Origin of the sequence: Paenibacillus massiliensis subsp. panacisoli DSM 21345 (assembly GCF_000426545.1) — a bacterium.
Lineage (GTDB): Bacteria > Bacillota > Bacilli > Paenibacillales > Paenibacillaceae > Paenibacillus > Paenibacillus panacisoli.
Genome location: NZ_AUFO01000012.1, coordinates 1 through 57671, shown reverse-complemented (window position 1 = coordinate 57671; position 57671 = coordinate 1). Strand labels below are relative to the sequence as shown.

Here is a 57671-nt window from a genome sequence, read left to right as displayed (position 1 = left end):
GTTGAATTGCCCAGCGGACCACTCCAGCCATTCCTTTACTTCAGCCCCTGTGATCTTCACCGCATATACTGTATTCGGATAGACATAAAGGTCAGCTACGTTCTTAATCGCAATAGTACCAGCCGGGATGTTCGTGTAATACGATGCTCCCGAGCGTCCTCCCGCCTTGAATGGCGCTCCAGCAGAGAGGACAGGCAAGCCCTCATATTCGGTTCCCTGCAGGTGCTGCTCGATATACCACTTCTGTGCATTCGTCACAATCTGGATGGATGGATCATCCTGTACCAGAGCGAAGAAGCTATTGATTGGGGCTGTTGTCGTTCCAACAGGCCCACGTACATACTCCAATGTCTCTTCATGCTCATGATACACGGCATCCAGTACATCTTGATCTGCTTCTACCAATGGTTTCTTGTTGGCTTTGTCATAGATGGCGCGTACTTCCGTGGACGAGTCACTCACTGTCCATTCGCCGCCCGTCAGAGTCAGCTCCAGATCAATGATTCCGAGGTGATCTCCCCAGTACCCAGGCTCAACGGATGGAACACCATTAATCGTGCCCTTCTCCAGGTCTACGCCTGGCTTGTCCTTGAAGTCTGCACTTGGGAATACCTTGTGAGCATGTCCGAACAGGATTGCGTTAATCCCCTCTACCTTGCTCAAATAGAGCACGGAATTTTCCATCAGTGGCGTCTGTGGAATATCCTCGAAGCCAGAGTGCGGGATCGCCACGATAATGTCGGCGCCCTCCTCCTTCATCTTCGGGATGAATTTCTGTGCCGTCTCCACCATATCCTTGGCAATTACCTTGTCAGTCAGATGCTTCTCATCCCACTGATTGATCTGTGGCGGTACGAATCCGATCACACCTACCTTGACGGTATGCTCCTTGCCTGCTTCATCCTTGACTGTCTTGTCCAGAATCACATAAGGTGTGAAGTAATTCTTCTCCTGATCCTCTGCATAATACACGTTGCTGTTCACATATGGAAAATCAGCTCCCTCAAGCGTTTGCTTCAAGAAGTCTAGACCATAGTTAAATTCATGATTTCCCAGGTTGCCGGCGTCATAATCCAGCAGATTCATGGCCTTGTATACCGGGTGAATCTCCCCCTGCTTCAGCGGGTCTACCTTGGCTACATAGTCGCCCAGCGGATTGCCCTGAATGAGATCCCCGTTATCGAACAGCAGGCTATTCGGTGCCTCTTCACGAGCCGCCTTGATTAGACTGGCTGTCTTGGCAAAACCATACTCATCTGTGGCCTTATCCGCGTAATAATCATAGTTAACCATATTGACATGTAGATCGGTTGTTTCCATAATACGTAGTTTGACCGTAGCATTACCTTCCGCCGCCGATGCAGACCAGCTGGGCAGTACCCAGACATTCGCTACCAGCAAGACCGCAGCTAATCCCTTGTACAGACTTTTTCGCGAACTCAAAATATAACCCCTCCCGTACAATTATGTATGTAACCGAATCCAAATGCACGATTCACTGAACATTTTAATCTAACTTGGGTCAATTGAATAGAGATATGTAAACATTACGTTAACGTTATTTTTACAATAATTGACATGTGAACGCGGGGAACAAGCACGGAGAATCCAAGGAATGGGAGAAGATAGTAGCTTAGGCTTCACGATTCCATGTGGACATTAATTGGCATTATTTATGTTATATGATTCAATATACTAGAGAGGCTGGATCAGCCTGCACAAATCAAAATAGGTGAGTGGTATGCCAAATAAGCCAAATAATCTATAGATGGCAGATTGACAATAACACAGCTGTTAAAGGGAGATATATTATGAAGGTTAATCTACGTGCCCACTCCCCAGATACTAATTTTGAGATTGAATGTAAGGATATCATTAGACAACAAACAGTTCTTTGATGCTGTATCGCAAAGCAAAGACATTGGTGAGCTACGTCTACGATTAGGAATTATCTTGAAAGAGACCGGGGAATTTATCGGTTGGTGTTGTTCAGGAATTAAGGAGGAATTACCAGCGCCAAATCGAGAAATCATGTATGCCATCTCTAAGGACCATAGAGGTAAAGGCCTCACAAGGGATGATCAATTATTTATTTGAGCATACGAACGTTGCGGTGCTTATTGCTGTTGCTCTACTTTATAACGTTCCGTCGAACAGGTAATACAAAAATGTGGATTTAACTTCCAGCGCATTATTGAGATAGTTTCCAAGAAAGCAACTATATATGGTTTTATCGTCGCTCTACTTAGCACAGGAGTAATAGCACTTGGCTATGTGTCTGTGTACGTAATAAAGAAAATTCGCAAATGAAAATAGTCTTCCTTTTAAAGGCCTCGCGATGGATTTAGCGCTCTAGTACCACACCTGGGTGAGGAAACTATAGAGGAGAAATAGAATCTCTCATTGATTATGAACTTGATAAAGAGGATTGGGACGGCAACCGTTAGAGAGTAAGACCGCCATGAGAATTCCTGACGGCCTTAATGACAGCCTCAATGCCTTACTTCTCCCAGACCTGACGCTCCATACCCTGACCTGTGTACTCAATACGAGCAGGTGTAATATCCAGAATCACATAATCTGGGTCATCCGGGCCTGAGAACCACTGCTTCAGCTCATCGTTCCACAGCTCATGACGCAGCGACTCCTGCTTCGTAATCTCACAGGTCCCCTCTACCTCAACAACTTCCTTAGTTCCTCCTGCTTCATAACCAAGCAGCAAATACACATTCGGATTGTCCTTGAGCTCTTCCACTTTATGTGTCTTGCGACTCGTAGCCAGATGAATATTGAGACCATTATTGAAAAGGGCCATGTAGCGCACCTTTGGCTTGCCGCCTTCGACAGTACCCAGCGAGCAATAAGGATTTTGCTCCAGAGCCTTGATGATGCTCTGCTCCAGTTGTTCACGATTTTTTGTTGCTGTACCCATGATCATCCGCTCCTTTTTGTTGGTATTATTCACAACATTTGTTCGAAATGATGCATCACTTACTTGTACCCTGTCCGTTCTGCCTTGAACCGAATCCTGAACCGGAGCCCTTGAACTGAGACCGACGTCACCGCTGTATAGAGAAAGCCTCTAGGCAGCATATCTTCTGCGCACAGCAACAATATCCCACTATGGACAGCTGGAGTGGAAAGGCCTATAATTACACCTGTGCAGACACATATCTACATATGCTGGCTGTAGCACAAAAAATTCATAACCCTGTCAGGGGTGCTGGAATCGGCCGGCTGAGATTGTGTCCCGCAAATGACACTGACCCTTTAACCTGATCTGGATAATGCCAGCGTAGGAAGCCTTAGTCCATGTCCATCCCGTTCGATGGCCATGCTCCTTATTCATCGCATACGTCCCGGTCCGGGGCGTTTTTTTGTGTTCGCTCGGCAGATGTACAGATTCACTCCAAATTAGGAGCTGCTAGTCCCATAGAGTACCCATCGTTGAAGAATACTATGCTTAACCTATGGGTAAAGAAAAAAGGAGAGATGATCTACATGACACAATTACGAAGCACTACAAGATCTACTGGTTCTTCAAGCAATTCAAGCTCTTCAGGCTCTTTGGGGATGGACTCTTCTCACAGCACTCGAATAGTTCATCAACGTCGGATGTCTGTCAAATGGACAGGTACAGCTCTCCTACTGGCCCTTATGCTCTTGCTGAGCGCTTGTGGAGCTGCAGCACCTACGCCACCGGCTGGCGAATCTGGGGAATCCTCCAGTCAAGGAGCCTCGGACTCCACTCCGGAATTGAAGGACATTAAGGTCGTACTCGACTGGACGCCGAATACGAACCACACAGGATTATACGTAGCCCAGCAAGAAGGTTATTATGAGCAAGAGGGGCTGAAAGTAGAGATTGTGCAGCCAGGCTCTGGCGGAGCCGATCAGATGGTCGCTTCCAACGCCGTTCCTTTTGGCATCAGCTATCAGGAAAGTGTGACTCAAGCTCGTACACAGGATGTACCACTCGTCTCCATTGCCGCGGTTATTCAGCATAATACGTCAGGCTTCGCCGCTCCGGTGGATCGCAATATCCATTCCCCCAAGGACTTTGAGGGAAAAAGCTATGGCGGATGGGGCTCCCCCGTTGAAGAAGCAGTGATGAAATCCATTATGGAGACTGAGCAGGCCGATGTTAGCAAGGTGAAAATGGTGAACATGGGAAGTGCAGACTTCTTCACCGCAGTCAAACGAGATATTGATTTTGCATGGATTTTCTACGCTTGGACAGGAATTGAGGCAGAGCTACGGGGCGAGCCGCTTGATATGCTATATGTCAAGGACTACTCAGACAAGCTCGACTACTACACACCAGTCATTGTGACCAATGAACAGACAATCCAGAATGATCCCGAGCTCGTAAAGGCCTTCATGAGAGCTACAGCCAAGGGCTACCAGTATACGATTGAGCATCCTGAGGAGGCAGCAGACCTCTTGATCCAGGCTGTGCCAGAGCTGAATCCTGAGCTTGTTCGCGCCTCTCAAACATGGCTGAGCCCCCGCTATCAGGATGACGCATCACAATGGGGCTTGCAGAAACAGGAAGTATGGCAGGGCTATGCCGATTGGATGTTCGAACGCAAGCTACTGGATAAGGAGCTTGAGGTAGACAAAGCATTCACGAATGACTTCCTGCCGCAATGACGAATGCAGCGTATATTTCGTCATTCAAGGCGACCAATAACGACACACACTAGTGTATAGTCAACATCAGGACAGGCTAATGTTGTTTCAAGAAATAAAATTCAACCAAGAAGGTGAGAGTTAACATGGCAGATACATTGCTTAGCATTCAGGTTATTCCCAAGACTCCCGGTGGGGAGGATTCCATCCCTTATGTAGACCGTGCTATCGAGGTCATCCAGCAATCCGGCGTCAAGCACGAGGTTCATCCGCTGGAGACTACGATGGAAGGAAACATCGACGAGCTACTGAAGGTGGTCAAGGATATGCACACCGCCCTCATCGAGGCGGGCAGCCCCAGTGTGATCTCTCAGATCAAGATCGCACATAATCCGAAGGGGATCAGCATGGATCAACTAACTGAGAAATATCGTCCATGAGCCGTAGGGGACCTTCACGGAACTCTTGGCTACAGCGCGTGTGGCCGCCACTTGTGGCGGTCCTCTTCTTTTTGGCGCTATGGCAGGCGGCAGCGACCTTTCTGAACATTGAGGCTTGGCTGTTACCCAGTCCGATTCGGATTATATCCGAAGGGACAGCTCAGTCAGCCCTGCTTGCTGGACACACCTGGGCGACTGTCAAGCTGATGCTCGGGGGCTTCGCCATTGGTTCAACAATCGGATTGCTGATTGCCATTGTGCTGCACATGATTCCATTTTTCAAAACATCGCTGTATCCTTTGCTGATTCTTAGCCAGAATATTCCCATTATTGCGCTCGGCCCGTTGCTTATGATCTGGTTCGGGTTCGGACTGCTGCCTAAGCTCATGGTGATTACACTCGTCTGCTTCTTCCCGGTTGCTGTCGCAGCCATGGACGGATTCATGCAGACAGATCGCACCATGATGAATTACATGCGAATGTCAGGGGCCGGAAGGCTGCGGATATTTGCCAGATTAGAGCTCCCCCATGCGCTGCCATCGGTATTCTCAGGCATTAAAATCGCCGCCACTTATAGTGTTATGGGTGCCATTATTGCCGAATGGATCGGCGCAGACAAGGGAATCGGGTACTACATGCTGTTGCAAAAGGCGGCATACCGTACTGATCTCGTATTCGCAGCCATCGGAATTATTGTGATGCTGAGTCTGCTTATGTTCTTGATCATTATCTTGCTGGAGAAATGGCTAGTCCGCTGGCAGCCACAGAAGAAATAATACCTTCCATTCATAACTTGCGGTCTTAGCTAACGGTCAATTGCCAGCGATGTGCAATAAGTACCCTTGGCATGACATCTACATTGTGATGATTGAGTAAAGAAGTGAGAGGGTTCGAGGAGGAATGAGATATGAAGACAGAGCAGCCGCAGGCCGCACTTCAGGTAGACCGGATTAGCGCCGGCTTCCACAGTCATAGTGGATGGCTACCCGTAATACAGGACCTCTCCTTGACGGTGGAGCCAGGACAGTTCGTATCCATCGTAGGACCTTCCGGTAGTGGTAAAAGCACGCTATTTCATATGATCGGGGGACTCATGACACCGCAGGAGGGTCGGATCTTCATGAATGGTGCAGAGGTAACGGGCGAACGTGGACATATCAGCTACATGCCCCAGCAGCCTGCGCTTTTCCCATGGCTCACGACCCTGGATAATGTCCTGATGGGACAAGATAATGCACCAGCCCAGCGGAATCAAGACCGCGCCAAGTCGCGAGCTGAGTCACGAGCCGAGGCCAAGCGGCAGCTGGCCGAGATCGGATTGGAAGCCTTCGCGGATGCCTATCCGCACATGCTGTCAGGGGGTATGCAGCAGAGGGCCGCGTTCCTGCGGGCATTGCTGAGTCCACAGGAGCTGATGCTGCTGGATGAGCCATTTAGCGCGCTGGATGCCATGACCCGCAGTGACATGCAAAGCTGGTTGCTGCACGTATGGGAGCGGCACCGGCGTTCCGTCCTGTTCATCACCCACAGCATTGAGGAAGCATTGCTGCTGTCAGACCGCGTCTATGTGCTCTCGGCACGTCCTGCTACGGTACTGCGTGTCGTTGATGTCCCCTTTGCCCGACCACGCCGGGAGGAGATCATGCAGCAAGTGGAGTTTACCCGGCTAAAGCAGGAGCTCACCCTGTCGATGAAAGAGGAACGACAGAAATCTGTGCAGCTTGCTCAGGGGGGATTCTGATGAGTGAACAAGCATCCCGTCCCCCTATGCAGCCTAACACTGGCCTGCACTGCACTGGAGTCACTCATGCTGGCAACAGTCCAGCAGCCTCCAAGTATAGCTTGATTGATACACATATTCACCTGGATCAATACTTACCCGAACAGCAGGTAGACATGATTCGCCAGATGGAAGCTGCAGGCGTGCAAGCCCTTCTGTCCGTGTCCATGCATCTCGCCTCCAGTCGCAGCAATCTGGCATTGGCACAGCAATATCCGGGCAAGGTGCTACCAGCCTTCGGCTATCACCCTGAGCAAGCTCTGCCGACAGCAGACGAACTGGCGGAGCTATTTCACTGGATCGAGCAGCACCAGGACCATATGATTGCTGTCGGTGAAGTCGGTCTCCCCTATTACCTTGCACAGGAAAAGGCTGCTCAGGGAGAAGTGTTCGACCGGACGGGATACATTGAGCTGCTAGAGCAATTCATTATGCTCGCCGCCCGTTATCGCAAGCCCATCATTCTCCATGCTGTGTATGAGGATGCGAAGATTGCCTGCGATCTGCTGGAAAAGCATCAGGTGCAGCAGGCTCATTTTCACTGGTTCAAGGGAGATGTCGCGACCGTTCAACGAATGGCAGCCAATGGATACTATATCTCTTTCACACCCGATATTGTGTATGAGGAGGAGATCCAGGCGCTGGCACTCCAATATCCTCCCCAGCTGGTCATGAGCGAGACAGACGGTCCTTGGCCGTTCGAAGGTCCATTCGCTGGACAGACTACCTCTCCATGGATGGTGAGCGAGGTCATACGCACCTATAGCAAACTGCGGGGGATGCAGGAGTCGGAGGCCCGTGCCCTTCTTCATGCTAACGCCTGTCGGTTATATGGGCTGTAAGATATGGACTGTAAGGCTGCGCAGGCTTGTTGCACCGTGATTCACGGCGCAGCAGCCTCACATAACAGCATTCGATCGGCCTAGGGGCAAGTTGGCTCTAGAACTTCATGAATCCTTTGCTATGCAAATAATCCCTCAGCTCCAGCCGTGTTGGCTTGATGAGTCTTGCGGCCATATTCTCCGACCAGGAGGCGGTCCGCTGCCCACCTGTGCGTTCCGTAATGTACTGGACCATCGTCTGGTCGTACAGCTTCACAGCTGCCTTGGACTGCTCGCGATCATAGCCATTCATATGCAGCACACCGGACAGCGGCAAGCGCGGTTTGCTGCCGACCTCTTGGTCAGGCACACCGATGCACATGCCGAAGACTGGATACACAAGCTCTGGCAAGCCGAGCAGCTCGGATACCTGAGCAATATTCGTACGAATGCCACCGATATAGACAATTCCAAGTCCAAGGGATTCAGCGGCTATGGCCGCATTTTGTGCAGCCAAGGCCGCATCAATCGTAGCAACAGCATAGTTCTCCGTAGAGGATACCTGCGACTGAGCCTCAGGCTGATGCCATTCCACAGTTTGCTGTACACGGTACAAATCTGCACACCACACCAGAAATACTGGGCATTCCGCTACATAGGCCTGTCCTCCTGCCAGCTCGGCAAGCTGTCTCTTCAGCTCATCATCTGTGACGGCAATGGCTGTATAGGCCTGCACATTACTGGAGGTCGAAGCCATCTGGGCGGCTCCGACGATCTGCACCAGCTGCTCCTCGGTTACAGGCTCCGGCTTGAACTTTCTGACTGAGCGATGATTCATTAACAGCGCTATCGTATCATTCATGCGGGTTCACTCCCAATCCTTGTAGAATAAAAGCTATCGTCTGATCCACAATCTCATCCTGAGAGAAGTTCTCCGGCTCAAGAATGGACTCCAGTTGTCCTCTCCGCTTCTGGGAGATCGACGCATGAAGCACGAGCAGCAGCGCCTGATTCAGAGAACGGTAGTTAAACACCCCTTGCTCGCGCCCCCGCTCCAGCACCTGCTTGACCCTTTTCCAGATCGGCAACAAATACTTGAGAATATACTCCTGTCGCTCCGAATGCATTGTCATCTCTTGCTGAATGATGTCACTCATTTCCTTGTCCCGGATGGTCGATTCAATAATGCTGCGCAAGAGGAGCACGAGACCCTCGACTGGACTGTATGCAGCGTAGTCAACGTCTCTCAGCTGGTTCACATGATGAAAACACTCAAAAATGGCCTCATAAACCTTCTCCTTGCCTCCAAAATGGTAGGATATCATGGACACATTGACTCCTGCCAACTGACAGATTTGTCTAACACTTGTCCCATCATATCCCTGCTCGGCGAAGCAGCTTTTGGCCGTTAACAATATGCGTGTTTTGACATCTTGCTCTCTGTGCTCTGGTAGTGATGACATACAGCGTTCCCCTTACAGCAATATTTACCTCGTATTATGTTACTTTATGGACCAATACGCAAGTAAGCGGCACAGATGGAATCTGCACCGCCTACGACCCCCTTACATTACGTTATTCCCATTACAATGGGGCCAATTCACTGTAAACCAGAGCCTGGTCCTATACGGAAGAGTTCATCGCTGGTGCAGTAGCTGCTCTTGCCTTGGCTCCACGCAGTGCACTGGCCGTGCATCCGATCAGCAAGGAGATGAGCAATATCAAGAGCAGCATCCATGAAGCCTTTGAAGCTCCCATGCCTCCCAATTGAATGGCTGTAATCCCCTGCACAGCATAAGAGGCAGGAAGCCATTCTCCAATCGTTTGATAAAAGGGAGATAGAAGCTCTCTTGGTACCATCGCGCCAGATGAGACCAGCTGCAAAGACAGAACGATAATATTGAAGAGCATACCTGCACTACCGAATACGATGAGAAAGAGCTGGGCAAAGAACATGAACGTCCCTACGAACAACGCCTGGAACATCCACAGCTTCAGGAAGCCCTGCTCTGCCTGACCGCCCAGCATGACGACCAGCGTAGAGCCAATCAAGGCGATCAGGAGGCAAGAAACCACGTTAATGATGATTCTAGCTCCGAATTTCTCATACCAGGTGAACGCAGCACCGAGCATTCCGGTAGCCATCTGCACATTCAGCCCCATAATCATGACACCTACATAAGAAGCAAGGACAAGCATCATGGGCACCATCTGATTGTTCATTCCCTGTACTGGGTGGATCGAGCTAAGCTGTGAGCCAACCTTATGGACAGAGGTCTGAGCTACCTGCTGGGCTTGCTCTGGTGACGCACCTGATTCGACCAATTGAGCCATTACACTGGCCGTAGAGGCCTGGGAGTTCACAGTAGCTGTGATGGAGGCCGCCGCGTTGCTCATGATGCTCTTCACCGTAACCGGATTAGCCTCATTAATCGTATATCCAATGACAGCCTGGCCGCCCGGTGTGGACAATTGCGAAGTAAAGCCTTGTGGTATATCAATGACCATCTGTACCTCACGCGCATCCAGACGTGCCTGAGCATCCTCCAGCGTCATGCCTTCCTTCACCTGGAAAGGCAGATTGCTGCTCAACTGTGCTGCGATCCCCTGAGCTTGCGCGGATTCATCCTCGACCACGAGGGCCACTTGCAATTGATCTGCCCGATCATTAACACCTTGATAAGCTGTCATCCAGATTACACTAAAAATGATCTGAAACATGATGGCTGTGATGATGCCAATCATAGTCTGTGGTTTTTTCATATATGCCTTAACAGCATTTAGCATGATTCATCCTCCGAATTCAAACAAACGTTTGTTTCATTTTTTATTTAAAATATAAGATTTCAGGCGAAACATGTCAACTATTTTCAGAAAATGATATGTTATTTACGAAATATAAAAAACCATAACAAACAGCCCGTACAACCCTATTCGGGATGTTACGAGCTTCGGCTTGCTATGAGGTGGTCAGCACCTTCTCAATCAAAACATATCTTTTTTATCTAACAACAAACTGATTATCCTCAAATAACGGTATAATATGCTCTTCTATCAATTCAATTCTGTTTTTCGCGCGTGGCATAAAACGAGAAGCGATAGTAATTACTATTTTCTTCTCAGTATTTACGAAAATCGCATTTCCACCGTCGCCCAAGGCTGCATAACAACCAAGTCCCTTGTTGTCAACAATCCACCATAAATAACCGTATGGCCGCTCTCCCCACCGACTGCTTTCTTTGGTACTGTCCTTGATCCATTCTGAGGATAATAGTTGTTTTCCGTTCCAAAATCCTTCATTCAAGTATAGCTGACCGATCTTCGCCATATCCCGTGGCGTTAAGGTTAGTCCCCAACCAGCGGTGTTCGTGCCTTTCGGATCCACCACCCAACCACGAACATATCTATCCTTAAGAAAAGAAAAATACTCTTCTTTGCAGTGAACAATCGCATTATCGGGTGCTTTGATTCCAAGTGGTTCAAACAGATTTTCCGCGGCGAAATCAAGCACAGGTTGGCCGGTTGCATTTGCGATAATCCCTGACAAAATCTGTATACCGATGGTGGAATATTTAAACTCTCCAAGACCGCTCTTACCGCCCAACAAGTCCAGCGCAGCTTTTGTCCAATCATCGCTTGTATAGACCTTTGTATATGGCTCTGACTTGTACTTATACGGTGCTGTCATGGTTAGCATATGTTTAACTGTGACATTCAATATCGTTTTTTCACCGCGTTTGACCTTGTAATCAGGAAAAAAATCCAATACCTTCTGGTCTATGCTTTCAATATCGCCTTTATCCAGGGCAATGCCAATCAGTGCGGAAACAATGCTCTTGGTCACCGAGGCAATATGAATGCTATCGTCAGCGGTATAGCCGTCAAAATAACCTTCGTATACCTTTTCGCCGCCTTGCATCACCACGATCCCTGCAATATTGCCATAGTCTTTTTTAATCAGACTTTCGAAATCTGTAATTCTTTTATTCATGATCTACTCCTCCTACATATCAAGACATCAATATCTAAGAAGAGCTTATTATGATATAAATTTATTTGCGATAGTACACCTTGCGGTAGTACACATCAATATTAGAGATTCTATATGTGACGCATGGTAGTGCCCAGATTTGGAGATATAACACCGAAGCTTCAACCCGTGATGGCATTTTCACCTTAGAGCTTTACCCGTTGCAGTCGCAGGGCATTCAGGACAACGGAGACGGAGCTGAAGGCCATCGCAGCCCCAGCCAGCCATGGAGCCAGGAAGCCCAGTGCTGCAATAGGAATGCCGATAACATTGTAAGCCAACGCCCAGAACAGATTTTGCTTGATATTGCGCATGGTACGCCTGCTCATGTCCATCGCATCAGGCACACTGTTCAGATTGCCTTGCATTAGCGTAATATCCGCAGCCTCCATCGCCACATCTGTCCCTGTTCCCATGGCGATACCAATGTCCGCCGTGGCTAATGCAGGCGCATCATTGATCCCGTCACCTACCATGGCTACGCGACGTCCTTGCTCACGCAGCTTGGCTACCTCCGCTGCCTTCTCCTCAGGCAGTACCTCTGCCAGTACGTTAGCTATACCTGCTTGTACGGCTACGGCTCGTGCAGTCAGCTCATTATCTCCGGTAATCATAATGACCTCTTTGCCCATAGCCTGCAGACGCTTCACAGCTTCCGCCGACGTACTCTTGATCGTATCCGCTACCGCTACCTGACCAGCGTAGACACCGTCAATCGCTACCAGCATCGCGGTCTTGCCTGCACGCTCGAATGCCTTCATTTGGTCGGCAGCTGCGCCTGGAATGGACACATTCTCCCGTTGCATCAGCTTACGAGTGCCCACATATACGACATGGCCTTCTACGACAGCTCTGACGCCGTAGCCAGGAATACCTTCGAAATCCCCTGCCTCAGGGATCTGAATCCCTCGTCCCACAATCCCCGCCACAATCGCCTCAGCAAGCGGATGCTCGGAATGCTTCTCAGCAGCAGCGAGTAGACTTAACCAATCCGTGGCATCCACCTCATCCGCAGCCATAGTATCTGTTAGCTCAGGCTTTCCGTGTGTAATCGTCCCCGTCTTGTCAAAGACGACAACATCGGTGTGATAAGCCGATTCCAGATGCTCCCCGCCCTTGAACAGGATGCCATATTCCGCCGCTCGTCCGGAGCCTGCCATAATAGAGGTAGGTGTTGCGAGCCCAAGTGCACAAGGACAAGCAATGACCAGCACAGCTATAGCCTTCTCCAGCGCACCAGACAGATCACCCGGGGCTACCAGCAGATACCACACAACAAAGGTTAATACGGCGATTCCTACAACAATCGGTACGAAAATTCCAGAAATGACATCGGCAACACGCTGAATTGGTGCCTTTGAGCTCTGGGCTTGCTCTACTACCTTAATGATCTGTGCCAGAGCCGTATCTTGCCCGGTACGGGTCACTCGCACCTTCAGCGAGCCGTTCTTGTTGACCGTCGCTCCCGTGACCGGATCGCCTGCCTGCTTATCGACTGGAATGCTCTCACCGCTAAGCATGGATTCATCCACGGCCGAGCGACCTTCCTCTACCGTGCCATCAAGCGGAATTTTCTCTCCCGGTCTTACGAGCAGCAAGTCTCCGGGGACAATCTGCTCCACCGGAAGCTCAAGCTCCTCGCCGTCGCGCAAGACACGTGCCTGAGGCGGCTGCAGGTTCATCAGGCTGCGAATAGCGCTGGAGGAGCGTCCTTTGGCGACAGCCTCGAACCATTTGCCCACCAATATCAATGTGATCAAGACAGCACTCGTCTCATAATACATTTCGACCTGTCCATGAGCATGTGCACCAACGGATTGATAGGTCAGGTAGAGACTATAGAAGTAAGCCGCCGAGGTCCCCAGTGCCACCAGCACATCCATATTGGCGCTACCGCTACGCAGGGCCTTGAAGGCTCCGACATAGAATTGCCAGCCTATGATGAACTGGACAGGTGTCGCTAGAATCAGCTGGAACCAGGGATTCATGAACAGCTCGGGAACATACATCCAGGACGTAAAGCTGAAGTGGCCCACCATGGCCCACAGCAAGGGTAAGGACAGTACGGCGGAGATGACCCACTTCCATAGCTTACGTGCTGTCTCTCGCTGCCGCTGCTCGAACAGATCAGGTCCTTCCCCTTGCGGGATAGCTCCATACCCTAGCTGCTGCACCTTGTCTACGATGCCCGCTCGGTCGAGGACACCTGCTGTATACTCGACATGCGCCGTTTCGAGCGCAAGATTCACATTCACTGTCTCTACTCCAGGCAAGCGCGACAGCCCCTTCTCAATCCGGGTAGCACAAGCCGCGCAGGTCATGCCCGTAATATTAAAATCCGCCTGCTCAGTCACCGTTCCATACCCCAAAGCTTCGATCTTGCCACGCAGCTCGCCAATTCCTGTCTGTCCCGCTACGTAATCAATGGTCACTTGCTCGGTAGCCAGATTCACGCGTGCATTACTGACCCCTTCCATACGGTTCAGACCCTTCTCAATCCTTGTGGCACAAGCCGCACAGGTCATCCCGGTAACATGCAGCGTCGTATGTGCCTCAGACTGAGCGATATCTCGTTCCATTTGTGAGCACCTCCATTCATATACCCTATGGGGGTATGTATATTTGAAAAATAAAAACGTCTTTCGACGACATATTCCAGTGTAATATTTCGAATTTGAATTTGAATACCCAACGTTACCAGCGCAACAGTCAATGGAAAATAGGATACCCCTGCCGGGTACACAAGCTCAAGAAGAAGCCTTCTCTTGCCTTAGAAAGAAAGCCTCTTCTCAAGTTAACTAACCACTCTGATTAGACAATATCGTACCCTTGGTCCTCAATAGCATGCTTGATCTCACCAATTGAGATCTTGCTTTCGTCAAAGTCCACCAATACAGTCTTCGCCTCCAGATTCACCTTGGCCTCCGCACCCGCTTCCTTCACCGCGCGCTCCACAGCCTGTACACAATGGTTGCAAGACATACCTTCTACATTTAAAGCAACTTGAGACATCTTCCCATTCCTCCTGCCCAAAGTATATTATTTCATCAGCTTCTTGACAGTAACCAGCAGCTCGTCAATCACTTCATCCTCACCAGCCTGAATGCGCTCAATGACACAGCTCTTCATATGCCCCTCCAGCAGTAGCTTGCCAACCGCATTCAGAGCAGACTGTGCAGCCGCTATCTGGTTCAGCACATCGTCACAGTACGTATCCTTCTCAATTAACCCCTTGATGCCGCGAATCTGGCCCTCAACACGGTTGAGTCGGGAGATCATACTGTTCTTCAGCTCAGCGGGATGATGGCTGCGCCGTACACCCTCGGCAGAGGCTGAGGCATGCCCGCAAGCATGACCCTCAGGGGCGCAAGCCGGAGCTGCCGACTCCGTTGTCTGATTCTGTTCTTCTGCACTCATATGGCTTACCCCTTCCTGTCAATCTGTTCAGGTTCATTCTAATATACCCCTAGGGGGTATGTCAAGGAAGTCTATTGCCTGGCTCCTGAACACTTTCTCTCTTCCCGGTACTATAATCCTGACTAGCACAGGCCAACATCTTCATCTCCCGAAATCCTTTAGGCTACAAGAGCATTATCGCCCTATTCGGAAAGAATCAACCTGCATTCTTCAAATGACGCTGCACGAACAGGATATAACAGGCGAGTGCTGCCAGCTCCCCAATCGCGATGACCAGCGCCATCGGTATTGGCGTCGTTCCACTACCCAATCCCACTAGAGGAGACGTAATAGAGCCAATGAGGAGCGGTAGGAGACCGAGCAGTGCCGATGCACTGCCGGCATTCGTTCCCTGACTCTGCATCGCAAGAGATGTCGTTGTCGTGGACACAATACCCACGGAGGCCACTACGAAGAATAATGGAATGACAATGGATATGAGTCCTCCACCTAGCAAAGACACCAGAAGCAGCGCTACGCCTGCAAGGGCGGCAATAATCAGACCAATGCGCAATAAGAGACCTTCACCCACACGTCCTGCTAGACGACCTGCCACCTGAGCAAAGAGGACAATACCTATTCCGTTCACCGCAAAAAATAGACTGAAGCCCTGTGGCGTCACACCGAAGATATCCTGCAGCACGAACGGAGAACCGGCAATGTATGCGAACATGGAGCCTGTAATGAGGCCCTGAGACAATGCCAGCCCCATGAACGTAGGGTTCGCCGCCAATGCTCCAAAGGTCGACAGCGTCTGCTTCAGCCCTCCAGTAGAACGCTTGGCCTTCGCGAGCGTCTCAGGAAGTCCCAGCACAACCGCGATCAGCATGACGACTCCAATGATGCACAGCACCATGAACACTCCACGCCAAGGCATGAATTTAAGCAGAAGTCCCCCAAGGACCGGGGCAGCGATAGGAGCCAGCCCATTCACGAGCATGAGGAGCGAGAAGAACCGGGTCAACGCAGGCCCTGAATACAGATCGCGTGCAACAGCACGTGAGATGACAATCCCCGCTGAACCAGTAAGTCCTTGAACGAACCGCAGCACCAGCAAAATTCCGATGTTAGGCGCAAATACACACAACAGCGAAGCAACGGCATAGAGCACCAAAGACACGATTAGTGGCCCGCGGCGCCCTCGTACATCACTAAGTGGACCAGCAATGAGCTGTCCGATTGCAAGCCCCAGCAGACAAGCCGTCAAGCTTAATTGTGCCAGTGAGGCTGTCGTCTGCAAATCTTGTGCCAATATAGGCAATGAGGGCAGATACATATCAATGGATAATGGTGCGAAGGCGCTGAGTGCTCCTAGCACAAAGGCAATCCATAGCACACGCCCACCTTTTAATGGACTGGCTTGCATGGTAGTATCGGATGAAGATTTCATTATGTAAGATCCTCCTAATCACTTGCTGAATCGAATTGCTGAATCAAATCTCAAGCAACTCGATACCATTCTTAGGCTTGCAAAGCCTGATTGTAGCATTATATACCCTACGCCTTGCGCACCGTCAATACCGCCAGACGTCCGAGAAGCCTGTAACTATGGGCCAATCACATGATTGATCTGAGAATGAATCCAAAATTAGTCCATGTAGGGCCTGTTGTAGAATTTTTGTCTATTCTTCGACATGTAGCTGAATTTATCATGAGTTATATGTAACTATTGTTAATACAGCTTAGCTCAAAACAAAGGAGCGAGCAACCCAGTAACATTGCCTCGCTCCTTCGTCGATTGGTCAACCATCTTCTTATGTTGTGGTCTCTGTTACTTCGCTGCAGTCTCCGTTAATCCCATATCTTAGAGGGTTATCGTTTTCGTAGCAATATGCTCTTGGAAGGCTTGGTCATGCTCAACAAAAACCATTGTCGGCATAAAGTTTTTAATTAGCTCTTCTATTTGCATACGCGAATACACATCAATAAAATTTAGCGGCTCATCCCAAATATATAAATGCGCTTTTTCACATAAGCTTTTAGCAATAAGCAGCCTTTTCTTTTGTCCACCTGAATAGTGGGATAAATCCTTTTCAAATTGGATTCGGTCAAAATCCATTTTTCGCAAAATAGCTTTGAACAGCTGTTCATCAACCTGATTTTCTTCAATAAAGTCAGATAGCTTTCCCTTTAAATGAGAGGTGTCTTGTTGCACATAAGAAATGACAAGTCCTGAACCCACACTCAAAGCACCCGTATGCTGGAGCGGCTGCCCTAGAATCAGTTTTAGAATACTACTTTTCCCACTGCCATTCCTTCCCTCAAGCACCACACGATCTCCTTGTTCCACACAAAAGCTGATTGGCGTGTTCACAAATTCACCATCATACATCACAGCCACATCCACTAACTGTATTAGTTCCTTGGACTTGTATTCTAATGGCTCTACCTGCAATGCCTCTGTTTTTTCAACATTTTTTAGCAACTTCGACTTTTCTTCAATAGCCTTCTGTTGCCTTGATTCCAGGCTCTTTGCACGTTTCATCATTTTTGCAGCTTTATGCCCTACATATCCCTTGTCCAATTTAGAGCCGGAATTGGTTGTGCCATTTTTGGATGCTTCGACTTGACTAGACCAATTCGCCGAGCGCTTTGAAGATTGCTGCAGCCTTCCAATGTCTTTTTGCAAGCGTTCATTGGTTACTTCCTCATGCTCCTGCTGTCTATCAAAATTCAGCTTCCAAGAAGAATAATTACCACTTTGAACTTCTATATTGGCTCGGTTAATGGACAAGATATGATCCACACAGCCATCCAAAAAATTTCTGTCATGCGAAATTAAGATAAACCCTTTTTTCCTTTTCAAATAATTGGCGACCAACTTTCGGGCATGCGTATCCAGGTGATTAGTCGGCTCATCAATTAATAAAAATTGTCCTTCATTCAAAAAAAGTGCAGCAAGCAACACCTTTGTTTGTTCCCCGTTCGATAATGTCTCAAAGGGCCGGTACATCGCTTCGGCGTCCATATCTAGATAAGATAATTCTCGAAGAAATTCCCAATCTTCAGCCCGAGGACAGATCTCCTCTAATATTTCATATGTGAATCTGCTTTTATCTGAAACTGGATATGGAAAATAATTAAATTCGACGGAAGAAATAATTTTTCCGCTGTAATCATATTTCCCCAATAGTAGATTAAAAAAAGTGGTCTTGCCTCGTCCGTTTCGACCAATAAATCCAAGCTTCCAATCGGTATCGATCTGAAAGCTGACATCTTCAAAAATATTGTCAAAGCTGCTTGGATAAGAAAACGTCAGGTTCTGTACTTGAATCATTGACATGTAAAAGTTCCTCCTTTTTATAACCCATTACTTCTTATAAAAAGTCGGTACATATCCATCTATTTTCATGTTACTCCGTATAAGTTGATGGATATCAACGACCTATACGGAGTAAATCATGTGTAACAATAGCGTCTGTACTCATGCCGCACCTCTCCTTTTGCATTCGGCCATGACTTTACGTTCGGTTAAGGATCAGGACTCCCCTTGATAATGAATACTTTCTCGATAAAAATACATAGGCTGAAACGGTACCCGCATCACAAGGTTTGATCCCACATAATCCTAACATGGCAAACGGAATACCATCAATTCCTGCTCCGGTTCCATGGATGTTCGAACGCCAGTCATAGGCACAAAAATAACATCTACTTCAAAAGAAGTAAAGCCTTGTTCTCCTTGGTTGAAGATCAACATTTTAAAGCTAGATATATCTCCAATTCGGCTCCCTCCCCTCATTTACCTCAATAATTTGCAAATCATTCTGGCATTTTATCCTCCAATATACCGGAAATAACTATTAATTAAGGTTATCAGAGTCATACTCCTGATTTATATATTTAGAACAAATTGCTTAGTCCCCGAAAAAATATAGAAGGATTTTCCATATATATGTCGAATATTTCTATTACACCTATTTTATGAAACTGGAGAGCTGCCATGGTCTATGACGGAATTATTATTGGTATTGTTGTCGGCTTATTTAGAGGTGGGTGGCAGCTTGAAGGGCTCCGCCGGCTGGGTCAGCTGAGATTAAAGGCTGGTTGGGTATTCCCTCTGCTACTGCTTGTACAACTCGTTATTTTCTACCTGCAAGGCAAGTCCACGTTACTGGCATCTATGAATGGCATACTGTTCATGGCGGTATATGTCACAGGAATGCTCTTTCTGTGGCTCAATCGACATCATCCGGGGTTTACACTCATTCTGATAGGCGTGCTGCTTAATTTTCTGGTCATGGCGCTCAATGGCGGGCGGATGCCTGTGTCTCTGACGGCTTCGACGGTACTGGGTCCATATTATATGGAGCTGCTATCATCCGGGGAAGTCATATCCAAGCATGTCATGATGGACACCTCCACGCGATTACCCTTTCTCGGGGATATTATTCCATTATCCAGCCCGTATCCACGAACACAGGTCATTAGTATCGGAGATGTCATTATGAATCTGGGAATCTTCTTTCTGATACAGCATTTAATGGTGCCCAAGAAGAAGGGATATAGTAGCGCTAATCCGCATCATGCCTGATATACATAGCAAGATTGCCGACACTAGCAGTCATCTTGCTGTCTCTATACTCCAAGAGAGGAGGTAATCCTATATGAAGTCACTCAAATACTCTCGCGTCCTTATCAATGCCATCATTATTGTATCTGCTGTCATTGCCTTGACTTCCGGGTACAAGATCGGAGGCTAGCGACCAGTCTTGTTCCAGACAGATTGGACACAGGCTGGTTACCAGCCTGTTTTTTTTATTTTCTCATGGAAATCCTGATACATAATCATGGCAAGGAGAATCAAAATGAGGTTATTTAATCTGTTGCTTCCGCACGTCACACCGATCCGGATTTATATTCTCAGCATTTGCTTGCTCGGTGCCAGTGTCTTTGCGTATGCGAATCATCTGTCCTTTCTCCATTATTCCCTGGAGCAATGGATTGTTGTGTATGCACTACTGGGCGCCGTAATGGTGCTGGAGCACTTTACATTCCAGATTCCCCCTGCAAGCAATAAGCAGTCTATGGACACCTCGGTATATCTGGCCTGCATTTTCGTATACAGCCTGGAAATGGCTATTTTCATTCTGCTGCTGAGCAGTATCATTGCGGCTGTGCGTGAACAATCGCTGTCATGGTGGAAGCACGCTGTCAATTTCTCCATCTACTCCATGTCCATGTTTGTGGCAACACAGGTATTTATAGCTAGCGGAGGACAGACAGGTCCGCTGGACAGCTCGCAGCTTGCGGCATATCTTCTGGCAATGATCAGTTATTTCGTCATCAATACGCTCACGCTCGGCTTGTACTTCTACATTGCCTACAAGGAATCACTAAGCGAGCTTCGCAAAGCATTTTTTGCAGAATCCTTGCTTGTGTACGTATGCACTCTCCTGCTATCGCTCGTGCTAACGGTTCTGTTGTATCATAATGGATTCTTGGGACTGGCTATCTTTTTGGCCCTCAGCAGTCTGCTCTCACATGCCTTCAAGCTGCTGTTCCATATGTTCCGTGATGTCGAGCAGAAGGCGAATGTAGACCAGAGGACCGGATTATTTAACCATACGCAGTTCGAGAATGTGTTGAATTGTAATGTGAAGACGGCGAGAGGAAACAGTACTCCCTTATCCTTGGCGCTAATCGACATTGATGACTTCAAGGCGTATAACGACCATTTTGGCCATCTGAAGGGAGATCAGTTACTTGGATTTGTAGGTGCTCTGTTACTGAAGGAGACAGAAGATACCGATATTACAGCCTACCGCTATGGCGGCGAGGAATTCTCCCTGCTGCTCCCTGGATACCATGCTGATGAAGCGGCTCTCTTCGTCAATCGACTGCGCAAGCGACTGAATGACTCTCTATTTGAAGGTGTGGAGATATTTCCGCACGGCTGTCTGTCCTTCTCGGCGGGGATTGCCGAATATCGGATAGACATTTATGATAAATCACAGTTGGTAGAACGAGCTGATAAGGCACTCTATTATGCCAAAAGACAAGGGAAGAATACCGTTCATATCTCCGGCAGCCTCGACAACCTGGAGCGTGCCATTGATCTGAAGCAGGATATTAACGATATCGAGCAGCAGCTCAAGCTGTTCCTGTACAAGGACATCGACACCTTCAAGCACTCCAAACGGGTGTTCAAATACGCCAACGATATCAGCAAGGTACTGAACCTCAGCCCTGAAGAGAGATCCCGCTTCGTGCTGGGGGCCCTGATTCATGATATTGGCAAGCTGGAAATACCCTGGTCGATTCTGAACAAGAAGGAGCCGCTGACCTGTGACGAATGGAATATGGTGAAGGGACATGTAACCTGGGGTAAACGTATAGTAGAAGCGAATGGCCGCTTTGCAGAGCTCATCCCCTTCATTGAGCTGCACCATGAGCGTTATGATGGCGGTGGATATCCTTATGGCTTTGCCGGCGAAGAGATTCCCTGGCTATGCAGGATGCTGACCATCATTGATTCCTTTGACGCCATGACGACAGAGAGACCCTACCAGCGAACGAAGACCTTCGATGAAGGCCTGGACGAGCTACGTAAATGCTCCGGCACCCAATTCGATCCGGTCCTTACAGAGATTTTCATTGAATACATTACAAGCATACGCCCTGTATCGGATCAGGTATAGAACCTGAATTCGACAGTAAAGGAGAATACATGACCTACAGAGATATCAAGCGGATGATTCTGTTCATTCCTGCAGTTACAGTCGGATTATGGGAGTATGTTCGACATCAGTTCCTGATGCCCTATATTTCTATGGAACTGGGCAATTGGCTGACCCCTGTTATTCTACTCCTCGTCAGTATTACGCTGCTGAACAGGCTATTCCATATGATGGAGACGGCACGAGCGGAGCTGGAGCGTGAACGGGCTGCCAAGGACCAGCTGGAGTCCAGAGAGCTGCTTGCAAGAGAGCTACATGATGGCATTGCTCAGTCTCTTTTTCTACTATCGGTAAAGGTGGATAAGGCAGAACGCTCAGTAGAAGCGGCAGCTTCACCGCAATTCTGGAGCGGCATCCGCAAGACTCTGCATGAAATGGATCGCTATGTCCGCCAGGCCATCTCCAATCTGAGAGAGGTCGAGCCTACACATCCGTCAGCGGAATACTCCGCATTACTCCAGCGCGTAGAGGACATTACGAGGGATGTCTACCCGCAGGCCGGGCTGGACTGGGACATTCAAGACAAGCAGCTTACTGCCTTGGAGCAGATTGAACTGCTTGCCTGTATAAGAGAAGGGCTACTGAATGTCCGCAAGCATGCTCAAGCCACAGAGGTAAATGTAACGGGTGAACGTCTGCCGGGGCAGGGCTGGAGAGTCATTATTGCCGATAATGGCGTAGGATTCGACGATCATCCTCTGGAGCGTAAAGACCACTATGGACTGCAGATCACCAAAGAACGCAGTGAGAGACTCGGCTGGATGTTCCGATTCGTCCGATCGAATGGACAGACAACACTTGAAATCAGCAAGGAGGTGCAGGCATGAATCTACCTGTCCGCGTTATGATCGCCGATGATTCTGCGCATGCACGTGAAGCTGTACGGGACATTCTGTCTGAAGACGACTCCTTTGAGATTATTGCCGAAGCCTCCAGTGGGGCCGAAGCATTAAGGTTGACCGAGGAGCTAATGCCTGACGTGCTGCTAATGGACATACGCATGCCCGATATGAACGGACTGGAAGCTACGAGCTTGATCAAGCTGCGCTTTCCATATGTCAAGATTGTGATTATTACGGTATCGGACGATGTAACGCACTTGTTCGAAGCGTTGAAGCGGGGAGCTCAGGGATATTTATTGAAAAATCTGTCTCCCTCCACATGGCTGGAGTACCTGCAAGCCATTGTAAGGGAAGACGCACCACTCAGCCGAGAGCTGGCTTATCGGATACTGCAGGAATTCCCTACCTCACCGAAGGGGAACGAGGCAGCACATGGTCTGACTGCGCGCGAGCGCGAGATTCTCAATTGGGTCGCTTCAGGCAAGACCAATCGTGAGATCGGCGAAGGCCTCTTCATCTCGGAGCAGACCGTGAAGAATCATCTCAAGAACATTCTGCACAAGCTACAGTTGGAGAATCGAGTACAGCTTACACGTTATGCCATCGAGCAGGGCCTTGTAGAGCGCGACCCCGGAACCTCCCGGTAATGATTTTGGTTCAGCTATCCAAATGAACAATGGCCCTAATGCAGCATGACTCGATACTTACGAGAAACCATAACATAGACTCATGCTATAAACACATACTAAAGACGCATACTATTCACGCAGAGATTAGGCCAAGAGGCCGTGCACAGGAAGTGCAAAGGTGGATCTGCTGTTATCGTAGTGCGTCTTTTTTGCCGAATTTTCATATAATCGTCAAATTTAATCGTATAAAACACACCTTTATAGCCCTATATGGTGATGTTCGCACTTGCCAGCAAGACTCTATAATGAACTTCCGTATACTAGCACTGGAACAAAAACTTTATTAAGGGAGGTCGCATGACTCATGCTCATCATACACCGTCGGGCAGTGACCATCCTGATCACCGTCCTCTGCATGTTAGGCATACTGGGGTTACCTGGGGTCGCTTGGGGACATGCCTCACTGATCCAATCCTCTCCAGAAGCCAATGCGGTACTTGAGGAGGCACCCGAACGAGTTGAGCTCACCTTCAACGAACCGCTACAGACTGCGTTCATGTCCATTCAGGTGACGAATCAGGATGGACAGCGTGTAGATACAGGTGAAGCCAGACTCTTGCCGACTAACTCCAACGTAATGGAAGGGGATCTGAAGACCGATCTGCCTTCCGGGGTCTACACCATACAGTGGCGGGCAATCTCTGCGGATGGACACCGAATTGAAGGGATTATTCCGTTTCAAGTTGCTCTGGCTGGTCAGACCGGGGAACTCCCCCTGACTACAACGCCGATCAGCTCTGACGAGACTGAACAGACTCGTATCGACCTCGTTCTGATTCGCTGGCTGATGTACCTGGGGATATCGCTGCTTTTTGGAGGGCTTGTGTTTCGACTGTATGTATTACAACAGGGCTGGGGTACCACAGACTCGGGGAAGGACATCCGCATTGATAAGCAAACAGCCAGAAACAGGCTACGAGCACTGACCATTCCACATCTCCCTGCCTTGCTATGGAGCGGATATGCCGCCCTCGCTGTTGCCGTAATTCTGGCGCTTCCCCTTCAGGTATCCTGGGATGCTGCCGTACCTATCACCCAAGGATTCAGTGGGCAACTCATCGGAGAGGCACTACGCTTCACTCATGCAGGTCAGCTGTGGTTCGTTCAAGTTATGCTGCTGCTGATCATCAGTGTCACTATGATCTATGCACATGACCGTGAGCAGCCGATTACCAAGCAACGCCGATACGCACACTTTACTGTGGTTCTGACTCTGGCTATTATGCTGGCCAAGGCCTCTGTAGGGCATGCAGCAGCGGCTTCGTTGCCTATAGCAGCCATTTTGGCTGATTGGGTGCATTTTGCAGCAGCAGCCTTCTGGATCGGATCGCTTAGCGTGATGCTGATCTGTATGAGCGTACAGCGGCGTGTAATGGACCCCGAAGAGCACAAGCTCCTCATGGGTGACCTGCTGCGAAGCTTCGGCGGCTGGGGCATTGTGGCGACAGTGCTGTTGCTTGGGACGGGGGTCTATACCTCATTTCAATACCTGCCTTCACTAGAGGCACTCATATCGACTGGTTACGGCTTGACCCTGCTAGGCAAAGCCCTCCTGATGCTGATGATGCTCGGGATTGCAGGCATTCAGTTCCGCAAGGTGCGCAAGCCACAGGAAGTCCCTCCCGTAGGTAAGGGTATCCGATGGGAGCTGGGGGCCGGGATCGCTGTCCTGCTACTCGCAGCGCTGTTGACTCTTTTGTCACCTACACCGGCTCCATCTACAACTACATCTCCATCTCCGGTAGCCAACGCTTCCTTCCAGGCTACCCAGACGGATGAAGCCAATCATCAGGTCACATTGACTGTCCAACCGACGCGGGTTGGCAGTAGCACCCTTGGGGTAACGTTCACGGATCAGGCGAATGTGCCTGTCGAAGGCATACAACAGGTGACGCTGACCCTTATACCGGAGCAGGCTGAGCGCACAGCGCAGGAGATTATCATACCTGCCCAAGCAGAGCAGCCGTTCACAGCCACAGAAATCTTGCCTGTTGCCGGAAATTGGACCATACAGGTACACGCCTTGACGGCATCTCTGGACTCTATTGACGCGGAGTTCACCGTTACCGTATCTGCCGACTAAGCTACGAGCGCGTGTAATTCGCCCTTGAACTTACATCGGAGCTTTACAACGCCCTTTTGCTTGATTTTGTCTGTAACGATTAACGAAGTATCCTAATCCAATCATAAAGAGAGGTATTCAACATGTTCACACGATTGAAGAAGCACTCCCGTCCATTCACCAAACTCACGGCAACGCTGACTACAGCTACTGCAGCGATGCTGCTATTCGCTGGCATTGCTAGCGCTCATGTCACTGTTACCCCTGCGGTATCCAAACCTGGTGCCTGGGAGACCTATACGATGAAGGTCCCTGTAGAGAAAGAGGTTGCTACCAACAAAGTCGCGTTGAAGGTGCCTGATAATGTAGATTTCAAGCAATATGAGCCCGTGTCTGGCTGGACTGTCGCCATTGACCGCAATGCGACGGGAAAGGTCGACACCGTCACCTGGACATCCGAAGGGGATGGTATTGAAGCTGGTCAGTATCAACGCTTCAGCTTCGTAGCAGTAAATCCCTCAGGAGATGCAGATGTCACCTGGAATGCTTTCCAATACTATGCTGATGGAAGCATCGTTGAATGGACTGGCGGGGAAGGCTCCCAACGTCCCCATTCCATCACCAAGGTCACTGCTGATGACACGGCAGCAGCAGATACAGGACATTCCCACGGTAACGCGGATGGCCATCATACTGAAGGGGATCTGAGCGGGGGCACTACAGGATCAGCAGACAGTAATGAGGCCTCCAATGATACGGCAGGTACAGATTCATCGACAGGGGGCACAGCACCAGAGAACGCCGAGGAGCAGGCTGGTACTCCAGCGCAGACGGAGGCTAGCTCTGGTCAGACAGCATCTGGCACGGAGACTGCTGCTTCTCCTATGAACACGAGTACGACTGTAATCAGTATTGCTGCTCTTGTCATTTCACTGGCAGCTCTGACGCTAGCGATCCGTAATCGTCAACGTCGATAATCCAGACAGAACAATAAGAAAAACCTCTATCGTCGGTACTTTCTCAGGAGACAGACCGCATTTAGTTGATCTAAAAAACACCGCTTCTTTCGACAAGCGTAGCACACACAAGGTGCTCGCATCGTCGAAGAGAAGCGGTGTTTTTTTGAGGGATCAGCTCTCCCGAACCTTGAAGAAGGAGATCAGTTCCTGTAGCTGTTGCGATACCGTAGACAGCTCATCAGAGGCCGTAACGATCATCGCCATGGAGGCTTCCTGCTCTGCTGTAGACTCCTGAATTTGCTTGCTGCTGTTCGCAGCCTTACTTACACTAATAGATAATTCCTCCGCAGTCGCTGTCATTTCCTGAGTGCTTGCGGATATTTCTTCAGTAGAGCTGGAGATATCTTGTATCTGGTTAGCAACTTTATTCGTGGCTTCCATGATATTCTCGAAGAATTCACCCGTCTCTTGAGTGACATTCAGGCCCTTGTCGACCTCAATTGAGCCCTGCTGCATGGCTGCTGCTGATTTCCCAATGTGCTCTTGAATCTCGTCAATCAATCCACGGATTTGCTGCGCTGATTCCTGGGACTGCTCAGCCAGCTTGCGAACCTCCCCGGCTACTACAGCGAAGCCTCTCCCCTCTTCCCCTACACGCGCGGCTTCAATCGAGGCATTCAGCGCCAGCAGGTTGGTCTGATTGGCAATCTCCGTAATCATATTCACGATGCTGCTAATCTCATTAGAGCGATTCTCCAGCGAACGGATCGAGCTTGAAGTGTTGTGCACGGCGTCAGAGATTAGGTTCATCTGCTGGATGACCTGACTCATCCGTTCATGACCCGCGCGGGAACGCTCCTCCATACCTAGAGCCTCATCAGCCACATCTGCTGAGCTACTGGCAATCGTCTGTACTACGGTTGACATCTCTGCCATGGATCGTGCACTTTCGATCGTTGCCTGATCCTGGGAGTTAAGCCCTGTCGAAATCTCTCGAATATTACCACTAATCCGTTGAATGCTGCTGTTATTGGTCGCTGAGATCTCCATCAGACTCTGGGACGAGCTGGACAGCTGACCTGCGGTTACTTGAACCTTATAGATCGTATCATTGATCCGCCCGATCATCTCATTGAACTTCTGGTTGATGACTCCCAGATCATCTTTCCCCGTCTCTATGGTGATATCCAGGTTCCCTGTGCTCACTTCCTCGATACCCTGCATCAGATTGCGAATCGGGCGCAGCGTCTTCTTCAGCAAAATGAACTGCAACACGATACACAGCAACAGGAAGCCTACCAGGAAAATAGAGCCGTAAGTAAGCATCTTGTTCAGTCCCTTAGGCACGGCACTCGCATCAATATCGAAATAAAGTGCTCCGATCAACTGACCTTGGTCATTTTTGATGGGATAGATCATCGTTGTCCAGGTTCCGTAATCGTCGGTATAGAAGGTACTGAATGAAGGCTTGTCATCCTTCATCATATGTTCAAGAGCCGCCACATTCTCCTGAGGCAAAGGATACATGGCACCTGCTGGCAGATTATCCTTCTCAAACGGCTCCACGAGATTCGTAGGAATCGCAATGACGGAGGTCTGGTCCCCACCCTCAAGCTCCACACCAAAAATATAGGCCTGTGCAATGTTGGGATAGAACTCATGAATCGAATCCAGGTAATCCCTCAACTCCTTTTGCACAGGACCTGCATAACTTTTCTCATCTATCGCCGCAACGACCTTGCTTACATCCAGATCATTGGACCACTTCAGAGTCATGACTTCAGCCTGATCATACAGCTGCTCCACTAATATACTTTTTTGAAGCTGGTAGCTTGATGTAATTAATATAACGCCGATAAGAACAATACTTCCGAAGGAAATCACAAGATTTTTGACAAAAAACGGGAGCGTACTCCACCGTAACCTATTAAACAAGACGACTCACTCCTCCATAATATGTTGAAAATGGACAAAATAATACTTCTTCTACGAACCCACTATCCGAATAGCTTACTTCAAAGGTATAGTAATCATGTTGTGTCTTTTCTATAAGCGTCTACATACTCTCTAAATACTTCTATCTAGTCATGGTTATGTATTGTTCTCAAAATATGGGCCTTCTGGACTCATATACTAGGACCTCCAGACTTATAGTATTCATGGAATATATCGAGATCAAACTATATTTATGTTAGTTACATCGAAAAAAACGGTCCTTTAGAACTACAATATTATCCTTTTTTTCGACATCTTTTTCACTTTTATACTCCTTCCCTTGCATACATACCACTGTCACCATTGAGTGCATCCTATCGCTGCATAACGCAAAAAAAGCTGCCGAAGGACGAGTGCACTCATCCCTTCCTGGCCAGCAGCTTTGATTACTACCCACACTTACTTTACCTATATTTGCATAAAAAATTGCATCTTTGCTATCAACCCGACCTACACTCCAGTCTGCTTTCTTCCAAACACCCGATCTTATAACGTTGCCGATCTCCCCGACACACTTGTCTTACTCCACTCTCACCACTTCACTTATCTTACTCAAGGATCATACGGATGCCTGTTAATACAATCCCGATTAAAAAGCCCGTCAGCGCGCCATTAATCCGAATCCACTGTATATCCTGGCCCAATTTATCCTCCATCAACGCGATTAAGGTGTCGTTATCCATCTTATCCACGTTCTCACGCACCAGCTTGCCGATCTTTCCATGATTAGCTTCTAGAAGCCCTGTGACAAGGTCCACTGCCTGGGAATTCAGCTTATCCAGTAATCCTTGCTCCTGACGCACATAATCAATCATCCGCCGAACGACAGGCAGTAGATGACGCTCTACATAGGCTCCATCCTCCATCCCTGCCAGCAATCGGGTACGTAGCTCCTCCAGCTTGGCATGAATAAGCTCCTCGCCTTGCCAGGAAGCGGCCCAATCCGCCTTCCAGTCGTGCAGACCTTCATGCAGCGTATCGTCTGTCGCGAGCCTTCTGACCTGCTCCTTCATCGCTCTCAGAACTGCCTCCCGGCGTGGGTGGGATTGCATTCGCAGTTCATCGATTTGCTCAAGCAGAAAATGACGAATCATCTCGCCCATCCGCTCCTCATTCAGATAGCCCATAAATGCATTCACCGCGAACTGCATCAGCCCATTAAGCTGCAGACCAGCAATGGCCTGCATCCCCATGGAGCCCAGCATATATTGACTATCCGGCTTCATTAGCCAGGATTCAGCCTGCCCCAGAGCATAGTCAAGCGCCTTGGAATCATAGCTCTTGTCCACGATTCCCTTCGCCAGTTGCTCCAGGATTGGCCTTGTATCCATAGCTGTGACCTGCTGGCGAATTTCTGCAGTGAGCACAGGCACCAGCCCTTCAAGCGGAATGTGCTCAACCAGCCGTTTCGCTATATGGTCGATAGTCTTGGAGACCTGTGGAGTCTCCAATCCTTTTTCCAGCGTATTCACCACCAGCTCAGCCAGACGAGCTCCATGAATCTTGGAGGAAATACTTTCCTTGTTCAAAAGATTATTCTCTACGGTATTAACAAGTGCATCCGTTAGCTTCTCACGATTCTTTGGTAATAGTGCTGTATGGGGAATAGGAATCCCCAGCGGATGCCGGAACAACGCGGTGACTGCGAACCAGTCCGCTAGTCCTCCAACCATGCCTGCTTCGAATGCGCCCGTCACGAGACGCACACCTGGTATATGTTGAAAAGGTAACGTAGCCGCGAAGCCCGCCCCCATAATGACAAGCGACCAGGTGGCCGCCTTCTTAGTCTGTTTAGGTTTTGCCATGTTCATCCTCCATCATTAAGCCTGCAATCATCCTTTGGAACCATATTATCACCGTCCGTGGAAAATCCCAAATTTCAACGTTATTTTCAGCCCATATCCAGCTTGTATCCGTTAAAATAAGGGTAAGTATATAAGGCCGGGCTTTCCGGTGTACCATGACAGTGAGGGAGGAATTCAAGTAATGAAGCATTTGCAGGATACAGTCACTTTGAATAACGGCGTCAAGATGCCTTGGTTCGGTCTGGGCGTCTGGAAGGTTGAGGACGGGCAAGAGGTCGTGGACACCGTCAAATATGCCATTCAATCGGGCTACCGCAGCATTGATACAGCCAGAGGCTATAACAATGAAGAGGGTGTCGGCCAAGGCATTCGCGAATCCGGCGTTCCGCGGGAGGATCTGTTCATTACCTCCAAGCTCTTCAATAAGGATCAGGGCTATGAATCTACACTGGAAGCCTTCGAGGGCAGCATGACCCGTCTGGGCCTAGAGGTGCTGGATCTGTATTTGATTCACTGGCCTGTCAAAGGAAAGTACAAGGATACTTGGAGAGCCATGGAAAAGCTATATAAGGAAGGGCGTATTCGCGCCATCGGTGTAAGTAACTTCCAGATTCATCATCTGCAGGACCTGATGAGCTCCTCTGAGATCATTCCTGCTGTTAATCAGGTAGAGTTCCATCCCCAGCTCACACAAGTGGAGCTACGACGCTTCTGCAAGGAGCAGGGAATTCAGCTTGAAGCCTGGTCTCCACTTGGTGGTGGTGCTCTCCTGGACAATAGTACGCTTAAGGACATTGCAGCGAAATACGGAAAATCAGTAGCGCAGGTGATCCTGCGTTGGGATCTGCAGCATGGTGTCATTACGATCCCCAAATCTGTCCACGAGGAGCGTATTCGAGCCAACGCTGACATCTTTGATTTCGAACTGACTCCAGAGGATATGACGCAGATCGACGCATTAAATGAGGACAAGCGCACGGGCCCGGACCCGGATAACTTTAATTTTTGATCATTTCAAAACTATTGCTAGCTTTAATGATTGATGGGATCGTGATTAAGCTCGGGGTAGCCTTATCGGCTGCCCCGATATTCGAGGACAAGATGACGAGGTATCCGGACAATGGATATGCCAGCTTCCAATTCTATAGCTCCATCCCTTATTCGGTGAGGGTCATTTAATAAAATTGATCATGTTGATGATTTTGGTCATGTTGGTGATGTTGGTCATTTTGGGTGATGCTGGTCAGGTTGACCAGACTGAAGGTCACATGATTTCCATAGTAAATCTCTGTATAATGAGCTTCATAAGAGCAAGCTGTATCATACATAGACTGGCAAGGAACCCGTGCAGGACAAGGGCTAATCCCTTAGCCTTGACTGGCATGTTTACAGCCGCAAATAAGCGGTACTTAGTGTATTAGAGATCAAATACAGGAAGGATGACTCGAATGACTGACAACATGGAGGATACGGTAGCCGAGAATGAATATGGCTTTGCCGCAATATATAGTGTAGAGCTGCTGCTCAAGGAGCCGCCAGTGCTTCAGAGGGACAAGCTTTACGCCAAAATCCAAGAATACACAGGCCCGCTTAACCAAGGGAATGAGAAAACTGGAGCCTCACAGACGAGCGAGGAGAATCTTGCTGTGTGGGAGCCTAACGAAGAGCATCCAGATGCATTGCTGCATTTCTTCCATCTCAATTATATGGTTGAATTTGAGGATGGCTCGTTACCTGCGCAGACTGCGATCGTCCCGCTGGATAGAGCGTATGATCCCTCTACGTATACAACTGCTATTCAACAGGCCTGGCACTGGCCGGATGCAAGAGAAGCTGTGGAGCGTAGCTCCTATTCGTTGATCCTGCATGATCTGGTAGCCTCAGGCTTGCCACACCAGCAAAGACTGGAGCTGTTCACTGGCGTGCTAAAGGCGCTCCTGGAGACCTTGCCTTGTGAGGCTGTGTACTGGAGAGGCAGCGATAAGCTGGTGGAGCCACACGCCTATCTCGCAGCGCTGGAGGATGGTCAGCTGCTATATGGCGCGCTCAACATCAGGATGTATCAGGCACCAGCTCCCATCGAGGGCAGATCGGATCTGGTCATGGACAGCTGTGGGCTGGCCGCTCTTGGGATTCCTGACGTGCAGTGCCACTTCCATTCCCTTGAGCCTAACGAGATGGCGGGCTTCCTACTGAATATTGCCCACTATCTCTTCAATCAGGGAGATGTGATTTCCGACGGCGAGACAGTAGGCTACGATGAGGAGCAGCGCTGGGAATGTGAGCATCAATACTCACTCGTTCAGCCTCGCAGAATCGTGCTCGACATTAATCCTGGACCCAATCATTATGCAGGTGCCTAATGTTGCCTAATCCTTAGGTGGTCTGTTCATGCAAGAAAGTTTCATACAAGTAAGTTCATACAAGAAAAGCGCTTTTCTACAAATCTCTGCTGAAGATTATTAAAGTCTTAAAGCCTACTATTTAAAAGCGTCCTTCCCGCCGAGTACTAAGCTCAGTCTGAGAAGGACGCTTTTCTTTGAAAAAAGTATGCCCTCATTCCTCCATCCCCCGCGTATCCCTAACAACACACCTTCAATTCCTAAGGATGTGCTCAAATATTGAGGAAATACGCCATCTGGTACAGCCTTAACGCGAGATCAGCTTGAAGTCATCAAAGTGGAACCCAGGAGCTACAACACAAGTGACGAGTACAGGCTCATCACCGAGTGGACGAGCTGTCTGCCACACACCTCCAGGCACTAGTCCTTGTGGGGATTGGCCAGCAGCCACATCTGCCCCAAGAATAATAACGGTCTCCTCACCAGGATTCTCGCCATTGCCCCCAAGCTTCAGCTCGATGGGACTACCCGAATGGTAGAGCCACAGCTCATCAGAATGTACAACATGCCACTCCGAGAACTCACCTGGATGCAGCAAAAAATACGTAGATGAGGCTGCAAATCTTGGCCCCGAATAAATATCCGGAAGCACTGGCTTAGGAATCTGGAAGCTCGCCTTCCACATTTCTTTGTACCAACCGCCCTCAGGATGAGGCTGCATATCAAGGGCCGCTACAAGCGGAGAGATTTCTTTGCTCATTACAATACCTTCCTTCAGCTAATTCATTTTAGTTCATACTTATTCACCTTTTATGTCATCCATATCTTGCAAATTGGGATACACAGAAGCCGAAGCTCACTTATTAATGTAAAACATGAAGCTGCATTTGTCACGTATGCAATATGCCCTGTAGGGCTCGAGATCAATTCATGTCATATTTACGAACAAAAATACTTGACAGCTACGTTATATTTGTAAATTTTTATAATTTTTTGACATAAATCAAAAATCAAATGTAATAAACCTAACTTACAACTATCTAATATTTGACCTAATGTATATAAAATAAGTTTATTAGGGGTTTTAATGTTATATTAATTGACGGAAAATTATTGTAATTATCCCTTTGTCATTGTATCATTAGTTAACTATTTTCTATTTTTGCTTTCTTTTGGATGATTCGAACGATTCTACACTACGTTGGATTCGTCAAGGTACTAGAAACGCTGCACGATGATTTGCATAATTCAGTACAATAAGGGCTTCATTATGCAGATGTCAGGCGGCATGTTAAGGAAGGAGGACTTGTTCTGATTGAATTTCGCAATGTTAACAAGCACTATGGTCATTTCCATGTACTCAAGGACATCAATCTTACAATTGAGGAAGGTCAGGTCGTCGTTATTATCGGCCCTTCGGGATCAGGCAAGAGCACCCTGCTTCGGTGTATGAACCGGCTGGAGACGATCTCCGGGGGACAACTGATTGTTAACGGAGTTCCTCTTCATGACAAGCGCGTGGACATCAACAAATTCCGCAGGGACATCGGTATGGTGTTTCAGCATTTCAACCTCTATCCGCATAAGCGGGTTGTTGAGAATATCATTCTCGCACCCATGAAGGTGCTTGGTGTCTCCAAGGCAGAGGCTTCGGCAACAGCCCTGACTTACCTGAAGCGCGTTGGCATCGAGGATAAAGCCGATAGCTACCCGGCGCAGCTATCCGGCGGTCAACAGCAGCGTGTTGCCATAGCACGCGGTCTCGCTATGAAGCCGAAGATTATGCTCTTCGACGAACCCACCTCGGCGCTGGACCCCGAGACAATCGGTGAGGTGCTGGATGTCATGCGCTCATTGGCTCATCAAGGCATGACCATGGTCATCGTTACGCATGAAATGGGCTTCGCCCGTGAAGTGGCAGACCGCGTCATATTCATGGATCAGGGGCAGATTCTGGAAGACAGCACACCTGCAGAGTTTTTCGCTGAACCTAGGGAAGAGCGTGCACGCACATTTCTCAGCCGTTTGATCAATCATTAATCTAAATACAAAAGTAGAGAAAGGGGATCAACTCACATGAAACAAAGAATTCAATGGAAAGTCTCCATGCTATTACTCGTATCCTTATTCCTTATTCTTGCTGGTTGTGGCGGAGGCACCGACGGTGGCTCAAGTAATGCTGGTACCGGAGGCGGTGAAGAGGCTACTGCTCTGGAAGCTATCAAGGAACGTGGCAAGCTCATTGTCGGGGTGAAGAATGATACCAAGCTCTTCGGCCTCAAGAATACAGCCACTGGAGAGATTGAAGGCTTCGACGTTGATGTAGCCAAAGCGATTGCCAAGCAGGTATTCGGTGATGAGAGCAAGGTGGAGTTCAAGGAGGTTACCTCCAAGACGCGTATTCCATTACTTCAGAACGGCGAGATTGATATGATCGTTGCTACCATGACCATTACGGAAGAACGTAAACAGCAGGTAGACTTCAGCGAAGTATATTTTGAGGCAGGACAATCGCTTCTCGTTCGGACAGACAGCCCGATTACAGGTATTGATTCACTGGACGCTTCCACGAAGGTACTGGCAGTTAAGGGCTCTACATCCACCAAGAATATACGGGAGAAGGCCCCGGACGCCACCGTGCTTGAATTCGAGAACTATCAGGACGCCTTCAATGCGCTCAAGGCCAACAAAGGCGATGCTCTGACTACAGATAATGCGATCCTGCTCGGAATGCAGCAACAGGACCCAAGCTTCCATCTGGTGGGCGGCAATTTTACTGACGAGCCTTACGGTATCGCTGTGAAGAAGGGAAATGAGGCATTGCTCCAGGCAGTGAATGATACCTTGACTGAGCTGCACAGCAGCGGTGAATATGACACCCTCTACGAGCAATGGTTCGGCACGAAGCCTGAATAGGCACGAGAAGTAGCATGTACAAGAACTAGCCAGGTACTAGAACTCCCTATCCCACAAGTGTGACAACCTAGCTTTTTCAAAATTGGCGGAAGGAGCCGCAAGCTGCGAGCTCCTTTCTTTCATGGTGAGCCGAAGATCATCTTGTTCCCATATCGTCTGATGCAACGGAGGTGTGATGACGCTAATGCTTGATTTCGACATCAATGTACTATTCAACAACTGGGATCGCTATATAGATGGCTTCCTGACGACCCTTCAGGTCAGTCTGATCGGACTGGTCGGCAGCTTCATTCTCGGCGCCCTGATCGCTGTCTTCCGGATCGCACCAGTCCAGCCTCTTAAATGGTTCGGAACAGCCTACGTCGAACTTTTTCGAAATATTCCACTGTTGATCACTGTATATTTGTTTTACTATGGTCTGGGTTCGTTCGGGGTGAACTTCGATGGATTCACAGCGGGGACGATCGGTCTTACCATCTATACCTCCGCCTACGTCGCTGAAGCCATTAGAGCAGGCATTCAGACCGTACCCAAAGGACAAATGGAGGCTGGTCGCTCCTCAGGTCTCAGCTACAACCAGACGATGATGGAGATCATCCTGCCGCAGGCCATCAAAATCTCCCTGCCTGCCATCGGTAATCAGTTCATCAATATGTTCAAGAATTCATCCATCCTTGCAATCGTAGCTGGCGCGGACCTGATGCTCGTATCTGATCAGATTAACTCTGATATCTTCATGCCTGTCAGCGTGTATGCTTTTACAGCCATGTTCTATCTGGTTATTACGCTGCCTCTTAGCTTCGGAGTGCTGTATCTGGAGAGAAGACTGGCCAAAACATCCTAAGGAGGGAAGCCCGACATGGATACATTTTTCACATGGACGAACATCAGATTCATTCTGGACGGCTTCCTGCTTACGCTGGAGGTCGCATTATATTCGATACTCATCAGTACAGCCTTAGGCATATTGCTCGGGGTGCTGCGCTATACTCGGCTACCAGTCATCTCGCAGATTGCTGCTTTCCTCATTGATATCATTCGTAATCTGCCGCTCCTGCTCATTATCTTCTTCCTGTTCCTCGTGCTGCCAGCCGTCGGCTTCTCCGTTCCATTGAAGTGGTCTGCCATCATCGGTCTATCTGTATTTGAAGCAGCCATGATTGCGGAAATTGTGCGTAGCGGCCTCAATTCGGTAGATAAAGGCCAGATCGAGGCAGCCCGTTCCTCTAGCCTTAGCTATACACAGACATTATGGCACATTGTACTACCTCTGGGTCTACGCAGAATGGTGCCTCCGATGGTCAGCCAGTATATTTCGCTCATGAAGGATACGTCACTGGCCGTTATCATATCACTACCTGAACTGACGCATAGTGCACAGATTGCCGGAGCACAGAACCAGTCTTTTGTAATACCTGCCCTACTGTTCGCAGCCTTCCTGTATTTTGTTGTAAATTATGGCATGTCACTCATCGCCAAGCGATTGGAGGTTCGCACATAACCCAACTTATAGGTCTGGCATAAAGAAAAAAGGAAGGCCCCTCGCAGAAGGAGCCTTCCTTGCCTGTTCACGCTAGGTTTTTACCACTTCGATCAAGCTAACATTGCCCGGGCAATTCTTACTCCTGCCGCCCCGGCCTGCGCCAGTCCCCTCGTAATACCTGCGCCGTCTCCCCCGCAGTATAGCCCCTTAATCTCCGTCTGGAGATTGGAGTCCAGCTTGGGCCGTGCCGAATAGAATTTGGCTTCCACGCCATAAAATAGTGTATGCTCGGAAGCGATACCCGGCGTTACCTTATCCAGCGCCTCCATCATTTCAATCAGACTGCGCATGGTATTGTAAGGCAACACCAATCCTAGATCACCAGGTACGGCCTCCTTCAGGGTAGGCTCCAGGAAGCCCTCCTTGATCCGGTTGACAGTGGAACGCCGCCCTCTTATGATATCCCCGTATTTCTGCACAATCACACCACCGCCAGACAAGTCATTGGCACGCTTGCAGATTTCACGGGCATATTCATTAGGCTTATCGAATGGTTCGGTGAAGCTATGCGATACGAGTAAGGCAAAATTCGTGTTGACCGAGCCAAGAGCCGGGTCCTTGTAGGAATGTCCATTGGCTGCCATAATCCCACTATGATTCTCGACCACGACATGACCGGATGGATTGCTGCAGAAGGTACGCACCCGGGTTCCTACTGAAGTATTATAGATAAATTTCCCTTCATACAGATGCTCATTGATCTCCTGCATCACCACATCCGACGTCTCAACCCTCACTCCAACATCCACCTGATTGTTGTACATCTTGATCTTGCGCTTCTTCAGCAATTCTGCCAGCCACACAGAGCCGTCTCGTCCCGGTGCAATCATGACCCGATCAGCCTGATAGGTCTCCCCATTCTTGAGCAGGATCCCGCTCACATGATAGTCAGAATCCTTCTTCTCCGTGAGAATATCCTCCACCTCAGCCTTGAAGACCATGTCGATCCGTTCCTGCAAATATTCGTAGATGGATTGCAAAATCTGAAGGTTCTGCTCCGTTCCCAGATGCCGCACCTCTGCACGCAATAGCTTCAAGCCTGCAGCATATCCTCGCTGCTCAATACTGCGTACAGTCTCAGTAGTAGGGTCTGTAATTACTGTCGTGGCCCCATGCTCCAGATTAATGGAATCCACGTATCGAATCAGCTCCATTACCTCGGAAGGAGCCATATAATCTGTCAGCCAGCCCCCGAATTCGGTAGTCACATTGAACTTACCATCACTGTATGCTCCTGCCCCACCGAATCCGGCTGTAATCGAGCAGGCCGGGAGACATCCGGCATGATCCTTCTTCCCTGCTGGAGGTGGGCACAGTGCAATCTTGCCCTCCAGAATCGGACAGCGTCTACGATAAATATTATGTCCCTTGTCTACCAACAGCACCTTCCACTCCGGTGCCCTCCTGCTCAATTCGTATGCTGTGAAAATTCCCGCCGGGCCTGCCCCGACAATAATGACATCATATGCTTTCATAGTGTCCTCCCCACATGAGCCTGCTCCACCACGGCCTTAAATGAGCGCACAAAAAAATCCCGGCTCTCCATAGGTATGCCGAAGCAGCCTATTCGTAGCCGGGAATTTACGGTTCCCTGTAGAAACCCTCAATCCTGATTATTGAGGTTATACGAACGATGATTAAATACTGACTGAATGTTGACTAACTGATCATTGAATGTTAACAAATATCGATGGGTCGTCAAGCTAATGTACGATTCTAGGGTCGAAGGAGCTTTCCTTAATCTCCCCTAACTCATTGTATGCCAGTAAACACGAATGTGTCAAATGATTATTGAAATAATGTTCGTGTTTTAGGGACATCTCACTATGAACACTGCTCTAGCATGCTTAGCTTGTATGCACCCCTAACTTCACTCTCGCATACTATTATATTGACAAGAGTGGCCTTAACCGTTAATATCTTCGTTGTGTCAAGATTGTCAACCATCTCTTAACAGGGATATGACATGGAGATCCGATCTCCCGCTTGATCCATGAATTATACAAGAGAGCCTTCTCAGGCTAACCTATGTAATTGTACATATATTGCGGATGATATTGACGGGAGAGACCTGCCAGCAAGAGCAGGGCACCGAAGGAGCAAGCTGCACGGCACCCGGCCGACAGTTAATCTCTCAGGTACCCGTACCGTCAACGGACGCGCCTCTGGAGAGAGCGTAAGCCACCAAAGGGGTAAGGCGGGGGATCGCAACCAAGAACCCGCAGCAAACTCTCAGGTACACAGGACAGAGATAAGGGATCACTTCCTTATCCTGTCCTTTTTTTGTGCTGACATGACGCGGCAGGATTAGAGTGAACAGATGAATATTAGTGGATACTGAAGGCAAATCATCATGTACAGGAGGAGTTCTTATGCGCTTTAAAGATGTGTTTTCCATTATTGGACCCGCTATGACCGGTCCCTCCAGCTCGCACACAGCAGGGGCCGTCCGGCTCGGACGCATGGCCCATCACTGGGTAGGTAGTACACCCGAGCGGTGTGTCATGACATTATACGGCTCCTTCGCTGATACGTACAAAGGGCATGGCACTGATCTGGCATTACTCGGAGGCTTGCTGGACTATAACACTGATGACGCGAGGATCATTGATGCAGAAGAGCAGGCCACACGGGCCGGAATGACTTATGAGTTCGTCACAAGCTCGCTACCTGCACTTCATCCCAACACGGTACGAATTGATGCATGGCAGGCCGGTCGTAAGTCCACACTCGTAGGCTCTTCCATAGGCGGCGGGAATATTCAGGTACAGCAGCTCAGCGAATTTCGTGTCAATTTGACAGGAGAGCTCCCGATCCTGACCCTGCTACATTCAGATAAGCCTGGTATGCTGGGGGCTATAACTACGGCCTTAGGTGCATCCGGTGTGAATATTGCCTATATGCACGTAGACCGCACCGGTCGGGATGGAGAGGCACTATCAGCCATAGAGACAGATAGCATCATTCCAAGACCGCTTCTGGAATATCTGCAATCTCTCACCTACATGTACGAGGTGAAGGTGATGGATATTCGTAACACTGCAAAGTAAGCATCAAGATTTAGGTTAGGAACAGGAAGGAGCTAGTCACATGCGATTTCGGCATCTGCGTGAATTAAGCGAATTATGTATACAAGAATCCAAGACGATTGGCCAGTTGATGCTCGAAGAGCAATCCAAGGAGAGCGGCAGCTCTCCTGAAGAAATTTACACCCAAATGGCCAAATACTATGAGATCATGAAGGAGGCGGTCCACCGGGGACAGACTGAAGACACGGTATCCCGTAGCGGATTGACTGGAGGAGACGGAAAGCGCCTGGCCGAATATTTGCGTACAGGAGAGGCCTGCTCCGGCGATGCATCGGCCCTTGCTATGGCTTATGCACTATCCGTATCGGAGGTAAATGCCTCCATGGGACGAATCGTAGCTACACCGACCGCTGGTTCGTGCGGCGTCATTCCCGGTGTATTTATCAGTGCGCAGGAGAGATTCGGCTGGGAGGATGAGCATATGGTTCATGGCTTGTTCGCGGCAGGGGCTATCGGCTATGTCATTGCCAATAACTCCTTCATCTCTGGAGCTGAAGGCGGCTGTCAAGCCGAGATCGGCTCTGCCATTGGAATGGCCGCAGGTGCGATGGTAGAGCTTAGGGGAGGCTCTCCTGAGCAAGCCATACATGCAGTCGGACTGGCATTGAAAAATACGCTTGGACTCATCTGTGATCCGGTAGCAGGACTGGTAGAGATCCCTTGTATCGTTCGCAATGGACTCGGTGCCGTAACCGCCTTGGCTGCGGCAGACATGGCTCTTGCTGGCGTGCGTAGTGCAATTCCTTCCGATGAGGTCATTGATGTGATGCTGGAGGTAGGAAGTGCGATGCCAACCCAGCACCGAGAGACTGCCAAGGGCGGACTTGCCCAGACTCCTACTGGACGTCGTATGACGGAAGGACTCGCTAATCCGAAGAAAAATGCTGCTGCTAACAGCAACCAGCCCATCGGACACGAATAACATAAGACACTCTGATGTTCTGCTCACTCCGTTCATTCCGTTCAGTAGAGCGCCTATCAGCTGTGCTGTCATAGCCATCTTGCCATTCATCTAACAGTCCCAAATGCGAATGTAGAATTACGTAGGTTAATTGTAATTCATAGCCTAATAACAAACATGCCCCTTGATGAACGATATCCGTTCGCCAAGGGGCATGTTCTTTTCGTGTATAGAAATCTATTTTCGTATCATTCCTATTGCACAGTTACATTTACTCTCGTAGTCTTGCCTGCATACTTAATCGTAATCGTGGCGCGGCCTTTGCTTTGCGCCTTGATTTTGCCATCCTTCACTGTAGCTACCGTGATCTTGGAGGACGTCCAGAGCGCAGGCTTGGTTACATCCTTGTCTGTCCCATCCATGAAGGTGGCTGTAGCCGTCAGTTGTGCTGTTTGCCCTGCCGTCAGAGTCAGCAACACCTCATCTGTCTGCAAATACTTCAACGTATCTACATCTACGCGTACGGTATAAGTTTTGCCGCCATAGTTACCTGTAATGCTCGTCTTACCGTAGGCCACCGCTGTAATTTGGCCATCCTTCACCGTAGCTACCTTATAATTGGAAGTCTTCCACTGAGCTTGGGAAGTAACATCCTTCGTGCTACCATCGCTAGATTTCATAGTGAGCTTAACCGTCTTTTTGTCCCCACTCTTGAGCGACAAAGCGACTTCACTTGCCTCTACACTGGTCGCGATGTCCACTTCAACGGCGAAGGTAATCCTCTGATTACCGTAGCTTGCTGTAATATTTGTTTTACCGCGGCTATTAGCATTTACTAGCCCTTTACTAACCTCGGCTATTTTGATATTACCTGTCTTCCAATCCGCATCAGCAGTAACATCGACTCGATCTGTGCCTTTAATCGCGAACACTTTGAGCTGCTTCGTTTCCTGTGCACCCATGATAATTAATTGAGTCTCGGTCTCAAGCTTATCTACCAGACCTACCTCTACATTCATCGTGTACTTCTTGCTGTTGTAGGTAGCTGTAATAACTGCTTTACCCGAGGATTCACCCTTGACGAGACCCGCACCTGTGACCGAAGCGACTGTAGCTGAGCTAGTTGACCATTCCGCATCCGCAGTAACGTCCTCAGTTCTTCCATCGCCATAATCCGCAGTCAGCTTCGCTTGATACGTTTCATTCAAATCAATGGTCAGCGTCTTCGTAGATAGTGTGACGTCACTCGGTACATCAACAGCTACCTTCACTGTAGCGTTCTTGCCACCGTAGGAGGCAGTAACTGTCGCCTCACCTGATTTGTAGCCTGTAACTTCGCCCTTGCTAACGAAGACTGTGTCACTGTTACTGGAGGTCCAGTTTGCTTTAGCCGTGATATCCTCTGTCTTACCGTCAATATAGGTAGCCTTCAAGGTAAGCTGTTTGCTTTCCTTCGCCTGCAGCGATACCTTCTCTTCGCTCAGATCCAGATATCTAGCTGTCTCGACATCTACTTGAATGTTGACAGTCTTATCGCCATATTTTGCCGAAATAACAGCCGTACCTGCAGCATTGGCCATAATGTTCCCCTTGTTGACAGAGGCCACTGACGCGTTGCTGGAGGTCCATGTGCTATCATTTGTCACAACTGCTGTGCTGCCATCTGGATATACCGCTGTAATCTCAATCGCTTTTGTAGCATCCAGGTACATGAATACGTCAGATTCACTGGCCTTCAGCTTGCTTGTAGTGTCTACATCTACAGCAACTGTAGCAGACATTGTGCCGTATTTGGCTGTGATAGTAGCCTGTCCCGCACTATAGGCAGTAATCTCACCCTTCAGTACATCCGCTACAGTCGGATTACTGGAGCTCCACTCGGCATCCGCCGTTACTTCCTTCTCCGTGCCATCAGGGAAAGTTGCCTTGACTGTTACCGATTCCTTATCCTTCAGGAGCAATGAGAGCTGACTTTGGCTCACCTCTAGACGCTTCACGACATCTACAGAAACGGGCACCGTGACCGATTGTTTGCCATATACCGCTTTAATCGTAGCTGTACCTGCTCCTACAGCTGTTACTTTACCGTTCAGCACGGTAGCTACGCGATCATTATCCGTCGTCCAGTCCGCCTTAGTTGCCACTGCAGCAGTCGAATTGTCAGTGTAAGTGGCAGTTAATGAAATATCAGCAGACTCGCCGGAACGAAGCTCTAACTGCTGTACATCCTTGGTTAGTGCCTTTACTTTTTTGGTGACAGTAACCGTCACCGGCTGATGGAAAGTCTGGTAGCTCGCTGTAATTACGGCAGTTCCCTCTCCTTTTGCCGTAATAGTACCGTTATATACGGTAGCTACTGCTGAGCTTTCGGTACTCCAATCCGTATCCACCGTTACATTCGTGGTCTTTCCTGTGTCATACACCGCTGTAGCTGTCAAAGAGGCGGTATCTCCCGTTTGTAATGTCACTTCATTGGTTGACAGCACCAGTTTTGTCAGAACCGGATCTGCAGCTGAAGCTACACCGGCAAAAGATCCAATACTCGTCATCAGCATCACTAACACCAAAAACGCAGACCATTTTCTTTTCAAAATAAGTGTCCTCCCAATTACGATAAATATCTCGTCTGTTCTTTTTTCGACGAAAGCACAGGAATTATTTAGGTTTTTAATAAAAAAGGACGACATTTTCATCCCTATGAACGCAAAATGATTCTTAGTACCTACGTTCCCGCAGACCCTAAGAACCATACAGAATGGCGCCATCTTTGTAACAATATGTATGTTTTACAATAAAGAAGTTATTTCAACAGATCACTCACAGTCTCGTTCCAGCGCTCCACAACATCGCCTGGCTCATGTAACTTGATCTTGAAGCCAGATACTACCTCTGCATATGACGCTTTATCCGCACGAACCGCCACCACTCTGGCTTCAAATCGTTCACGCATATAACGTACTCCCTGTAGTTCCGGTAGCTGTGCCAGCATCATTCGGACATAATATACGGTGCCATCTTTACTGATCACCAGCTTGGCTTTACCTGTACGCAGGATATTGTTCGTAGTGCGTGTCCCAGGCCACAGCGATATCCGCAGTCGCTCCTGATCCAGCGCCACGACCTCACCCACACTAACCATGGAGGTATGAGGCCACTCGTCCGAGCTAATCGTCAGTAACTGGAAAGCCTCTTGCTGCTTGTCACCCAGATCGCGTCCATTCAATAGTTCTACCAACATAGGGGGTAGAGCCGACTCCTTCATGATTCACAACTCCTTTATACGGGGGATACATGCACTAATGATATTCTCACCCTAGTCTACCACAATTAAATCCCTAGCCCCTAGCGGAGTTTACTGCTAGCCCTGTACTCGGTAGGGGTCATACCACATTTGCGTCTGAACACCTGTGTGAAATGACGCATGTCGTGGTAGCCGATCTTCTCTGCAATATCTGCGAGCTTAAGCTGCGGTTGGAGCAAGAGATTCTTCGCCTCCTCCATTCGTAAAGAGATCACATAGTCTTTATACCCCTGCCCTGTCTTTTGCTTGAACAGCTGGCTGAAATAGACCGGATTCAGGAATACGACTGAGGCCACCCGCTCCAGTGACAAATCCTCTGTATAGTGAGCCCGGATATACTGTAGCGCGACGTCAATGGTGTGAACGCTGTCCTTCAAGCATGCATTGCTGTCTGCCGCTTCCTGCTCCAGTGTTGTACTTCGCAGCTCACCTACTACATCAGAAAGTCTGGTGAATTCTTCATGAGGACCGGAATGAGCCACCTGAAAGGAGATTTTCAGATAGCGACGCAAATGAGCCCTCAGCTGCTCAGCCACTCGTTGTCCTTCAGAGATATCGTCTAGTCTTGCGATCCCGAGCAAGCTATGTCGATCCAAGCTGACTACGAAGCCATGCCCCGCAGATTCCAGAAGCTCAGACAGGACATTCTCGATTATAAAATGTTCCAGATGTGTCTTGCGCTGAACGGTTTCCATACGAACCATGTAGAGGTGAAAATCAGGGTAATTCTCCACGAATGGCTGAATATCAAGCTTTCCAGTATCAAGCCCCAGTGCATACCGCTGAAAGACAGCCTCACGGAGATAACCAAGGCTGCTCCGCAGGAGCTTGCCCTCTCTCATCCGAACAGATTCAGCCTGAGCTTCATCGGCCAGACTTTCCACACATTCCAGCAGCTTCTTCTTGCCAATCGGCTTCAGCAGATAATCCTTGGCTCCCAGGCGAACTGCTCGCTGTGCATACTGAAAATCAGAATGCGCCGAGATCACAACCCATTGCAGATGAGGATGCTTGCGCTTTGATATTCTCATGAATTCCAACCCATCCATGCCTGGCATTAGAATATCGGTAAGAACAATATCAACGGGATGCTCCGACAGAATCATCGCCGCCTCCTCCGTTGACGAGGCCGCATAGATTTGGCTAGACGGCCAAGCTTGGCTGAGCGTGCGTCCAATACCCTGTCGAATCATTTGCTCATCATCAGCGATCAAAATATTCATCTACATTCTCCTCCTCATGCGGAAGTGGAAGCTCTACAGTAACGGTAGTTCCTACTCCGGGTTGTCCGGATATCCGAATCCCGTAGTCCGAGCCGAACATATGATGTAGACGAAGCTGCAAATTCTGTAGCCCGATGCCAGCCCCGCTAGCATGGCTATCATATTTCCCAGGCTCCAGCAGCGCCTGTCTCACCTGCTCCAGCCGTCTCTCGTCCATCCCTACGCCATTGTCCATAATGGTCAGATACAAGCGCCCCTCCCGGCGACTGGCGATCAGCCTCAGCTCTCCTTGTACATTCTCTCCCTGCTGATTGGTATGAAGCGGCTCCAGGCCATGCTTAACAGCATTTTCAATCAGAGGCTGTAGTGTCATCTTGGGTACACGGATATTCAGCCACTGCTCATCAATATGTACCTTGACTCCCAAGCGCCCTTGGAGGCGTGCCTTGATGATAGTCAGATAATGACTGATCTGTTCGACCTCCTCTCGCAGCGTCACATTCGCGCCCTCCTGCCAATGACTGCTGTATCTGAACATATGCGACAGGGAAAGGACAAGCTCTCCTAATTGATCCTCGTTCTTCTCATCCAGCATCCAATAGATCATATCCAGTGTGTTATATAGAAAATGCGGATTCACCTGCGTCTGCAGAGCATGAAGCTCGGCATTCTTCTCACTGACAGAGGATACCTTCACGATCTCGATCAACTCGGCTATGCGTCCTACCATATGATTAAAGGAATCTACAAGCTGGTTCACCTCCTGATACGAGGTTACCTGCAGCGTCCCCCTGAAGTTTCCCGTCTCCACTCGTTTCATCTCCCGGATCAGGCGCTTGAGCGGCAGTGAGATTCTTTTGGATATAATAGAAGCAATCAAAGCAGAGAGAATAATCAGTGCAGGTGCTACTATGAGGAGATAACGCTGTGTCTGTGCCAGCTCTACATTCAAGTCCTTGCTTGGCGTGACGCTAACGACGGACCAATCGACAAAAGGGAGCTGCGATGCAATCATAATCTGTTGATCTCTGCGCTCCACCACCACCGCATCTGCCCCTACAGCTTCTGGCCCCTGTATGACAGGTGGTGGTCGGGAGGTGGTGGCTGACACAATTCGATTATCGTGTCCGATCAAATACACCTCGCTATTGGGACCAAGACGCAAATTATGCAACGCAGCCTGGATTGAACGTGGCTCTGCCTCGAATAGCACGATACCAATCGGCTTATGCTCATCCAGATCGTAGAGCTGGCGTCCGAACGCAAAAACTGGCCTCTTCTCCATTTGGTCAATGACCGAATTCGGATAGACGCCAAGCCAGGCTATTTTCCCCTTCGCGCGCTCAATTTCCCGATACCAGTCCGTCTGCGCATAGTCCCGATCAATTACATTCATATAGTTCCCGTAGCTGTACACTCTGCCTGAGTTGGTAAGCACATGAATCCCTATTAAGTCTGTTCTGGAATAATAAATGGCCCCGAGCGTATTCGTAATCTTCTGTTCACTGATATAAGCGGCCTCAGGAGCAAGCTCGGTACTTGTTCCCAGCAGGCGGACCAGTTCAAAATTGTTCGTAATCGACTTGGAGAGACTGCTATACGAATCCAGCAGCAGGCTGAACAGCCCAGCGGTCTGCGACACATTTTTGCGCGCCAGATCACTGATCTTATTGTGATATTCTGCCGCTGTGCGGTTGTAGAAGAGCAGACTGATCGCCAGCACAATACCAGCCATACAAAAAAGAAACAGCACGAACAAACGATATTGAATGGATTGAAATCCTTTAAGCAAGCAGATTACGCTCCTTTCTCGCTTGTGCTGTTTCTTCTTCGCTTGTTAGATGATCCACTACCCCTTCACTGCACCAGCAACCATTCCTTTGGTAATTCGCTCTGAGAGCACAAAGTAGATGATGATGACTGGCAGGGCTCCCATGACGAGATAGGCTCCAATGTTGCCATAGTTGACGGAAAACTGACTGACGAAGGTGTATATGCCAAAAGGAAGGGTCTTGAGACGCTCCGAGGAGATGAAGGTCGCGGCCAATATATACTCGTTCCATATATTAATGAACGTTAGAATACAGACCGTCATCACTGGAGGCAAAGAGATGGGTAGAATGATGCTTCGATAGATCCGATAGATGCTGGCACCATCCATGTACGCCGACTCCTCAATTTCATGGGGGATCGAGCGCATGAAGCCACTTAGAATAAATACGGCAATGGGTGTCTGAAAGGCAATATAGGGAAAGATTAATGATAAATGTGTATTGAGAATTTTGATATTCTTGAACATGACCATCAACGGCAGCAGTGTAGCCTGCATCGGAATCATCATGCCTACAAGAAAGACGAGCATCACGATCGAGCCATAGCGCCAGCGGAACCTGGTAATCGCATAGGCTGTCATGGAGCTGAGCAGAATGACACAGACCATCGTAATACTGGTTACGAACACACTGTTGGACAAGTATTGGAGATAGCTGCCCGATTCATAGGCCTCCTTATAATTCTGCCACTGTGGGACATTAGGGAGCGCGAAGAAGCTGCCGCCCAGAATCTCCTCATTCGTCTTGAGTGAATACGTCAAGAGCCAGAATAACGGGTAGATCTGGGTCACGACCAGGACCGCCAGCAAGGCGTAAATGAACGATTTTTTCACCACTCTCATCTGCTGCTCGGCCTCCTTAGCTTACCTTATTTTCGATTCGTTTGAAAACAAAATTAATGATGATGGTGAACACCAGACAGAACACTACGAGAAACGTCGCCAGCGCACTGCCATAGCCGTACTTCATGGACAAGAACGACATGTTATACATATAGGTAGCAACTGTATTCGTGGCATTAGCTGGCCCGCCCCCCGTCATGACCCAGATCAGATCGAAGGATTGCAGTGAACCGATAAATGCCAGTACAATTGATATTTTCAAAATGGGTACAATCAGGGGAAAAGTGATATGATAGTCCGCCTTGAAGCCTTCTGCTCCATCAATCTTCGCCGCCTCGTACAGCTCGCCGGGAACATTCTGTACCCCCGTGAACTGAATCAGCAGATGGTAGCCAAAATACTGCCATAACGCCACAATATAGATTGAATACATCGCAATCGCGGGCTCCGTCAGCCAGTTGCGCACCCAATCCTCCAATCCCAGAGAGATCAGCACACCGTTAATCATGCCGCCCATGGAGGCGGGGTTATAAATAGTCTTCCAGAGCTGACCAATGATGACAACGGACAGGATGACAGGCATAAAATACAGAGTTACGAGTGAGTTAGCCTTGCGAACATATCTATTCAGCAGTATCGCAATGAACAGACAGATTGGAATCTCGGCCATCGAGAAGACAGCGAACATCAACGTCCGCTTCACGGCTGGCCAGAACAAAGGATCATCGAACAGAAACTTCTGAAAGTTGTCCAGTCCAATGAATCTGGCTCCGGCAATCCCGTTCCAGTCCAATAACCCGGTATAGATCGATACCAGAATCGGAATGAACACCATGCATACATATAGCAGCAAGCAAGGCAGAACGAATATCGCAATTGTACGGGCACTGACCTTTAGCACATTCATGATTTACCTCCTTATCTCATCTCTATCCCTAACAAATCTATCTGTAGCCCTGTAGCCAAGAGAAGGGAAGGACCGGAAGGCCCCTCCCCCATTGCAGATGGTCAGGATGGTGATCAGTTCAAGATCCTCAGGATTGCTTATTGTAGCTTTGGTGGGAAGCTGTGAGCAGCTTTATTTATTGGCTTCAAAGGCTGCCTGATGCTCCTGAGCTACCTGTGCGGAATCCACCTTTTGCACGAATAGGTTCTGGATGCTGCTAAGATGTACCTGGGTTACTGCTGGATTCATAGTGTTGTCAAAAGCAAGGTCCCCACCCTTAATGTTCTTGAACAGATCATTCAGGCTTACGGCCAGATCGGAGTAGCCAGCAGCTTTGAAGTCACCTTCAATTTTATGGCCGCTGCCGACAGCATTTTTCAGCTCGAACTGTACCTTCGGCATTTCTGTGGAGAAGTAGTGCAGGAAGTCCTTGGTTTCTTGTAAATGCTCGCTATTCGCTGAGACTGCGAAAGCACTACCTGGTGCAAGCATGTATTCATTCAGATCCCCTTTTCCGTTCACCGTCGGGAATTGGAAGGCTCCTACTTTACCTGCCACTGATGATGCATCAATCGCACCTGTCTCCCACGTTCCCATGATATACATGGCAGATTGCCCCGTACGGAAAATGTTCCCGCCCGCATTGTAGTCAATAGAGGTAGCTCCATCCGGGAAGGCTCCGGCTTGCACCAGCTCCTGGAACGCGTCAACGGCTTCAATAAAGGCAGGATCGTTAAAGGTCTTCTTACCGTCCATGACGTCCTGCAGGAAGCCAGGTCCATTGGTCCGCAGCAGCACATTCATAAAGAGGAACGACCCGGTCCAGGAATCCTTCTCACCAATGGCAATCGGTGTAATGCCCTGAGCCTTGAGTGTCTTCACAACCTCCAGCAGCTCGTCGAAGGTCGTTGGTATTTCTTTGATACCAGCTTTCTCGAAGATCTCCTTGTTATAGAAGACAACCTCAATGTTGTTGCCGTCTGGTACAGCATACACATTGCCATCAAAGCTATAATAGTCCAGCAGACCATCCTGATACATGCCACGCAGGCCATCTTTATCGACCATATCGTTCAGTGGCGCCAGCAGTCCTGCCTCGACGAACGGCTTCATCTGTGCCGCCGGATTTACGATAGTAATGTCTGGTACCTCCTTGGAGGCTGCTTGCGTCTTGAGCTTCAGCTTTTGCTGATCTGTATTGAGGGAGTCCAGCTCGATCTTTACGTTGGGGTGATCCTTCTGATATTGATCCACTAATTGTCTCATCATCTCGTAGGATGGTGTGCTTGGATCGGGATAAATGTTCTGGAATGTGATGGTTACTTCCTTGCTGCCCGAATCCCCTCCTTCGGTAGCGGGACTTTGGGATGGACTCCCTTCCTGACTGCTGCAGGCTGCGAGCATGAAAATCATGACGCTTGTCAATACAATAGCAAGCGCTTTCATCTTTCTCGTATTCATGACCCTTTCCTCCTCATCGTATTGAGTATTTCGCGACCGACTCCCTGTAGACGTTCTCTCTGCACAAAACACTCATGTGATATATGTATTATCTTCCATCTTTATAATGTGAACAATGTTTGAACTTAGGAAGTCGGGTTTGTTTTTTTAAGGCAGTTCTGTCAGCGAAATAGAAGCACTTGATTCCAGCCTAGAAGAACCTACAATCAGCCCTCTACGAGTAAATGATTTGAAATTGCACATACAATCCTTGCCGATTACTATTGCATTTCTGGGATTAAGCATTATAATAAGATTTAAGAATTGATGATAATGATTATCATTATTAAACTAATAATTACCTGCTGAGGACTACATAGCATTATTGCCTCAAGCATACCTTGATAGGGGGAATAGCCTGGTGAGTGCCGCCACGCGCAAGACTTCTCTTCACATTGATGATTATCTCGACCTGCTCAATCTGGCTATTCAGGTACAGGATAAGAGATGGCAGAGAGAAATTCACCGCAAGCTGCAGACACTGCTCTGCACTCGTGAAGAAGCTGACGTCTAGATTGCATAATGTGATTACTTAAATACCTGCTGGATTACTTGATTATGTGACCTAATGACCTAATTGGTGATCTCATAAGATGGTAAGCGTATGAAGAGCTTTGTTCATATCCTTTCGGGGTCTAGTTCGGCCCATGTGGCCCTTCTTATAGTTTCAAAAAAAACCATCTAGAAAAAGCTAACCTGCAACTACATCGGGTTAGCTTTTTTTAGTGGTTCAGAGATGAAGCTTGTCGATTCGAGGGCATTTTCATCTATAGGCTGCCTAGCTTATAGAAACGCCCATCGGCTTGATATGAATGGTGTATACATAACTCTTGTTATAAACGGCAGATTTCGTTAGGGCAATGTCCCTGTTCTGGACAGCCGCACAGGAATCGTAGATCCTCCAGATTACGGACGACAATTTTGCCTTCCTTCGTATCCAGAATGCCTTGTTCCTTGAACGAATTTAACATCCGGTTCACACTTTCACGGGTAGCCCCGATCATCTCCCCGAGCTCGGTATGATTCAGCTTCATGCTAAGGGTAATTCCGTCCTCATCCTGAGTACCACAAGTATTGCATGCACGGATCAAGGTCGACGCCAGTGCACCCGCTTTTCCATACAACAGCAGATCTCTAAAACGCGACTCCATGATGCGCTGCTTGAGATTGTACCATTTTACAAATTGGAGACCCAGATCTCCATGCTTGGCAATCAGCCCCTCCAGCTCCTTAACTTGTATAACGCCCACCTCACAAGCATCCGCTGTCTCCGCAGTACTATTATAATCCTCGCTACCAAAGCCGCCGAAGTCGCCAATTACATCACCTTTGCGCTGAATCGTAAGAATGAGCTCTTTGCCATCCTCCGTCGATTTACGCAGCTTAATCCGTCCCGAACGTATATAGTATAGCTGACCGGCTTCTTCCCCTTCCATAAACAGGATATTGCCAGCTTTTACTTTCTTCCATGTCATAATGGTCTGCAGCAACGCAAACTGGTCATCATTCAAAAATACGTGTATTCCCTGCCGACCTGTGCCCTGTTTTCCGTCTACACGTTGCATATAAGTTGCTGGCATGTTCACCGTCTCCTTTTGCTTTCCTGATACTTCTATCATAATGGCATAGCCTCAAATCCGTTATCAGGAGAATACCTGATTTTGTCCTTCGCAATTCCCTGATTTGTTGTGACGAAAGTCACTTCCTCTACTGGAAAAATGTGATACTTCCGCGCTCATACAGGGATTTTATCAAAACCAGTGTTTCTCTGTAGTAAAATAAGGGTTTTCCCTTAGTCCCTTTTCGGACGCAAAGATTTACAATGGAATAGTGGAAGTGTTCACAAAGTTGAGATATCGGTGACCTGCCATGAAATTCTATTATCATAACAAAAGGAATCAGACCTAATAATATATATTGCAGTTCGACTTGAAAAAGGAAGTGTTATGTGATGGTTGATATAACTGTCGAGTTATGCAAGGAGCTGGAACTCCTGCGCGATAGTATATCCAGTGACGTCGTCGCAGTAGCCTGGATAGATCAAGGGGACAGCTATTTTCGTTGGCGATATGTGACGGGCTGCCGCAGTGAGCGATATCGGCGCATATCGTTCAAATCCGGCTACGGTGTGGCTGGTACAGCTATCCGACTCGGTCGCACAGTGACAGCCAATCCTCTTGTACCAGGTGCCTCACGGCTTCGTCAGGAGTGTGCACTGATGCTGGCTGAACAGCTACATTCCGCTGTGGCTATTCCGCTACATGACGACAGTACGCCGCTACCGCAAGGGGTCTTGCTCATCGGCAATCGTAGTGCCCGAATCTTCCTGCCTCAGGAGCTGGCAGTAACTGAAGAGGTTGCAAGACAGATCGAATGTATGCGTCATTCGGAGCAAGCAAGATAAGGAACTCTCAAGAGTGCAATTTGGTTATGTGCTCGCTACTACTCATCTAAATGTAAGACCAAAGAATCCTTCATTGGTAGGATTCTTTTTTTTTGCTATGATATTGTTAACAGCTTCATCTATATGAGCTGGCAGGAGGGATAACGTTTGATTCGTATACTTGTAGTGGATGACCATGTCGTTGTCAGATCCGGCCTGATTGCCTTACTGGATGGCAAGCACGATATGAAGGTCATTGGCGATGCCGCAGACGGTGACGAAGCTATACTTAAAGCAGCCGAGTTGCTACCGGATGTGGTTCTAATGGATTTTAGTATGCCTCCGGGCAAAGATGGTCTCACAGCCACGAAGGAACTGAAGAAGCAGCTACCCGATATCGAGGTTCTTATTTTGACAATGCATGATGACGAAGAATATCTGTTCCGCGCCATTCAAGCTGGAGCATCCGGATATGTTCTAAAAAGCGCCCCACATGAAGAGCTGCTATCAGCTATTCAATCAGTCGCTGGTGGAAGTGCCTACCTCTATCCAAGCGCAACCAAACGCCTGATGAGTGAATACCTGGATAAGCTCAAGCAGGATGGTGCTTCAGGCCCTTATGATACTCTGTCTGACCGTGAACGTGAGATCTTGTCCTGGATTGCCAAGGGATATTCTAATAAGGAAATTGCCGAACATCTGGTTATTAGTGTGAAGACAGTCGAGACACATAAGAGTAATCTAATGGAAAAATTAAATCTTAGAACCCGGCCTGAGCTGGTGAAGTTCGCCATGAAGAAGGGATTGTTGAACTATGAGTAGTCCGAAGGGAACCCCGAAGCATGTCATTGGTCAACAAGCCTCCTCCTTGCTTCAGGAATTGGATCACTATATACCTGACCCGGTTTTCCGAGAATCCTTGCGATATTCACTACATCAGCTATCAGATCTCAAATTCGCGTTGGATGAGTCTTCTATTGTGGCAGTCACAGATCCCAGGGGTATCATCAAGTATGTAAATGACAAGTTCTGCGAAGTATCTCAATACTCCAGGGAAGAATTAATCGGCCAAGACCATCGACTTATCAACTCAGGGTATCATTCGGTAGATTTCATGAAAAATCTGTGGCGCACCATCTCCTCAGGACAGGTATGGAGAGGCGAGATTCGCAACCGCGCCAAAGACGGCTCCTATTATTGGGTGAACACGACCATTGTGCCTATAAACGACGAGAATGGCCGGCCCTATCAATACCTTGCTATTCGTAATGAGGTCACACAGCTGAAGAAGGTAGAAGGCGAGCTCCAATTCATGATGACCCAGGTCATGCAAATTCAAGAGGAGGAGCGTAAACGCATCTCACGAGAGCTACATGATGGGATCGGACAAAGCTTGTTCTCCTTGATCATTCAGATCGATCAACAGTTGTCGGGTAATGCAGACAGCAAGCTCGCCCAGCTTCGTAAACAGGTCACCTCCATTATGGAAGACGTACGCGGCCTGGCTTGGGAGCTTCGTCCCTCGGTGTTGGATGACCTGGGGGTCGTGCCTGCTGTTCGTACTTATATTGAGAATTATACCAAGCATTACGGAATTACCGTTCAATTTCAGTGCAATCTGCGTAAACGTCTTGAGATAAAGAAGGAAATTGTTATGTACCGTATTGTGCAAGAGGCCCTAACCAACATTGCCCGGTATGCAGACGTGTCAGAGGCTCAGGTAATTCTGGAGGATCGAGGTACTGAAGTGTGGAGCTGTATTCAGGATAAGGGAGCAGGCTTCACACCAGGCACCTCATCCAGCGGAGTAGGATTATTCAGCATGGAGGAAAGGGCAAGGAGTGTCGGTGGGCTGTTGATCATTGATTCCCAGCCTGGAAATGGGACACGGGTAGAACTGACCATGCCAAAGAATCAGGATGAAGTACTTGAGAATGCCTAGCAGCATAAAGAAAACAAGGAATTATTGTTACACATGTTGATACAATATTTGTGGATAAAATAGATAAATTTAAATACAGATCATACTCCCAACTAGATATAAACAACGAATGATGAACGACAAATCCCCTCACTGCATTAGTGAGGGGATTTGAGCAAAAAAAGAGAGAGCCTTGTCCGAGACGGGCTCTCTTATCTATAAGGTGTCACAACTGGTGTGACAAGAATCCGCATAAAGAAAAGCGGGTGATGGGAATCGAACCCACGCTACCAGCTTGGAAGGCTGGAGTTCTACCATTGAACTACACCCGCAAATACAATCGGGACGACACGATTTGAACATGCGACCCCCTGGTCCCAAACCAGGTGCTCTACCAAGCTGAGCTACGTCCCGATATCATAAGATTACCCCACAGATAAGAGTATCTTTGAAATAACGATTGTAAGTAAATATGGCGTCCCCTGAGAGATTCGAACTCCCGACCTTTTGATTCGTAGTCAAACGCTCTATCCAGCTGAGCTAAGGGGACATATAGGGCCAAAATAAATTTGGTAAAGGCGCCACCCAGATTTGAACTGGGGAATCAAGCTTTTGCAGAGCTTTGCCTTACCACTTGGCTATGGCGCCGTATGATATGGAGCGGACGACGGGAATCGAACCCGCGACCCTCGCCTTGGCAAGGCGATGCTCTACCGCTGAGCCACGTCCGCATAATAATGGTGCGGTCGAGAGGACTCGAACCTCCACGGGGGGTTAGCCCACACGGACCTGAACCGTGCGCGTCTGCCAATTCCGCCACGACCGCAAATAATACATGGTGAGCCATGAAGGACTCGAACCTTCGACACCCTGATTAAAAGTCAGGTGCTCTACCAACTGAGCTAATGGCTCTTAATAAGAGAGTAAATGGCTGGGGATATAGGATTTGAACCTATGCATGACGGAGTCAAAGTCCGTTGCCTTACCGCTTGGCTAATCCCCAACAATAATTAAAATCAAGGGCGACCGATGGGACTTGAACCCACGAATGCCGGATCCACAAACCGGTGCGTTAACCCCTTCGCCACGATCGCCATAATTTTTAAAAAAACTGGTGGAGGATGATGGATTCGAACCACCGAACCCGTAAGGGAGCAGATTTACAGTCTGATGCGTTTGGCCACTTCGCTAATCCTCCACAGTGGTGCCGGCGAGAGGACTTGAACCCCCAACCTACTGATTACAAGTCAGTTGCTCTACCAGTTGAGCTACACCGGCAAATGTTCACTTCAATAAGTCTAATGGTGGCTCGGGACGGAATCGAACCGCCGACACGAGGATTTTCAGTCCTCTGCTCTACCGACTGAGCTACCGAGCCAAATACTAATATGACTTATCCAGAAACATGGCCTATTCTATTAAAACATAAATGGCGGAACTGACGGGATTCGAACCCGCGATCTCCTGCGTGACAGGCAGGCATGTTAGGCCTCTACACCACAGTTCCATGAGTTACTTTCAATCGCTTGAAAGATAATTGCGGGGGCAGGATTTGAACCTGCGGCCTTCGGGTTATGAGCCCGACGAGCTACCGAGCTGCTCCACCCCGCGATATTATATTATGGTGGAGGCTGAGGGGATCGAACCCCCGACCCTCTGCTTGTAAGGCAGATGCTCTCCCAGCTGAGCTAAGCCTCCATATTTATGACCCGTAGGGGATACACCTCACGCTGTGAGCCGATTGTGATGTAATCCTTCCGAAGCTTATGCTCCGACGAACCCTTAGGGGTTCTCATTTTTCATCGGCTATGGGATAGCCTTATGACCCGTAGGGGATTCGAACCCCTGTTACCTCCGTGAAAGGGAGGTGTCTTAACCCCTTGACCAACGGGCCTTGATAACTTGTACTATACACTATGAAATTGAGTTGGCGGAGAGAGAGGGATTCGAACCCTCGCACCGCTTACGCAGTCTAACCCCTTAGCAGAGGGTCCCCTTATAGCCACTTGGGTATCTCTCCGAGTAGCGGCGGAGGGGATCGAACCCCCGACCTCACGGGTATGAACCGTACGCTCTAGCCAGCTGAGCTACACCGCCACCTATATATAGTAATTCATTAGTGTACAAAATGGCTCCCCGAACAGGACTCGAACCTGTGACAACTCGATTAACAGTCGAGTGCTCTACCAACTGAGCTATCAGGGAATATTTGGTGGAGCCAAGGGGGATCGAACCCCTGACCTCCTGCGTGCAAGGCAGGCGCTCTCCCAGCTGAGCTATAGCCCCAAACTACTTAATGGATGATGGTGGGCCCTAGTGGACTCGAACCACTGACCTCACCCTTATCAGAGGTGCGCTCTAACCAGCTGAGCTAAGGGCCCTAATATGTATAATTGCTCCTCATCCAAAAAAGCTTGCTTGGCGGCGTCCTACTCTCCCAGGACCCTTCGGTCCAAGTACCATCGGCGCTGGAGGGCTTAACGGTCGTGTTCGGGATGGGTACGTGTGGAACCCCTCCGCTATCGCCACCAAACGTGATTTTTCGAAGCTACGCTTCTTGAAATCGCTGTGAGAAAATATCATTCCTCTGCCGTGTGACTAACACGGCATGCAAGACATTCGGTACAACACATTTGTGTGTATGAATGTTGCAGCATATGCCTCAAGGTGTTACACCCTGAAAACTGAAACCGAAACGAAACACTTGCGCTTTACTTTAGGATAAGCCCTCGACCGATTAG

Annotated in this window: 46 protein-coding genes, 21 tRNA genes, 1 rRNA gene, 1 pseudogene and 3 riboswitches (1 of these 72 running past the window's edge); of the genes and pseudogenes, 24 read left to right on the top strand and 45 right to left on the bottom strand. The window is 48.8% G+C overall.

The features are described 5' to 3' along the window. Positions 1 to 1443 carry the 5' portion of a bifunctional 2',3'-cyclic-nucleotide 2'-phosphodiesterase/3'-nucleotidase gene (locus K331_RS0111790; protein ID WP_036634777.1) on the bottom strand. 792 nt of this gene lie to the left of the window's left edge, so only the first 1443 of its 2235 coding nucleotides appear in the window; it begins with the start codon at positions 1441 to 1443; its stop codon lies off the left edge, out of view. Between the two features lie 438 nt (positions 1444 to 1881). On the opposite strand from K331_RS0111790, the pseudogene K331_RS32670 reads away from it, so the two are divergent. After that, positions 1882 to 2310: pseudogene (locus K331_RS32670) on the top strand (GNAT family N-acetyltransferase); the annotation flags it as partial. Between the two features lie 190 nt (positions 2311 to 2500). On the opposite strand, the gene K331_RS0111780 reads toward K331_RS32670, so the two are convergent. Then, positions 2501 to 2932, bottom strand: coding sequence for a pyridoxamine 5'-phosphate oxidase family protein (locus K331_RS0111780; protein ID WP_028590437.1), 432 nt, complete (start codon positions 2930 to 2932; stop codon positions 2501 to 2503). Positions 2933 to 3206: 274 nt separating this feature from the next. Then, positions 3207 to 3319, top strand: a riboswitch (TPP riboswitch). Between the two features lie 296 nt (positions 3320 to 3615). Between K331_RS0111780 and K331_RS0111775 the strand changes: the two genes are divergently transcribed. The 5 genes from K331_RS0111775 to K331_RS0111755 all read left to right on the top strand — a co-directional run bounded on the left by K331_RS0111775 (position 3616) and on the right by K331_RS0111755 (position 7694). Next, a complete protein-coding gene (locus K331_RS0111775) occupies positions 3616 to 4653 on the top strand; it encodes an ABC transporter substrate-binding protein (RefSeq protein ID WP_028590436.1) in 1038 nt (345 codons plus the stop codon). Between the two features lie 125 nt (positions 4654 to 4778). Next, positions 4779 to 5072 (top strand): MTH1187 family thiamine-binding protein, encoded by a 294-nt coding sequence (locus K331_RS0111770; RefSeq protein ID WP_028590435.1) that lies wholly within the window; start codon positions 4779 to 4781, stop codon positions 5070 to 5072. Continuing rightward, the gene (locus K331_RS0111765) at positions 5069 to 5848 is read left to right on the top strand and encodes an ABC transporter permease (protein ID WP_028590434.1); all 780 of its coding nucleotides are present in this window, start codon (positions 5069 to 5071) and stop codon (positions 5846 to 5848) included. Before K331_RS0111770 ends, K331_RS0111765 begins: the two co-directional genes overlap by 4 nt. A gap of 131 nt (positions 5849 to 5979) precedes the next feature. Beyond that, entirely contained in the window at positions 5980 to 6813 is an 834-nt protein-coding gene (locus K331_RS0111760; protein ID WP_028590433.1) for an ABC transporter ATP-binding protein, read from the top strand. Beyond that, positions 6813 to 7694: a TatD family hydrolase gene (locus tag K331_RS0111755; RefSeq protein WP_028590432.1), complete on the top strand. Its 882-nt coding sequence runs from the start codon at positions 6813 to 6815 to the stop codon at positions 7692 to 7694. The genes K331_RS0111760 and K331_RS0111755 overlap by 1 nt, the downstream gene beginning before the upstream one ends. A gap of 97 nt (positions 7695 to 7791) precedes the next feature. On the opposite strand, the gene nfsA is transcribed toward K331_RS0111755, so the two are convergent. From nfsA to K331_RS0111710, 9 genes are all read right to left on the bottom strand, one after another. Continuing rightward, positions 7792 to 8535 (bottom strand): oxygen-insensitive NADPH nitroreductase, encoded by a 744-nt coding sequence (gene nfsA, locus K331_RS0111750; RefSeq protein ID WP_028590431.1) that lies wholly within the window; start codon positions 8533 to 8535, stop codon positions 7792 to 7794. Next, positions 8528 to 9136 (bottom strand): TetR/AcrR family transcriptional regulator, encoded by a 609-nt coding sequence (locus K331_RS29400; RefSeq protein ID WP_036634775.1) that lies wholly within the window; start codon positions 9134 to 9136, stop codon positions 8528 to 8530. Before K331_RS29400 ends, nfsA begins: the two co-directional genes overlap by 8 nt. Before the next feature lie 160 nt (positions 9137 to 9296). Continuing rightward, a complete protein-coding gene (locus K331_RS0111740) occupies positions 9297 to 10460 on the bottom strand; it encodes a YhgE/Pip domain-containing protein (RefSeq protein ID WP_028590430.1) in 1164 nt (387 codons plus the stop codon). Between the two features lie 214 nt (positions 10461 to 10674). Then, positions 10675 to 11664, bottom strand: a complete 990-nt coding sequence (locus K331_RS0111735; RefSeq protein ID WP_028590429.1) for a serine hydrolase domain-containing protein — start codon at positions 11662 to 11664, stop codon at positions 10675 to 10677. A 185-nt stretch (positions 11665 to 11849) separates the two neighbouring features. Beyond that, complete coding sequence (locus K331_RS0111730) at positions 11850 to 14282, bottom strand: heavy metal translocating P-type ATPase (protein WP_028590428.1); 2433 nt, start codon at positions 14280 to 14282, stop codon at positions 11850 to 11852. Positions 14283 to 14514: 232 nt separating this feature from the next. Beyond that, positions 14515 to 14715, bottom strand: a complete 201-nt coding sequence (locus K331_RS0111725; RefSeq protein ID WP_028590427.1) for a copper ion binding protein — start codon at positions 14713 to 14715, stop codon at positions 14515 to 14517. A gap of 27 nt (positions 14716 to 14742) precedes the next feature. Continuing rightward, entirely contained in the window at positions 14743 to 15120 is a 378-nt protein-coding gene (locus tag K331_RS0111720) for a metal-sensitive transcriptional regulator (RefSeq protein WP_018887186.1), read from the bottom strand. A 196-nt stretch (positions 15121 to 15316) separates the two neighbouring features. Next, positions 15317 to 16549: a multidrug effflux MFS transporter gene (locus K331_RS0111715; protein WP_028590426.1), complete on the bottom strand. Its 1233-nt coding sequence runs from the start codon at positions 16547 to 16549 to the stop codon at positions 15317 to 15319. Between the two features lie 414 nt (positions 16550 to 16963). Next, positions 16964 to 18442, bottom strand: a complete 1479-nt coding sequence (locus tag K331_RS0111710) for an Lsa family ABC-F type ribosomal protection protein (protein ID WP_028590425.1) — start codon at positions 18440 to 18442, stop codon at positions 16964 to 16966. A 660-nt stretch (positions 18443 to 19102) separates the two neighbouring features. Between K331_RS0111710 and K331_RS0111700 the strand changes: the two genes are divergently transcribed. The 6 genes from K331_RS0111700 (at position 19103) to K331_RS0111670 (ending at position 26409) form a co-directional block, all read left to right on the top strand. After that, entirely contained in the window at positions 19103 to 19693 is a 591-nt protein-coding gene (locus K331_RS0111700; RefSeq protein ID WP_028590424.1) for a DUF5317 domain-containing protein, read from the top strand. Between the two features lie 274 nt (positions 19694 to 19967). After that, positions 19968 to 21800 (top strand): bifunctional diguanylate cyclase/phosphohydrolase, encoded by a 1833-nt coding sequence (locus K331_RS0111690; RefSeq protein WP_028590423.1) that lies wholly within the window; start codon positions 19968 to 19970, stop codon positions 21798 to 21800. A 29-nt stretch (positions 21801 to 21829) separates the two neighbouring features. Beyond that, positions 21830 to 22666 (top strand): sensor histidine kinase, encoded by an 837-nt coding sequence (locus K331_RS0111685; protein WP_028590422.1) that lies wholly within the window; start codon positions 21830 to 21832, stop codon positions 22664 to 22666. Further along, positions 22663 to 23328 (top strand): response regulator, encoded by a 666-nt coding sequence (locus K331_RS0111680; protein ID WP_028590421.1) that lies wholly within the window; start codon positions 22663 to 22665, stop codon positions 23326 to 23328. The genes K331_RS0111685 and K331_RS0111680 overlap by 4 nt, the downstream gene beginning before the upstream one ends. Positions 23329 to 23674: 346 nt before the next feature. Continuing rightward, positions 23675 to 25453, top strand: a complete 1779-nt coding sequence (locus tag K331_RS0111675) for a copper resistance CopC/CopD family protein (protein WP_028590420.1) — start codon at positions 23675 to 23677, stop codon at positions 25451 to 25453. A 122-nt stretch (positions 25454 to 25575) separates the two neighbouring features. After that, complete coding sequence (locus K331_RS0111670; protein WP_028590419.1) at positions 25576 to 26409, top strand: YcnI family copper-binding membrane protein; 834 nt, start codon at positions 25576 to 25578, stop codon at positions 26407 to 26409. Between the two features lie 153 nt (positions 26410 to 26562). Here the strand turns inward: K331_RS0111670 and K331_RS0111665 are convergent, their stop codons facing one another. Together K331_RS0111665 and K331_RS0111655 are read right to left on the bottom strand one after the other, a co-directional pair. Then, the gene (locus tag K331_RS0111665) at positions 26563 to 28326 is read right to left on the bottom strand and encodes a methyl-accepting chemotaxis protein (protein ID WP_028590418.1); all 1764 of its coding nucleotides are present in this window, start codon (positions 28324 to 28326) and stop codon (positions 26563 to 26565) included. A 608-nt stretch (positions 28327 to 28934) separates the two neighbouring features. After that, entirely contained in the window at positions 28935 to 30191 is a 1257-nt protein-coding gene (locus K331_RS0111655; RefSeq protein ID WP_028590417.1) for a DUF445 domain-containing protein, read from the bottom strand. Positions 30192 to 30372: 181 nt separating this feature from the next. Between K331_RS0111655 and K331_RS0111650 the strand changes: the two genes are divergently transcribed. Both K331_RS0111650 and K331_RS0111640 read left to right on the top strand, forming a co-directional pair. Further along, positions 30373 to 31200: an aldo/keto reductase gene (locus K331_RS0111650; RefSeq protein WP_018888273.1), complete on the top strand. Its 828-nt coding sequence runs from the start codon at positions 30373 to 30375 to the stop codon at positions 31198 to 31200. A gap of 439 nt (positions 31201 to 31639) precedes the next feature. Continuing rightward, a complete protein-coding gene (locus tag K331_RS0111640) occupies positions 31640 to 32554 on the top strand; it encodes a DUF4261 domain-containing protein (RefSeq protein WP_028590416.1) in 915 nt (304 codons plus the stop codon). Positions 32555 to 32840: 286 nt separating this feature from the next. On the opposite strand, the gene K331_RS0111635 is transcribed toward K331_RS0111640, so the two are convergent. Then, the gene (locus K331_RS0111635) at positions 32841 to 33293 is read right to left on the bottom strand and encodes a cupin domain-containing protein (protein WP_018888270.1); all 453 of its coding nucleotides are present in this window, start codon (positions 33291 to 33293) and stop codon (positions 32841 to 32843) included. Between the two features lie 551 nt (positions 33294 to 33844). Here K331_RS0111635 and K331_RS0111630 point away from each other — a divergent pair. The 4 genes from K331_RS0111630 (at position 33845) to K331_RS0111615 (ending at position 36950) form a co-directional block, all read left to right on the top strand. Beyond that, positions 33845 to 34573: an amino acid ABC transporter ATP-binding protein gene (locus K331_RS0111630; protein WP_028590415.1), complete on the top strand. Its 729-nt coding sequence runs from the start codon at positions 33845 to 33847 to the stop codon at positions 34571 to 34573. A 36-nt stretch (positions 34574 to 34609) separates the two neighbouring features. Next, a complete protein-coding gene (locus K331_RS0111625) occupies positions 34610 to 35449 on the top strand; it encodes a glutamate ABC transporter substrate-binding protein (RefSeq protein ID WP_028590414.1) in 840 nt (279 codons plus the stop codon). Between the two features lie 184 nt (positions 35450 to 35633). Then, positions 35634 to 36293 (top strand): amino acid ABC transporter permease, encoded by a 660-nt coding sequence (locus tag K331_RS0111620; protein WP_028590413.1) that lies wholly within the window; start codon positions 35634 to 35636, stop codon positions 36291 to 36293. Between the two features lie 15 nt (positions 36294 to 36308). Continuing rightward, positions 36309 to 36950 (top strand): amino acid ABC transporter permease, encoded by a 642-nt coding sequence (locus K331_RS0111615; protein WP_018888266.1) that lies wholly within the window; start codon positions 36309 to 36311, stop codon positions 36948 to 36950. 92 nt (positions 36951 to 37042) lie between these two features. On the opposite strand, the gene K331_RS0111610 is transcribed toward K331_RS0111615, so the two are convergent. Further along, a complete protein-coding gene (locus tag K331_RS0111610; protein WP_028590412.1) occupies positions 37043 to 38467 on the bottom strand; it encodes an NAD(P)/FAD-dependent oxidoreductase in 1425 nt (474 codons plus the stop codon). Between the two features lie 75 nt (positions 38468 to 38542). After that, positions 38543 to 38642, bottom strand: a riboswitch (purine riboswitch). A 401-nt stretch (positions 38643 to 39043) separates the two neighbouring features. Continuing rightward, a riboswitch (glycine riboswitch) is annotated at positions 39044 to 39152 on the top strand. 212 nt (positions 39153 to 39364) lie between these two features. Here K331_RS0111610 and sdaAB point away from each other — a divergent pair. Then, a complete protein-coding gene (gene sdaAB / locus K331_RS0111605; protein ID WP_028590411.1) occupies positions 39365 to 40042 on the top strand; it encodes an L-serine ammonia-lyase, iron-sulfur-dependent subunit beta in 678 nt (225 codons plus the stop codon). Between the two features lie 40 nt (positions 40043 to 40082). Continuing rightward, positions 40083 to 41003: an L-serine ammonia-lyase, iron-sulfur-dependent, subunit alpha gene (gene sdaAA / locus K331_RS0111600; protein WP_028590410.1), complete on the top strand. Its 921-nt coding sequence runs from the start codon at positions 40083 to 40085 to the stop codon at positions 41001 to 41003. Between the two features lie 233 nt (positions 41004 to 41236). Here sdaAA and K331_RS0111595 read toward each other — a convergent pair whose 3' ends face one another. The 7 genes from K331_RS0111595 to K331_RS0111565 all read right to left on the bottom strand — a co-directional run bounded on the left by K331_RS0111595 (position 41237) and on the right by K331_RS0111565 (position 50587). Continuing rightward, a complete protein-coding gene (locus tag K331_RS0111595; protein WP_028590409.1) occupies positions 41237 to 43573 on the bottom strand; it encodes an Ig-like domain-containing protein in 2337 nt (778 codons plus the stop codon). Positions 43574 to 43782: 209 nt separating this feature from the next. Beyond that, complete coding sequence (locus K331_RS0111590) at positions 43783 to 44244, bottom strand: hypothetical protein (RefSeq protein WP_028590408.1); 462 nt, start codon at positions 44242 to 44244, stop codon at positions 43783 to 43785. An 80-nt stretch (positions 44245 to 44324) separates the two neighbouring features. Continuing rightward, a complete protein-coding gene (locus K331_RS0111585; RefSeq protein WP_028590407.1) occupies positions 44325 to 45506 on the bottom strand; it encodes a response regulator in 1182 nt (393 codons plus the stop codon). Next, positions 45487 to 47298, bottom strand: a complete 1812-nt coding sequence (locus K331_RS0111580) for a sensor histidine kinase (RefSeq protein WP_028590406.1) — start codon at positions 47296 to 47298, stop codon at positions 45487 to 45489. The genes K331_RS0111585 and K331_RS0111580 overlap by 20 nt, the downstream gene beginning before the upstream one ends. A gap of 57 nt (positions 47299 to 47355) precedes the next feature. Next, entirely contained in the window at positions 47356 to 48180 is an 825-nt protein-coding gene (locus K331_RS0111575; RefSeq protein ID WP_028590405.1) for a carbohydrate ABC transporter permease, read from the bottom strand. Positions 48181 to 48196: 16 nt separating this feature from the next. Beyond that, positions 48197 to 49087: a carbohydrate ABC transporter permease gene (locus K331_RS0111570; protein ID WP_018888258.1), complete on the bottom strand. Its 891-nt coding sequence runs from the start codon at positions 49085 to 49087 to the stop codon at positions 48197 to 48199. A gap of 171 nt (positions 49088 to 49258) precedes the next feature. Beyond that, a complete protein-coding gene (locus K331_RS0111565; RefSeq protein WP_028590404.1) occupies positions 49259 to 50587 on the bottom strand; it encodes an extracellular solute-binding protein in 1329 nt (442 codons plus the stop codon). A gap of 400 nt (positions 50588 to 50987) precedes the next feature. On the opposite strand from K331_RS0111565, the gene K331_RS32200 reads away from it, so the two are divergent. After that, positions 50988 to 51140, top strand: coding sequence for a hypothetical protein (locus K331_RS32200; protein ID WP_018888256.1), 153 nt, complete (start codon positions 50988 to 50990; stop codon positions 51138 to 51140). Between the two features lie 319 nt (positions 51141 to 51459). Here the strand turns inward: K331_RS32200 and K331_RS0111555 are convergent, their stop codons facing one another. Then, positions 51460 to 52206 carry a Crp/Fnr family transcriptional regulator gene (locus K331_RS0111555; RefSeq protein ID WP_028590403.1) on the bottom strand — a complete coding sequence of 249 codons (747 nt, stop codon included), beginning with the start codon at positions 52204 to 52206 and terminating at the stop codon, positions 51460 to 51462. 371 nt (positions 52207 to 52577) lie between these two features. Here K331_RS0111555 and K331_RS0111550 point away from each other — a divergent pair, with 371 nt between their 5' ends. The 3 genes from K331_RS0111550 (at position 52578) to K331_RS0111540 (ending at position 54951) form a co-directional block, all read left to right on the top strand. After that, positions 52578 to 53030 carry a GAF domain-containing protein gene (locus K331_RS0111550; RefSeq protein WP_018888254.1) on the top strand — a complete coding sequence of 151 codons (453 nt, stop codon included), beginning with the start codon at positions 52578 to 52580 and terminating at the stop codon, positions 53028 to 53030. 147 nt (positions 53031 to 53177) lie between these two features. After that, positions 53178 to 53831, top strand: coding sequence for a response regulator (locus K331_RS0111545; RefSeq protein ID WP_018888253.1), 654 nt, complete (start codon positions 53178 to 53180; stop codon positions 53829 to 53831). Next, complete coding sequence (locus K331_RS0111540) at positions 53824 to 54951, top strand: sensor histidine kinase (RefSeq protein ID WP_028590402.1); 1128 nt, start codon at positions 53824 to 53826, stop codon at positions 54949 to 54951. The genes K331_RS0111545 and K331_RS0111540 overlap by 8 nt, the downstream gene beginning before the upstream one ends. A 240-nt stretch (positions 54952 to 55191) precedes the next feature. Here K331_RS0111540 and K331_RS0111535 read toward each other — a convergent pair. The 22 genes from K331_RS0111535 to rrf all read right to left on the bottom strand — a co-directional run bounded on the left by K331_RS0111535 (position 55192) and on the right by rrf (position 57463). Further along, positions 55192 to 55262, bottom strand: a tRNA-Gly gene (locus K331_RS0111535). An 8-nt stretch (positions 55263 to 55270) separates the two neighbouring features. Beyond that, positions 55271 to 55344, bottom strand: a tRNA-Pro gene (locus K331_RS0111530). 59 nt (positions 55345 to 55403) lie between these two features. Beyond that, a tRNA-Arg gene (locus K331_RS0111525) sits at positions 55404 to 55480 on the bottom strand. 26 nt (positions 55481 to 55506) lie between these two features. Then, positions 55507 to 55578 (bottom strand) — tRNA-Cys (locus K331_RS0111515). An 8-nt stretch (positions 55579 to 55586) separates the two neighbouring features. Continuing rightward, positions 55587 to 55661, bottom strand: a tRNA-Gly gene (locus tag K331_RS0111510). A gap of 7 nt (positions 55662 to 55668) precedes the next feature. Then, a tRNA-Leu gene (locus tag K331_RS0111505) sits at positions 55669 to 55756 on the bottom strand. 10 nt (positions 55757 to 55766) lie between these two features. After that, positions 55767 to 55842, bottom strand: a tRNA-Lys gene (locus K331_RS0111500). A gap of 16 nt (positions 55843 to 55858) precedes the next feature. After that, positions 55859 to 55933: transfer RNA gene (locus K331_RS0111495), tRNA-Gln, on the bottom strand. 18 nt (positions 55934 to 55951) lie between these two features. After that, positions 55952 to 56024: transfer RNA gene (locus K331_RS0111490), tRNA-His, on the bottom strand. A gap of 18 nt (positions 56025 to 56042) precedes the next feature. Further along, a tRNA-Tyr gene (locus tag K331_RS0111485) sits at positions 56043 to 56128 on the bottom strand. 4 nt (positions 56129 to 56132) lie between these two features. After that, a tRNA-Thr gene (locus tag K331_RS0111480) sits at positions 56133 to 56208 on the bottom strand. A 24-nt stretch (positions 56209 to 56232) separates the two neighbouring features. Further along, positions 56233 to 56308 (bottom strand) — tRNA-Phe (locus K331_RS0111475). A 52-nt stretch (positions 56309 to 56360) separates the two neighbouring features. Further along, positions 56361 to 56437, bottom strand: a tRNA-Asp gene (locus tag K331_RS0111470). 30 nt (positions 56438 to 56467) lie between these two features. After that, positions 56468 to 56541 (bottom strand) — tRNA-Met (locus K331_RS0111465). A gap of 11 nt (positions 56542 to 56552) precedes the next feature. Then, a tRNA-Val gene (locus K331_RS0111460) sits at positions 56553 to 56628 on the bottom strand. A gap of 124 nt (positions 56629 to 56752) precedes the next feature. Continuing rightward, positions 56753 to 56824 (bottom strand) — tRNA-Glu (locus K331_RS0111455). 34 nt (positions 56825 to 56858) lie between these two features. After that, a tRNA-Ser gene (locus tag K331_RS0111450) sits at positions 56859 to 56950 on the bottom strand. A 3-nt stretch (positions 56951 to 56953) separates the two neighbouring features. After that, a tRNA-Met gene (locus tag K331_RS0111445) sits at positions 56954 to 57027 on the bottom strand. A 32-nt stretch (positions 57028 to 57059) separates the two neighbouring features. Further along, a tRNA-Asn gene (locus K331_RS0111440) sits at positions 57060 to 57135 on the bottom strand. Positions 57136 to 57140: 5 nt separating this feature from the next. Then, positions 57141 to 57216: transfer RNA gene (locus tag K331_RS0111435), tRNA-Ala, on the bottom strand. A gap of 18 nt (positions 57217 to 57234) precedes the next feature. Continuing rightward, positions 57235 to 57311: transfer RNA gene (locus K331_RS0111430), tRNA-Ile, on the bottom strand. Positions 57312 to 57346: 35 nt separating this feature from the next. Continuing rightward, positions 57347 to 57463: ribosomal RNA gene (rrf, locus tag K331_RS0111425) — 5S ribosomal RNA — on the bottom strand. Positions 57464 to 57671: the final 208 nt, after the last annotated feature.

Bases quoted from the DNA above. Each gene is read 5' to 3' on its own strand.
- sdaAA (WP_028590410.1), top strand. From the start codon at position 40,083: ATGCGATTTCGGCATCTGCGTGAATTAAGCGAATTATGTATACAAGAA.
- K331_RS0111760 (WP_028590433.1), top strand. From the start codon at position 5,980: ATGAAGACAGAGCAGCCGCAGGCCGCACTTCAGGTAGACCGGATTAGC.
- sdaAB (WP_028590411.1), top strand. From the start codon at position 39,365: ATGCGCTTTAAAGATGTGTTTTCCATTATTGGACCCGCTATGACCGGT.
- K331_RS0111655 (WP_028590417.1), bottom strand. From the start codon at position 30,191: ATGGCAAAACCTAAACAGACTAAGAAGGCGGCCACCTGGTCGCTTGTC.
- K331_RS0111575 (WP_028590405.1), bottom strand. From the start codon at position 48,180: ATGAGAGTGGTGAAAAAATCGTTCATTTACGCCTTGCTGGCGGTCCTG.
- K331_RS0111700 (WP_028590424.1), top strand. From the start codon at position 19,103: ATGGTCTATGACGGAATTATTATTGGTATTGTTGTCGGCTTATTTAGA.
- K331_RS0111720 (WP_018887186.1), bottom strand. From the start codon at position 15,120: ATGAGTGCAGAAGAACAGAATCAGACAACGGAGTCGGCAGCTCCGGCT.
- K331_RS0111680 (WP_028590421.1), top strand. From the start codon at position 22,663: ATGAATCTACCTGTCCGCGTTATGATCGCCGATGATTCTGCGCATGCA.
- K331_RS0111565 (WP_028590404.1), bottom strand. From the start codon at position 50,587: ATGAATACGAGAAAGATGAAAGCGCTTGCTATTGTATTGACAAGCGTC.
- K331_RS0111610 (WP_028590412.1), bottom strand. From the start codon at position 38,467: ATGAAAGCATATGATGTCATTATTGTCGGGGCAGGCCCGGCGGGAATT.
- K331_RS0111780 (WP_028590437.1), bottom strand. From the start codon at position 2,932: ATGGGTACAGCAACAAAAAATCGTGAACAACTGGAGCAGAGCATCATC.
- K331_RS0111550 (WP_018888254.1), top strand. From the start codon at position 52,578: ATGGTTGATATAACTGTCGAGTTATGCAAGGAGCTGGAACTCCTGCGC.
- K331_RS29400 (WP_036634775.1), bottom strand. From the start codon at position 9,136: ATGTCATCACTACCAGAGCACAGAGAGCAAGATGTCAAAACACGCATA.
- K331_RS0111585 (WP_028590407.1), bottom strand. From the start codon at position 45,506: ATGAATATTTTGATCGCTGATGATGAGCAAATGATTCGACAGGGTATT.
- K331_RS0111725 (WP_028590427.1), bottom strand. From the start codon at position 14,715: ATGTCTCAAGTTGCTTTAAATGTAGAAGGTATGTCTTGCAACCATTGT.
- K331_RS0111690 (WP_028590423.1), top strand. From the start codon at position 19,968: ATGAGGTTATTTAATCTGTTGCTTCCGCACGTCACACCGATCCGGATT.
- K331_RS0111620 (WP_028590413.1), top strand. From the start codon at position 35,634: ATGCTTGATTTCGACATCAATGTACTATTCAACAACTGGGATCGCTAT.
- K331_RS0111735 (WP_028590429.1), bottom strand. From the start codon at position 11,664: ATGAATAAAAGAATTACAGATTTCGAAAGTCTGATTAAAAAAGACTAT.
- K331_RS0111625 (WP_028590414.1), top strand. From the start codon at position 34,610: ATGAAACAAAGAATTCAATGGAAAGTCTCCATGCTATTACTCGTATCC.
- K331_RS0111715 (WP_028590426.1), bottom strand. From the start codon at position 16,549: ATGAAATCTTCATCCGATACTACCATGCAAGCCAGTCCATTAAAAGGT.
- K331_RS0111635 (WP_018888270.1), bottom strand. From the start codon at position 33,293: ATGAGCAAAGAAATCTCTCCGCTTGTAGCGGCCCTTGATATGCAGCCT.
- K331_RS0111540 (WP_028590402.1), top strand. From the start codon at position 53,824: ATGAGTAGTCCGAAGGGAACCCCGAAGCATGTCATTGGTCAACAAGCC.
- K331_RS0111740 (WP_028590430.1), bottom strand. From the start codon at position 10,460: ATGCTAAATGCTGTTAAGGCATATATGAAAAAACCACAGACTATGATT.
- K331_RS0111770 (WP_028590435.1), top strand. From the start codon at position 4,779: ATGGCAGATACATTGCTTAGCATTCAGGTTATTCCCAAGACTCCCGGT.
- K331_RS0111650 (WP_018888273.1), top strand. From the start codon at position 30,373: ATGAAGCATTTGCAGGATACAGTCACTTTGAATAACGGCGTCAAGATG.
- K331_RS0111615 (WP_018888266.1), top strand. From the start codon at position 36,309: ATGGATACATTTTTCACATGGACGAACATCAGATTCATTCTGGACGGC.
- K331_RS0111670 (WP_028590419.1), top strand. From the start codon at position 25,576: ATGTTCACACGATTGAAGAAGCACTCCCGTCCATTCACCAAACTCACG.
- K331_RS0111640 (WP_028590416.1), top strand. From the start codon at position 31,640: ATGACTGACAACATGGAGGATACGGTAGCCGAGAATGAATATGGCTTT.
- K331_RS0111685 (WP_028590422.1), top strand. From the start codon at position 21,830: ATGACCTACAGAGATATCAAGCGGATGATTCTGTTCATTCCTGCAGTT.
- K331_RS0111555 (WP_028590403.1), bottom strand. From the start codon at position 52,206: ATGCCAGCAACTTATATGCAACGTGTAGACGGAAAACAGGGCACAGGT.
- K331_RS0111570 (WP_018888258.1), bottom strand. From the start codon at position 49,087: ATGAATGTGCTAAAGGTCAGTGCCCGTACAATTGCGATATTCGTTCTG.
- K331_RS0111590 (WP_028590408.1), bottom strand. From the start codon at position 44,244: ATGAAGGAGTCGGCTCTACCCCCTATGTTGGTAGAACTATTGAATGGA.
- K331_RS0111775 (WP_028590436.1), top strand. From the start codon at position 3,616: ATGTCTGTCAAATGGACAGGTACAGCTCTCCTACTGGCCCTTATGCTC.
- K331_RS0111755 (WP_028590432.1), top strand. From the start codon at position 6,813: ATGAGTGAACAAGCATCCCGTCCCCCTATGCAGCCTAACACTGGCCTG.
- K331_RS0111730 (WP_028590428.1), bottom strand. From the start codon at position 14,282: ATGGAACGAGATATCGCTCAGTCTGAGGCACATACGACGCTGCATGTT.
- nfsA (WP_028590431.1), bottom strand. From the start codon at position 8,535: ATGAATGATACGATAGCGCTGTTAATGAATCATCGCTCAGTCAGAAAG.
- K331_RS0111710 (WP_028590425.1), bottom strand. From the start codon at position 18,442: ATGTCAATGATTCAAGTACAGAACCTGACGTTTTCTTATCCAAGCAGC.
- K331_RS0111765 (WP_028590434.1), top strand. From the start codon at position 5,069: ATGAGCCGTAGGGGACCTTCACGGAACTCTTGGCTACAGCGCGTGTGG.
- K331_RS0111675 (WP_028590420.1), top strand. From the start codon at position 23,675: ATGCTCATCATACACCGTCGGGCAGTGACCATCCTGATCACCGTCCTC.